The 57671-nt window shown below is 58.9% G+C and carries 49 protein-coding genes; 37 read left to right on the forward strand and 12 right to left on the reverse strand.

The window, feature by feature from the left end:
• The first annotated feature begins 4 nt into the window (after nt 1-4).
• Together GH665_RS07560 and GH665_RS07570 are read left to right on the forward strand one after the other, a co-directional pair.
• Complete coding sequence (locus GH665_RS07560) at nt 5-934, forward strand: NUDIX hydrolase (protein WP_246216159.1); 930 nt, start codon at nt 5-7, stop codon at nt 932-934.
• Between the two features lie 170 nt (nt 935-1104).
• A complete protein-coding gene (locus GH665_RS07570; protein WP_153135335.1) occupies nt 1105-1971 on the forward strand; it encodes a uracil-DNA glycosylase in 867 nt (288 codons plus the stop codon).
• Between the two features lie 92 nt (nt 1972-2063).
• On the opposite strand, the gene GH665_RS07575 is transcribed toward GH665_RS07570, so the two are convergent.
• The 3 genes from GH665_RS07575 to GH665_RS07585 form a co-directional block, all read right to left on the reverse strand.
• Nucleotides 2064-2213, reverse strand: coding sequence for a hypothetical protein (locus tag GH665_RS07575; protein WP_246216160.1), 150 nt, complete (start codon nt 2211-2213; stop codon nt 2064-2066).
• A gap of 679 nt (nt 2214-2892) precedes the next feature.
• A complete protein-coding gene (locus tag GH665_RS07580) occupies nt 2893-3243 on the reverse strand; it encodes a cyclic-phosphate processing receiver domain-containing protein (protein WP_246216161.1) in 351 nt (116 codons plus the stop codon).
• A 180-nt stretch (nt 3244-3423) separates the two neighbouring features.
• Nucleotides 3424-3867 (reverse strand): hypothetical protein, encoded by a 444-nt coding sequence (locus GH665_RS07585; RefSeq protein WP_153135336.1) that lies wholly within the window; start codon nt 3865-3867, stop codon nt 3424-3426.
• A gap of 1580 nt (nt 3868-5447) precedes the next feature.
• Between GH665_RS07585 and GH665_RS07590 the strand changes: the two genes are divergently transcribed.
• The 3 genes from GH665_RS07590 (at nt 5448) to GH665_RS07600 (ending at nt 8014) form a co-directional block, all read left to right on the forward strand.
• The gene (locus GH665_RS07590) at nt 5448-6113 is read left to right on the forward strand and encodes a hypothetical protein (RefSeq protein WP_153135337.1); all 666 of its coding nucleotides are present in this window, start codon (nt 5448-5450) and stop codon (nt 6111-6113) included.
• Between the two features lie 225 nt (nt 6114-6338).
• On the forward strand, nt 6339-7025 hold the full coding sequence (locus tag GH665_RS07595; RefSeq protein ID WP_153135338.1) for a hypothetical protein: 687 nt from the start codon (nt 6339-6341) through the stop codon (nt 7023-7025).
• Nucleotides 7026-7090: 65 nt separating this feature from the next.
• Complete coding sequence (locus GH665_RS07600) at nt 7091-8014, forward strand: GTPase family protein (protein WP_167530927.1); 924 nt, start codon at nt 7091-7093, stop codon at nt 8012-8014.
• A 458-nt stretch (nt 8015-8472) separates the two neighbouring features.
• Here the strand turns inward: GH665_RS07600 and GH665_RS07605 are convergent, their stop codons facing one another.
• Nucleotides 8473-9516, reverse strand: coding sequence for a helix-turn-helix transcriptional regulator (locus GH665_RS07605; protein WP_167530928.1), 1044 nt, complete (start codon nt 9514-9516; stop codon nt 8473-8475).
• 320 nt (nt 9517-9836) lie between these two features.
• Between GH665_RS07605 and GH665_RS07610 the strand changes: the two genes are divergently transcribed.
• From GH665_RS07610 to GH665_RS07680, 15 genes are all read left to right on the forward strand, one after another.
• Nucleotides 9837-10487 (forward strand): EcsC family protein, encoded by a 651-nt coding sequence (locus tag GH665_RS07610; protein WP_153135341.1) that lies wholly within the window; start codon nt 9837-9839, stop codon nt 10485-10487.
• Between the two features lie 313 nt (nt 10488-10800).
• Nucleotides 10801-11334 carry an HD domain-containing protein gene (locus GH665_RS07615; RefSeq protein WP_153138291.1) on the forward strand — a complete coding sequence of 178 codons (534 nt, stop codon included), beginning with the start codon at nt 10801-10803 and terminating at the stop codon, nt 11332-11334.
• Nucleotides 11335-11713: 379 nt separating this feature from the next.
• Entirely contained in the window at nt 11714-12196 is a 483-nt protein-coding gene (locus GH665_RS07620; RefSeq protein ID WP_153135342.1) for a hypothetical protein, read from the forward strand.
• A gap of 37 nt (nt 12197-12233) precedes the next feature.
• Entirely contained in the window at nt 12234-12896 is a 663-nt protein-coding gene (locus tag GH665_RS07625; RefSeq protein WP_153135343.1) for a hypothetical protein, read from the forward strand.
• A gap of 84 nt (nt 12897-12980) precedes the next feature.
• A complete protein-coding gene (locus tag GH665_RS07630; RefSeq protein ID WP_153135344.1) occupies nt 12981-13931 on the forward strand; it encodes an ADP-ribosylglycohydrolase family protein in 951 nt (316 codons plus the stop codon).
• Between the two features lie 181 nt (nt 13932-14112).
• Entirely contained in the window at nt 14113-16365 is a 2253-nt protein-coding gene (locus GH665_RS07635) for an McrB family protein (protein ID WP_153135345.1), read from the forward strand.
• 92 nt (nt 16366-16457) lie between these two features.
• A complete protein-coding gene (locus tag GH665_RS07640) occupies nt 16458-17993 on the forward strand; it encodes a nuclease domain-containing protein (protein WP_217361871.1) in 1536 nt (511 codons plus the stop codon).
• A gap of 193 nt (nt 17994-18186) precedes the next feature.
• Entirely contained in the window at nt 18187-18396 is a 210-nt protein-coding gene (locus tag GH665_RS07645) for a hypothetical protein (protein WP_153135347.1), read from the forward strand.
• Nucleotides 18393-19193, forward strand: a complete 801-nt coding sequence (locus GH665_RS07650) for a hypothetical protein (RefSeq protein ID WP_246216162.1) — start codon at nt 18393-18395, stop codon at nt 19191-19193. The genes GH665_RS07645 and GH665_RS07650 overlap by 4 nt, the downstream gene beginning before the upstream one ends.
• Nucleotides 19183-19746: a BREX protein BrxB domain-containing protein gene (locus GH665_RS07655; protein WP_153135348.1), complete on the forward strand. Its 564-nt coding sequence runs from the start codon at nt 19183-19185 to the stop codon at nt 19744-19746. The genes GH665_RS07650 and GH665_RS07655 overlap by 11 nt, the downstream gene beginning before the upstream one ends.
• 32 nt (nt 19747-19778) lie before the next feature.
• Entirely contained in the window at nt 19779-23240 is a 3462-nt protein-coding gene (gene brxC, locus GH665_RS07660) for a BREX system P-loop protein BrxC (protein ID WP_153135349.1), read from the forward strand.
• Between the two features lie 70 nt (nt 23241-23310).
• Nucleotides 23311-26706: an Eco57I restriction-modification methylase domain-containing protein gene (locus GH665_RS07665; RefSeq protein WP_153135350.1), complete on the forward strand. Its 3396-nt coding sequence runs from the start codon at nt 23311-23313 to the stop codon at nt 26704-26706.
• 2 nt (nt 26707-26708) lie between these two features.
• Nucleotides 26709-29036, forward strand: a complete 2328-nt coding sequence (pglZ, locus tag GH665_RS07670) for a BREX-1 system phosphatase PglZ type B (protein WP_153135351.1) — start codon at nt 26709-26711, stop codon at nt 29034-29036.
• Nucleotides 29037-29138: 102 nt separating this feature from the next.
• Nucleotides 29139-31184, forward strand: coding sequence for a BREX system Lon protease-like protein BrxL (gene brxL / locus GH665_RS07675; protein ID WP_153135352.1), 2046 nt, complete (start codon nt 29139-29141; stop codon nt 31182-31184).
• 86 nt (nt 31185-31270) lie between these two features.
• The gene (locus GH665_RS07680; RefSeq protein WP_153135353.1) at nt 31271-32119 is read left to right on the forward strand and encodes a hypothetical protein; all 849 of its coding nucleotides are present in this window, start codon (nt 31271-31273) and stop codon (nt 32117-32119) included.
• 436 nt (nt 32120-32555) lie between these two features.
• Here GH665_RS07680 and istB read toward each other — a convergent pair whose 3' ends face one another.
• Both istB and istA read right to left on the reverse strand, forming a co-directional pair.
• Nucleotides 32556-33344 (reverse strand): IS21-like element helper ATPase IstB, encoded by a 789-nt coding sequence (istB, locus tag GH665_RS07685; protein ID WP_153135354.1) that lies wholly within the window; start codon nt 33342-33344, stop codon nt 32556-32558.
• Entirely contained in the window at nt 33341-34351 is a 1011-nt protein-coding gene (istA, locus tag GH665_RS07690) for an IS21 family transposase (protein ID WP_153135355.1), read from the reverse strand. Before istA ends, istB begins: the two co-directional genes overlap by 4 nt.
• Nucleotides 34352-34884: 533 nt before the next feature.
• Here istA and GH665_RS39630 point away from each other — a divergent pair.
• The 10 genes from GH665_RS39630 (at nt 34885) to GH665_RS07735 (ending at nt 42766) form a co-directional block, all read left to right on the forward strand.
• On the forward strand, nt 34885-35070 hold the full coding sequence (locus GH665_RS39630) for a DNA-binding protein (RefSeq protein WP_425496046.1): 186 nt from the start codon (nt 34885-34887) through the stop codon (nt 35068-35070).
• Between the two features lie 270 nt (nt 35071-35340).
• Entirely contained in the window at nt 35341-35481 is a 141-nt protein-coding gene (locus GH665_RS07700) for a hypothetical protein (protein ID WP_153135357.1), read from the forward strand.
• A gap of 260 nt (nt 35482-35741) precedes the next feature.
• On the forward strand, nt 35742-36092 hold the full coding sequence (locus tag GH665_RS07705; RefSeq protein ID WP_153135358.1) for a hypothetical protein: 351 nt from the start codon (nt 35742-35744) through the stop codon (nt 36090-36092).
• A 446-nt stretch (nt 36093-36538) separates the two neighbouring features.
• Nucleotides 36539-38074, forward strand: a complete 1536-nt coding sequence (locus tag GH665_RS07710; RefSeq protein ID WP_153135359.1) for a hypothetical protein — start codon at nt 36539-36541, stop codon at nt 38072-38074.
• A gap of 1197 nt (nt 38075-39271) precedes the next feature.
• Complete coding sequence (locus tag GH665_RS39635) at nt 39272-39463, forward strand: glycoside hydrolase family protein (protein ID WP_425496047.1); 192 nt, start codon at nt 39272-39274, stop codon at nt 39461-39463.
• A gap of 565 nt (nt 39464-40028) precedes the next feature.
• Entirely contained in the window at nt 40029-40292 is a 264-nt protein-coding gene (locus GH665_RS07715) for a hypothetical protein (RefSeq protein ID WP_153135360.1), read from the forward strand.
• Nucleotides 40293-40370: 78 nt separating this feature from the next.
• A complete protein-coding gene (locus GH665_RS07720) occupies nt 40371-40568 on the forward strand; it encodes a hypothetical protein (RefSeq protein WP_153135361.1) in 198 nt (65 codons plus the stop codon).
• Between the two features lie 939 nt (nt 40569-41507).
• Entirely contained in the window at nt 41508-41885 is a 378-nt protein-coding gene (locus GH665_RS07725; RefSeq protein ID WP_153135362.1) for a hypothetical protein, read from the forward strand.
• Nucleotides 41886-42097: 212 nt separating this feature from the next.
• On the forward strand, nt 42098-42400 hold the full coding sequence (locus GH665_RS07730; protein WP_153135363.1) for a DUF2274 domain-containing protein: 303 nt from the start codon (nt 42098-42100) through the stop codon (nt 42398-42400).
• A gap of 102 nt (nt 42401-42502) precedes the next feature.
• Complete coding sequence (locus GH665_RS07735; protein ID WP_153135364.1) at nt 42503-42766, forward strand: hypothetical protein; 264 nt, start codon at nt 42503-42505, stop codon at nt 42764-42766.
• 331 nt (nt 42767-43097) lie between these two features.
• Here GH665_RS07735 and lplT read toward each other — a convergent pair whose 3' ends face one another.
• Together lplT and GH665_RS07745 are read right to left on the reverse strand one after the other, a co-directional pair.
• The gene (gene lplT, locus GH665_RS07740; protein ID WP_153135365.1) at nt 43098-44396 is read right to left on the reverse strand and encodes a lysophospholipid transporter LplT; all 1299 of its coding nucleotides are present in this window, start codon (nt 44394-44396) and stop codon (nt 43098-43100) included.
• 243 nt (nt 44397-44639) lie between these two features.
• The gene (locus GH665_RS07745) at nt 44640-45443 is read right to left on the reverse strand and encodes an inositol monophosphatase family protein (protein ID WP_028199552.1); all 804 of its coding nucleotides are present in this window, start codon (nt 45441-45443) and stop codon (nt 44640-44642) included.
• Between the two features lie 385 nt (nt 45444-45828).
• On the opposite strand from GH665_RS07745, the gene GH665_RS07750 reads away from it, so the two are divergent.
• Together GH665_RS07750 and cysE are read left to right on the forward strand one after the other, a co-directional pair.
• Nucleotides 45829-46665, forward strand: a complete 837-nt coding sequence (locus GH665_RS07750; RefSeq protein ID WP_153135366.1) for an RNA methyltransferase — start codon at nt 45829-45831, stop codon at nt 46663-46665.
• Between the two features lie 210 nt (nt 46666-46875).
• Nucleotides 46876-47688 (forward strand): serine O-acetyltransferase, encoded by an 813-nt coding sequence (gene cysE, locus GH665_RS07755; protein WP_153135367.1) that lies wholly within the window; start codon nt 46876-46878, stop codon nt 47686-47688.
• A 100-nt stretch (nt 47689-47788) separates the two neighbouring features.
• Here cysE and GH665_RS07760 read toward each other — a convergent pair whose 3' ends face one another.
• The 4 genes from GH665_RS07760 to GH665_RS07775 form a co-directional block, all read right to left on the reverse strand.
• Complete coding sequence (locus GH665_RS07760) at nt 47789-48586, reverse strand: UDP-2,3-diacylglucosamine diphosphatase (RefSeq protein WP_153135368.1); 798 nt, start codon at nt 48584-48586, stop codon at nt 47789-47791.
• Nucleotides 48587-48633: 47 nt separating this feature from the next.
• Nucleotides 48634-49128, reverse strand: coding sequence for a peptidylprolyl isomerase (locus GH665_RS07765; RefSeq protein ID WP_042322861.1), 495 nt, complete (start codon nt 49126-49128; stop codon nt 48634-48636).
• 167 nt (nt 49129-49295) lie between these two features.
• Nucleotides 49296-49877, reverse strand: a complete 582-nt coding sequence (locus tag GH665_RS07770; protein ID WP_153135369.1) for a peptidylprolyl isomerase — start codon at nt 49875-49877, stop codon at nt 49296-49298.
• A 49-nt stretch (nt 49878-49926) separates the two neighbouring features.
• Entirely contained in the window at nt 49927-50655 is a 729-nt protein-coding gene (locus GH665_RS07775; protein ID WP_153135370.1) for a tetratricopeptide repeat protein, read from the reverse strand.
• Nucleotides 50656-50911: 256 nt separating this feature from the next.
• Between GH665_RS07775 and cysS the strand changes: the two genes are divergently transcribed.
• The 5 genes from cysS to GH665_RS07800 all read left to right on the forward strand — a co-directional run bounded on the left by cysS (nt 50912) and on the right by GH665_RS07800 (nt 57662).
• Complete coding sequence (gene cysS, locus GH665_RS07780; protein WP_153135371.1) at nt 50912-52309, forward strand: cysteine--tRNA ligase; 1398 nt, start codon at nt 50912-50914, stop codon at nt 52307-52309.
• Nucleotides 52310-52356: 47 nt separating this feature from the next.
• The gene (locus tag GH665_RS07785) at nt 52357-53430 is read left to right on the forward strand and encodes an endonuclease III domain-containing protein (RefSeq protein ID WP_153135372.1); all 1074 of its coding nucleotides are present in this window, start codon (nt 52357-52359) and stop codon (nt 53428-53430) included.
• Between the two features lie 125 nt (nt 53431-53555).
• Entirely contained in the window at nt 53556-54527 is a 972-nt protein-coding gene (locus GH665_RS07790; protein ID WP_028199560.1) for an acetyl-CoA carboxylase carboxyltransferase subunit alpha, read from the forward strand.
• Between the two features lie 48 nt (nt 54528-54575).
• A complete protein-coding gene (tilS, locus tag GH665_RS07795) occupies nt 54576-56015 on the forward strand; it encodes a tRNA lysidine(34) synthetase TilS (RefSeq protein WP_153135373.1) in 1440 nt (479 codons plus the stop codon).
• Nucleotides 56016-56411: 396 nt separating this feature from the next.
• The gene (locus tag GH665_RS07800) at nt 56412-57662 is read left to right on the forward strand and encodes an aspartate kinase (RefSeq protein WP_028199562.1); all 1251 of its coding nucleotides are present in this window, start codon (nt 56412-56414) and stop codon (nt 57660-57662) included.
• Nucleotides 57663-57671: the final 9 nt, after the last annotated feature.

Below are 57671 nucleotides of genomic sequence, written 5' to 3' on the forward strand. Positions count from 1 at the left end.
ATCTATGATGAAGACTTATCACCCGCACCCCGATGAACATGGCAAGCCTGTAGTGCTCAAGAGCCCGAGCAGGCCGACGACGCTGGACACCTGGTCGGACGCCCAAGCCGTCGCGACCGTCACGCCAGGCGGGCCGATGCCTTCTGTCCTGAATGGAGCACCTCTCGGTTCCTGGTCGGCGCCCCATACGTGGGAGGGATGGGCGTCGGTTGCGGGACAGCTGGAGTTCGATGAGCCTGCGTTCGCATGCCCTCCCGGCAAAAAAGAAGCGGCTGGTGTCGTGATTGTTGAACCGGACGGCCGTGTCTGGGTGGTGGCGCCGTCCAATGGCTATGCAGGCTATACGGTGACATTTCCTAAGGGACGAGTCGAGAAGGGGCTCCCGAGGCAGGCAAACGCCATCCGGGAGGCCTACGAAGAAGCTGGTCTGAAAGTGGAAATCACGGGATTTCTTGCGGACTCATCCCGCTCGATGACCTACACTCGCTACTACTTAGCCAAGCGCGTAGACGGAACGCCTGCAGACATGGGGTGGGAATCCCAGGCGGTGCATCTGGTGCCAGTCGAGAAACTCAATGGGATGCTGAATCATCCCAACGACATGCACCTGATTGAGGCCATCAGGGCCGCCGTAAAGCGCGAAACGTCGAAGAGCAGCGAGTATCACTGGACCAATGATTCGTACTGGACGGAAGCGCTCGACCGCTATATAAAACTTCGGGAAGTCGGCACGCGCGAACTTGCTATCGACCTCGATAGGGTTGAAACCGTCATCTTCAATGGAGACGGCCCGGCGTACAAGACAATGGATGCCATGGTATCGGTTCGTGAACGCGAAGGCTATGAGGGCTTCAAGGATGCACCGCGCATTGTGTGCGCATTGCTGGAACTGCTCGCACATCCACGTGGAAGTCAAACAGAGCGGCCCGAATGATGGCTGTACTCTTTAAGAATGACTGCTGCTGGGCAGCGAGGCTGTGATGGTCAAATCCTGGCGGCACATGGATTGTTGTTTCCGCACATGCATTCAGCTATTGAAAGGCGATGATGAGCGGGTACGCTGGGGTTGACGCGGATAATGTGGCTTCTAAATGAATCTGGCCGATGAACTACAGTGACTATGAGGGCGACCGCCCTAAATTGCTCGGCGACCCAGCCGCCAAGGCTGTTCGAATCACGCTGCTGCGCGAACCGCACATTGCGCCGCTCACGGATTTTGTGGAGGAGCTTAGGCATGAAGCGGGACCAGGAGCGGCAATTCCCGACTTTGACCCGTGGGATGCTGGGGTAACCGCTGAAGTTCTTTTTTTGCTCGAGGCGCCCGGTGCCAAAGCCGTCGCGTCCAGCTTCATTTCACGTAACAACCCAGACGAGACCGCGAAGAACATGTTCGAGCTGAATCGCGATGTCGGCATTGCTCGTAAGCGGTCCCTGCTCTGGAACGCTGTTCCCTGGTACATCGGCGAAGAAGACAGAACGCGTATTCGAGCTGCCACGGCAAAAGACCTGGAGAGCGGACTCAAACCGCTTCCTCGCCTGATTGAAATGCTTCCGAATTTGCGTGCTGTTGTGTTCATGGGCGAAAAAGCACAGAAGGCGCGACCGCAGGTCGAGCAACTTCGCCCAGACCTTGCCCTTTTTTCGTCACCACATCCAAGTCCATTGTTCGTTAACAACCACCCGGGCAATCGCGACATTATTCTTGGCGTGCTGCGGGAAGTTGCGAAGCATCTCGACGGTTCTCCAAAAGCGGCGGCGATGCTGACTGCGTCGGCCAAGACTTGCCCGGCTGTGTCGGATAAGTTGCCGCAGCCTCAAACAGTCGCAGGTTGCGTCAGCGCTGTGCTTAAATCGCTCTCGGCCCTCGCCCAGCCGTCTCAGGGGGAGGGCGAAACCTTGTCGCCTTGTTTTGCTCAGGAAATTGCAGCTCTACGGAAGCCGCTGGAGCTTCTCGGCGTGGCTCCCGAATAAGGCATTGCAAGCAAAGGGGGAGCTGCCGTACACGGGAGGTAGCGGATGGGGGCGGCCTAGCAGGCGCCCTGTCTCCAAAACCACGGACGCGTCTACTCCTCGCCGAAGTAGTCGAGGTCAAATTTCTTGACCACACACCGCGTCGTAGTGGTGACGCCGACGTTGAAGTCAATCATCAGGCCGGTCATTTCTTCTTCATCGATGAGCAAGACCTTTTGTTGGAGATGCTTGACCCGGTCCATTGCGCCTGTGCGTAGTTCCTTATCGCACCAAGCTGACGAACTAGTTCGGCTGGCGCGTGTGGAATCGCGGATACCTTCGTTACGGCGCAAGATAACGTCATACAGCCGTTGATATCAAGGCCTACATTTCAGCGGGCCGCGTGCAAGCCCGCACTATCGGTTCCACAATTACGACGCACGGGGTTGTCAGTGCCGTCGCAAATCAAAAGCGCGCTCGCTCTGCCGTAATGTTCTGTGAGGCATTACGTGGAACCGCCGGACCGTCTATTTCTTTCGACAGAACGTCTATCAGTCGGTGCAGTCGCCCTCTCTGGGTGTGTGTCAGGCCCGGTGTCGAGTGTACTTGCATCAATCGAGCGCGCCAGTACGTCTGGCCGAAAAGCGAGCGAGCTCCCTCCGCCGAAAGAACTCGCTCGAGATGAGCGATTGCTGCGTCAACGTTTTGGGCCGTGTATGGGCTATCGGTGGGAAGTTTCATCTTGTTTTGCATTGGGTTCTCTCTCAGGTTCTTGTGTTGTCGAGCTTTGGATTTATAGTGCTCGGGATACGCCCGGGGCACGTCTGTGGAAGTCGGTTCGAGACGTCGATAGGCTGTCCGCACAGTCCTGCGGTGGCGGTTCATTGAAGTTTGCTCGCCGTTGATGACCTATTGTCGGTGCAGGAAGCGACAACTTATGTCTCAAAGTTCGCCCGGAGGTCGTGCGCGATGCTGCAGGTAGGAACGTAAAAGCCCGACGATGTTGTTTCTGCCGACGGGATTGGCGCTATGCACAGAAAATATGAATTTCTCGGGGATAAACCGGCCTTCGGCATCGAGGTCCATTTCTATGAGCCGCTTGACGACAGTCATCGCCGTATCGTCGCCTCCGAGGTCATGGTCGAAAGATATCTCGCTCGGACATCCACGGGCTTCCAGCATCGCCACGGCCTCCGCGGACGTGCGAGCAATTACCCATGAAGATGACACGGGGTCGCGGAGGTCGTCGATGAATAGTCGATAGCAATCGTTTGTCATTTTGTCCAGCGCCACCGTGCCCCGGCTCGATGGCCGGGTAGAGTTGCATTCGGAAGTGTGTCCACCATGAAAGCGACTTCCACTTGATGCCTCGACAAGCCGAAACCGAGGGGCGACGATTACGGCTGTCACGTATTGGAGCGATTCAATCAAATTGGAGTCAGACGTCATTTAGCCCACCCAATACATTTCGCGTTACTGTATCAGGGTCACCTCAATTTGAAGCCCGCCAATCTGTAGCATCCTGTCCCAGTCTCCTCTGAGATGGTGGTCGAAAAGGTCGTGGAACAGCCAGCAGAAGTGCATATCGGAAAGTGGGTGTGGTTTGCTTTCCCAAACTTCATTCCAGTTTTGCCGGTCGAGCTTGTTCTCTTCAACCAGTAACAGGCCGGCATTGAGCGTTGCAATGATGTTGTCTCCATTCGGCTTAAATTCGGGATGCGCTTCGTTGAGGATGCAGCAAACCGTTGCGTCCAGTTCGACATCCTCATAAGTGTGCTCGTCAAGTCTAGCGCGCTTCAATCCGCCGGCGTTGTGATAGTCGAAGAGGCACCGTGCGGCGCGCCGATGAATCCAAATTTCGGTTTGAAGCAGTTTGTCGTTGAGCAGTCGAAGGCGTGCGAGCTCATGAACGGTCATGTCCGCGAGTCGACGCCTATTGTCTAGCGAGCCGGCCATTTGTTTCCCCGATGTTCATTGCTTTTTGGTACCACCATGCGCTCGCCGGTCGTTTCGGCGACGGCGTCTTCGTCATCGTCGGTATCATGCCGTGATATCGGGACATTGCATGTCCTGAAGAAAACCCGTACTAGAGAAAAGGAATGTTCGATTTAGCAGAATGCGGTTCAACGTGTCCCTGGACTATGTAACTGACAGACATCTGAACCAGGTACGGGGCCTCATGTCGTCGTCATACATCAACTCTTTCAGTGACTGGTGGCATGCAGTCGGCGCGTTGCCTTTCCAGTCGCACGTCAGGTCGCTCCGGATTGTGCAATTGGCTGCGTTTTCCGGCGAGCAGAACGTGTCGTCAGGCTGCGACAACATACGGCCGTACGTTCACTTTCGGTTTTTACCTAGGCGCTCTGGTCGCCGCATGCTCAAACGAGGTCTGCCGCCAGTGGATTGCGACGCAAAATGTCTCGATAAGAGGGTAAATTTGCGTCCGCGATGGCGCCGAATGCGATGTCTGCGGTTTCGGTAGCTTGGTATAGGTCGCCAAGCGAAGGGAATTGGTGCAACTTTGCTGAGAATTTCTCAAGTTTCGCGCCACAGTGCCGACAAAACGTTGGTGAAGGGTCACTGGGAACCTTTCATCGTGAGCATGACCACCGTTGCGTCGACGCTTTCCGCGTTGGCGCTTACTGTCGCATCGAAATGAGACAACAGGCACCCCTCCATAAGGTCTTGCGCGAGCCGTTAGAGTTTGACCTCTCGCCGGCCTTTCCGCAGTGTCGCGCTGGTCCGTCATCCAATCTTAAGCGCGCGTCATTTGCGATTTATGTTGAACCGCCGGCCGCGCCCGGGTTGAGCGAGATATTGCCTGTTTTGCGAAAGAAGGTTCGGGCGGATGTCAAGCCAAGCCGTGCCTCCCTTTGCTATTCGGCGCTTGCCGGACATGGTCTGGCGCGTACAGAAGGAACCGCCGCGTGGGTTGGGGGCGAGAGTACTGACGGTGATGGTGAGCAAGACGCCACAGCTTTCCTTCGGTACAGACTAATCGTCACCGACAGGCTGGAGCCCATCGGCTACTGTACGTTTTCATTGTGCATCAACCGCGACGCCAGAATCGAGATAGAGGTCAGGGAGGTTTGGCTCGAGGCGCGGTATCGGGGCATCGCACTCGGGAGGGCTCTTGCGGCCAAGATTGCTTCAATTGTAATGACGACCCTTGAGCAGGTAGACGGTCGAGCGGGCGAGGTGGGTTTGAAGAGCCTTTACCTTTGGCCATTGGTGTGCGGCGATGTCTATTCGGACTCCGGTGCGCGGTTCGTGAAGGACGTCGCATCAGCGCTTGCCTTTGAAACTCGTTACGCAACCTGGTTTAGCATTGAGATTGGGAACATAGCCTGCGACCTGCGGTGGTGAAGACGAGCAACGGACACCACCGTTCGGCGGACTTGATGCTCGCGCGAGTGCCCTGAAGTCTAGACTCTATGCGACGCGTTCGATGAGCCATTGACCGAACAAGGTTGATTCAGTCGAGGAAAATATTCGAAATGAGCGAACACTTTGACGGGATTGCAATTCCCATTGCTTTCAAGACAAACAAACTGGCTCGAGCCAGATACACGCGCAACGAGTGGAGCGGCGAGCACGAGCTGTCGAGTCCGAGAAAGCCGGTCAGCGGGTATATGGAAATATATTTTGCCGCAAAGCCCGTTACCATCAACGACGTCGACCTCATCGAGCCGGGCAAAGACTGGAGCAAAGAGCAGCAGCTCTATATCAATCACAACGTGTACGGCGAACATCAGTTTCTTGTTCCCGGCGTTGTGAGTGAGATTCCAGGTGACCGGTATCTCAAGCCTGACGAAGACGTCATGGGGTGGAATAGGCTCAGAACCGCGTTTGCGCTTGTGAATGGAAGCCCAACGACAGCGACTGCGCGGGAGGAACTCCAGTTGCTCCCGTGCTCCAAGGAAAACCTTGGGTTGTTCGTCGAGCGCTTTCAAAGTCAGCCTTTCTACATTGAAGTAGGCGCCGATGGTTTCTGGCTGCACACAAAAACATCAGGTGGGGGGTATCGTCGAACGTTTGGGCAAAGCTTTTGCCCACCCTGTTGGCATGGAACGAGGCACGCTGTTATCACGACTCACGCGAGGGCGGGCTATCGACTCGGATATTCGCTTGGAGAGATTCGCTGGGACCAGTGGCGAGAGTAAAGACGTCCCAAGGACTGGCGTTTAGCGAGGGCTAGCGAGCACGCCGCTGCAATTCTGGTGCTAAGGAATGGGGCAGGTCAATTCGACGGCGGTGCTCCTGCCGCGGGCCTTGCACCTTCTAAGAATAAATCGCGCGGAGCAAGTCAATGCCACCCAAAGACGTTGTTTGCCAACAGGGCGTGCAGTTGAGTTCTCTGCGCAACTAAACTCAAAAGTGAGAAGAGCATGGTCAGGCTGAAGGACCTTATTGAAGGTAACTACGAGCAGTATGGGCTGTTTCATGCAACTCAAACGCCCGTGGGCGAACTTGAGAGAAGCGGACTGGTACCGAACCAGAACGGTGCTGCCGTCCTTGATTCATTTATCAGCAATCTGACCAGCGCACTTCGTGAGCATCTCGACGCCCCCTTTGATTCGGTCCATGGTGTCAGAAATGACTATTACCCGCTAGAGATGAGTCTCGGAGAGCAACTCGCACGTACAAGGCTCGGCTATGCGGGCGTGATTCTCGCCTTAGATGAGTGGGACGCAGTTACGTTAGCCGGTAGCTCCTCGGAGCCAGAGCGGCGCGCCAAGGCGCTGCGGTCTTTTGCCGAGGAGAAGGAGCCAGGCCTCCTTGAGCGCCTTAAGGAAGGGGCGGGCGGAGAAGACATTCGGGCCGCTCTTGAGCTTCTCGATTCAAAGTCGTTAGCGCCAATTGTATTTCTGCGACTTGTCAAATTTCCGACGGAAGGCTACTTTGCGCTCCTGGCGCGCCCTGACAGTCCTGTGACCGATTTACTCCGTTTGACTCGGCGAGATAGTCCAAGGCCGGAGGCGCGAGCTATTTTATTCAATGGCGTCATACCGTTTTCATGTTTCGAGGTCATTCCCGGGCCATTGAAATCTCGACGCTCGAACCGAATTGTTTGACCACGAAAGTATGCGAGCAGTGCTATAGGGTAATTGTGTTGGTGGCCTGGCATGGCGACACATGGGTGACCTTCTCTGTCATGTTTAATGGTGCCTATTTCATAAAGGAGATAATAATGCTGTCGTGGACCGAGGGGCTGGCTGAAGAAAATCAAGAGAAGCTAGTTAAAGAAATTGGTGAGCAAATCAAAAAAATTCGCTCCTACACGCCTAAGGTTGGTGTTTTTGGAAATTCGGGTGTAGGGAAGTCCAGCCTTTGTAATGCTCTTTTCGGAAAAGACGTCGCAAAAATTAGTGATGTCGAAGCCTGCACCAGAAAGCCGCAAGAAATTCTTGTTGGCAGTGAGGATGGGAAGAGTGGAATTAAGTTGATTGATGTTCCTGGTATTGGGGAGGACCCAACTCATCAAAAGGAATACACTGCCCTTTATAAAAGCCTGGTTCCAGAGTTGGACTTGGTCTTGTGGGCGATTAAGGCTGATGACAGAAACTATGCCTCTGGACTCGACGCTTATGCGGAAGTTTTCGAGCTCGAGAATTCCCCGCCAGTCATCTTTGTTATCACACAAACAGATAAGACCAACGATTTGGAGGATTGGGACCATCAGGAATACAGGCCGGGTGGAACTCAGTTGGGGAACATTGCAATCAAGGAAAATGACGTTTCCAAGCGTTTTGATGTGTCAACGAAATGCATTATTTCTATTGCTGTATCAAAGAAAGGTAAGTCTTACAACTTGGCATCGCTTGTTAATATGGTTGTGGAGGTGCTCCCAAACGAAAAAAAGTACTCGTTTACAAGAGAGGCAAAAGAGGAAAACGTAAGCGAGGAGGCAAGAAAAAACGCTGAAAAGGGTATTTGGGATTCAGTCAAAGAGATGGCTGGTGAGGCATGGGATGTTGTAAAAGATAAGGTGATTGATGCAGTAATTGCTTCTGCGCCAAAAATTATCTCCTCCGTAGGGAGGTGGCTGAAGAGCTGGTTCTAGTCCATGAAAGGCTGGTCATGTGACTGGCCTCCTTTGTTCTGTTGGAAGACTCGACGCGACGCCGTCTGCCACAGAGGGGGATGGGCCGTCGGGTTCGGTGCAGTTCGCGGACCTCCGTGTGGGCACATTGTGCCTCCTTGCATGGATGGTCTATCCTGGCTGCATATGAACGCTCGCGCTACTTACTGTTGGTCGAACGTCCGCCCGGCTATCGAAAATGCGGGTAACCTTCTTCGTCTCATGGGCGATAGGCATTGCTGTTGCCAAGGTTCGGCGCGTCACGCCTGCGATACTTTTAGGTACGGGAGCGCCCATTCTTAGCGGACGTCATGGGATTATATAAAGGTATTCCATGTCTCGAGCGAAATCGGCGACTCTCGCGGTTCCTATGACAGGCACAAGCCGTAGTCCTCTGTGAGGCCTTTCACAACAGTAGCCCGACTCTCTGTCTTCGTCTCTTACTGCGCTGCTCCGCGGGCTCCAAAGTACAGCGCATGGGCGCTCTTCGCTTCCTCGGCGAATTGTTGACGTAGTGTCGCCGGCTCAAGAACTTCGACGTACGGCCCGAACGCGCGAATCCACCAATGGAGGCGGTCGCTGAGCATTACCGTGGCACGTATCGTGACCCAGCCATCGTCGTCATTCTCGACTGTCTGGTCCGAAGATAGCGGTGTTTCGATGACGGCATGGCAGGCGTCACGTGCGAAGCGAAGAGCGACCTGAATCTCGCCTTGCGGGAAAAAATCAAAATGCCGCTCGTCCTCGATATATGTGGAAAGCGAGAAGTCCCGCGGATAGGTGAATGATTCGAGCCGGATTGCGGCGCTTTGCATGCGGTCAAGCCGATACATGGCGGCAGCGGGTTTGCCAGGCGGCTTTGCAACGAGATAGACCATCTCGCCAGCCTCTACGAGTCCGAGAGGCATGACAGCCTGGGGGACGGCCTCTCTCGTGGGATTCGACCTCGCCCGATAGCATATCTCCAGCAACTGTTCGGCGAAGAGGGCCTGGGACACGGCCTGGAACACGGTTTCCTCAATCGGCGGCCGGATGACCTGAAATCCTCCGTCGACCACAGCCACCTTTCGATGCCAGTTCGCATGACGTCGGCCTTCGTGCGTGGCACCTCGCGCCAGCCTTTCGCGGGCCGCGTCGAACAGGCCATCCAGGGATGAGCTGACCAGAGTAGGTATCTGACGCGCCGCAAATTGCTTTAGCACCTGTAGCGCAAGCGCTTCGTCGAACGTCATCATCGAGCCGGCCTTCGCTGCGATGCCACTCGCGCCTTCCTTTCTTTGCCATTCGATGGCTTTCCCAGGGCGTCGGTGCTCCACTACACCCTGTTCAAGCAGGACCTCAAGTCGCCTCTGCACCGTCTTGATGTGGGCGACTTCGATGCCCGCGCGCCTTAGCGCTGCCGCGACCTCCGGTGTTGTGAGCCATTGCTGCTGCGAACGCCGGGTTGGCAATACGGCAAGAATCTCGGAATCAAGCTTGGCCATCGGTGTGTGAGCATTGCCTCGGGACAGGAAATGTCCCATAACCATGCGATGCTTGCAACTGAAACTCTAGTGCGTTTTGCACGCGACCTCGCCGTGAAGCGGGACCAAACCCGCTGGACAACAGCTAGGGCGCACTTATTAGGTTCGCGTCGCCCATCGGATTTGTTGCCGTGCTGGCAGTTTGGAGGAATGTTCCGTTGAATAAGCTCAAGTTTTTCAATGCGTCGCCGATATATTCGTTCGAGAGCCCAACTGAGTTGTAAAGGCAACGGGTCGGGTTGCTTAGATTCACTTTACCAAAAGAACTGACGCGAGAGACCATGTCTAAGAGTTTGACAGAATCGAAAATTCAACAGGCGCTTGAGTGGGCTTACGATAAGGCCATGAACGGAATACCAGGAACGGGTACCGCAGAAGAGTTGGCCGAGCAATACATGCAGAACAACGGTTCGTCGCTTGACGCAGCGAACTCGCTTATTCGTTGGCAAAACACAAAAGCGGCAACCTCGGGCTTTCTGACCGGTCTCGGTGGCTTAATCACGTTACCGGTAACGATTCCGGCGAATGTGGCAAGCGTTCTCTATGTGCAATTGCGGATGATTACTGCCATTGCCTACATCGGAGGGCATGACCCTCGCGATGACCGCGTCAAAGCATTGGCGTATGCGTGTCTGGCTGGTAGTGCCGCAAAGGACATCTTGAAGGACGCTGGAATCGCCGTCGCTCAAAAAGTGGCCATCAACTCCATCAAAAGCATTAGCGGAGCAACGATAACCAAGATTAACCAGGCTGTCGGTTTCCGTTTGCTGACCAAGTTTGGCAGCTCGGGCGTCATTAACCTTGGAAAGGCCGTCCCCCTTCTTGGGGGCCTGGTGGGTGCGACGTTTGACTCGGTGACTACGAACATTGTCGGCAATGTTGCGCGCGATACGTTTATCGATTCGGCCAGTACGGTTATAGCAACGCCCTGACTCCGGTGGGCCGCAGCGCTAGTTGTGTTGCATGTGACGATGTTCGACATAAAGCGCTATAAGTCCGGCTACTAGGGGGATTCAGCATAAAGGGCCGAGCTCATGGTTTTCCTTTGAGGGCCTTGTCGCCTTTGAACACTATGCAGCGACATAGCATTGTCGAGAGGCTTCGGGGCGTAATGACATTAAACCTGCCGCCCTTAGTTGAACGGTAACACCCGAGACCTTCGTTCGTCGGGATGTGGGGCGGCGGGTGCAGGTCTGCGTGGCGCCGGTGGTCGTGTGTTTTATGAGCAAAACAACGAAGGAACGAATGAACAATGTAATCCGCGCCATCGCGTTCGCAGCAGACAGGCATCGCAACCAGCGGCGCAAGGACGCGGATGCGTCGCCGTATGTCAATCATCCTATCGCGCTGGCAAATGTGTTGGCGAACGAAGGCGAAATTGAGGACGAGGACGTGCTCGTCGCCGCCATTCTTCACGACACAATCGAAGACACGGAAACCACGGAGCACGAGCTTGTTCATCTGTTCGGACAACGTGTCGCCAATATCGTGTCGGAGGTCACGGACGACAAGTCCTTGCTGAAGGCTGAGCGCAAGCGCCTGCAGGTCGAACACGCCGCTCATATCAGCAGCCGTGCCAAGCTTGTCAAGCTGGCCGACAAGATTTGCAACCTGCGGGACGTCGCGCAGAATCCTCCGGCGGATTGGCCTCTTGAGCGGAAGCAGGAATATTTCGATTGGGCGAAGGCTGTCGTCGATGGGCTGCGCGGCGCTCATCCGGGGCTGGAAACACTGTTCGACGAGTCGTATCGTTCCGGCAAAGAGGCGCTGGCCAAGTAAGTTCGTGCCCACCGCAGCCAACAGCAGACAAAGATGGTTGAGAGAACTGACTGCAAGTGCATGACTTTGCCTCTTGATTACGGCATCAGAATGCTGCTGCCCGAAGGCGACAGATTGAATACTGACGTGACGGCTGGCGACGTTGAGCTGTCCCGCTGCTCATGGTGTGGCATGAAATGGCTGCGGCATTAGAACGATTGTCCTGCATTTAGCGAGCACGGCTGTTGGCGTCTGGCGCCGGTGACTGACGCTGAGCTTGCTGAGCTTCATTCAACCAAGGATATTTTGGAGTTCCTTCATTCACGGCCGTGGCACTTCTATGGCGGGAGCTATTTCAGGACCGCTGGAGCCCTTGCTAAGCAGGGAATAAGGTAAAGCCATGCAACTAGGCCATTGCCGCGTTTGCGAGGAGAAACTGGGCTCTCCAACTCGCGAGTTCTACAGCCGTACTCAGAAGGTGTCTTTCGACGGAGAGACGAAAACCATTACTGTGCTGTATGAACTACAGGAGATGACCTTCTGCGGAAAAGATTGCTGGGAAGCCATGGAGGAGTCGATTACAGCGGGGCTCCATCCGCTTTATCAGCCGCTGCACTTGGTCGCAACGTGCTGTGATTGCCGGAAGCCGGTGGACCGAACTCAGCCGCATTACACGCTCTATATTGGCGAGCTGGAGGATGTGTCGCAGCCGTGGCTGGCATCAATGCGCATCCTCGATGAGAAGGAAATCGCTGTCTTTTGTCCGGAGTGTCGGGTGCCGGAAGGGGATTTGGCAGCAGGGTTGGGACTGCTTGAGCACGACGGCGATAGCGTAGCGGTTGCTGAGCCGGAAAGGATGAGGGAGATTGAGCCCCAGTCGTAGTACCTGAAGTAACCATGATATAGACACAAGAGGCCACATGACGGTACCACTGTACTTGCTAGAAAAAATTGCCCGCCACGGGTCGGCCGCTCAACGGTTGATTGACGAACGTAAGCGTGGGGAAGGGGAACATTCCGGGAAGGACGATGGTGACGCTATCGCATTCGACGCCGCTGATTTCGTTTTGACCTTCCTTGGACTTTGCGGGGATGAGGCGGTATTGGAGACGCGTGAACTTCGTAACAACGTTGCGCAGCTTATCGGCAGTGCGATTCAGGAGCACAAGCTTCGCCAAGAGTCCCAAGGACGGTTCGCACTTTTCGAGAACGACGGGAGTCGTCTGACGGCAAGCGAGTACGACGGGACGCGAGATATCCTTGAGGACGGAGGCAAGTCTCTTTCGAAGAGCGACATCGAGGCCTATGTCCGAGACACCGGAAGCGAGAAATTCCTGTCAGTTTACGTGCCGGAAGGTCTTCGGCGTTCGTTCGTTGACTGCCTTCAAAAGGGAGAATTCAACCCGAGCAGGTTCAACTCGTCGTTCGCCTTGGAATTGTCGGTCCAGCCGGACTGGATTACTGACGGCAAGCAGCGTGCTGCTGCCAAACGTCGTATTGAGAACCTGCACATCCGTGTCCCGCTTGATGCAATCAAGGTGACCTACCTCAATGAGGGATTGAGCGGGGCGGAGCTCGGCTAGGAATGGGCGCGGCGTCCTCAAGGGAGGCGTCACGTCGATAGACACAGTCTGTTGACATGTAATCGTTGAATGGCGGGGGATAACATGACCAATCGTAATCTCGAGCGTGCCGAACGTATTCGCGGCGGACTGTACGGCCTCCTGGTCGGCGACGCGCTCGGCGTACCATACGAGTTTCACGACGCGTCAGAGATACCTGCTGAGCACGAAATCGAGATGGAGCCACCGAAAGGGTTTCGACGTGCGCATTCAGGTGTTCCCATTGGTACCTGGAGTGATGACGGCGCGCAAGCATTGTGTTTGTTGGACAGCCTGCGCCGGGATGCATCCTTGAACCTCGCCGATTTCGCCAGTCAACTGCTCGCATGGTACGAGACTGGCCACATGACCCCTGATGGCAAGGTGTTCGACGTGGGCATTCAGACACGGCGAGCCCTCAGCGCGTTGCAAAGGGGCGTCGATGCTAGCCGGGCCGGTCCGGACGGGGAGCGGGACAACGGAAACGGTGCGCTCATGCGATGCTTGCCCGTCATATTCGCTGCTAGCTCGCTTGATGAGGTCGTCGAGTTGGCGATGCGTCAGGGCGTGGTGACACACGGACATATACGTTCGCAGCTGTGTTGTGCGCTCTATGCTGTCGTTGGCGCCGGCATCCTCGGGGGCCTGTCTGCAATGGAAGCAGTAGGTCGCGCGGAGCGTGAGGTGTATCGACGGTTCGCTAAGGCTGAACACGACGACGAAGTGCGGCTAGTCTTGGGCGCTCGCTCCGAACCGTCTCGCGGGTCGGGCTACGTTGTGGACAGCCTGTGGTCAGCGATAGATTGCTTGCTGACAACGACCGATTACGAAGCATGCGTGCGCCGGGCAGTGATGCTCGGCAACGATACGGACACCACGGCATGCATAGCCGGAGGCCTGGCAGGGATGCTTTACGGGGATGAATCCATCCCCGAGCGATGGCGAGAGCGATTGAAGGGCAAAGAACTTGTGGAACGAGCACTTGCGGCTATCAGCAGCGGACGATTACCGAAATGAACCGCGGCGTTTCTGGGGTACAGAGACTGCCGCCTCGTTGCAGGTTCAACAGTAGAATCCTTGTAACGCACGACGCGTGGTGCATACGAACTATCTGCCTGTAGGGCGCACCGCGAATAGGCCGTATTAGAGCAATCATTGAAGATACCACTGGCGCGTCCGCGCCGAAACCGGGGAAGAAATGCCGAATCTACTTGCAGACACTGGCGCGTTGCGCGCAAGCTTGGAGACCGTGCTAGCGGGACCTGCGAAAACACCTGGGACCAACAAATGGTACGCCGAGCTGAAGTCTTTCCTGACCGAAACCAGAGGTGCAGATGAGCAGAAGCTGAGGGACAGAAGTTTTCTTCGACGCTTGTGGGACGAAAATCCGGTGTCGGCGGTCGGAAACGGCAGGGTCAAGATTGCGCCGGCGTTAGAAAGTGACGAATTCGTTGACTGGTTCGCTCAAAATGCTTCGATTGCCCTACCCGCGGACCCGCTGCAGGCGGAAGCGGCGCTTACAACACTCTATAGTGAATTGGTCCTTCGTCTGGGAAAGCTGTGTGACCGAATTCCCCGCCTTAAGCTAAACCGCGTGCTATGCGCGCTTTATCCTCAGTATTTCACCACGGTCGCCGATGTCGGAAAGCTGCTCTATCTCAATCGGGAAATGGGCGGCTCGCAAAAAGACCACCCGGTACATGCACATGTGACTGTGCGACGTCGTATTGACGAAATTCTGGGTTCCGTCTCGACAAGCGACCCCTTAGAAGAAGTCCGAAGAATGTGTTTGCCGTGGATGCTGTATGAGCGTCTCACCACAGAGCAGATTACCGATGTGCAGGGTCCAGTCGAGGCGACGCCAAACCAGTTGTCGCCGTTGCCGGCTGCGTTGCGCCGCAAGGGACTCACGGCGATGAAAGGCGGCTACCAGACTTTACTGGGATTTTTGCCAGCACTGGACGATGGCGTCACGCGCGAGGAGTTTGGTGACCTTGTTCGCCAGGCCAATCCGGAGTTGGCGCCACAAAGCATCGGGCCGTCCATCAATGTGGTTATGCGAGAGTTCGACCTCTGCAAACGTGAGGGCGACGTGTATCGATTGAGCGCTCGCGGCATTAACTTGCTCGAATCTCAGGACCCTCACGAGCTTGCGGACCATCTGTTGACCCGGGTTTTGGGTGTTGACCATGTTATTCGGGCCCTTTCCGAAGGACCAAAAAGCAAGACCGAGCTGGTTCCACTACTTCAGAAGGTAAACCCAGGATGGACGACCGAATTTGCACCCACAGCGCTTCTAGGGTGGTTGACGAGCATCGGCGCCACTACTGCCAAAGCTGCACGTTACGAGTTGACGGAACTCGGTCAGAGGTGGAGCGAGATGGTTACTTGGGAGCCGGAGTTCTTGCCCAAGCCGGCCGCGACCGCCGAGGAGCTGAAAGCTACAGTCGATGAACAGGTCAAGCTGTTGCCTTGGCAGACGCTGCACTCGTATCTTTCTGACGCTGTGAAGGGACGATTGAGTCTGGATGAAAGTCTCGTAAAGCAGCTACATGCAGGTCTATGGTTCCATCCTGTACGGCACTTTGCTGTACTGACGGGGCTCTCCGGCTCCGGGAAGACACAGCTTGCACTGAGCTATGCGTTGGCGTTGTGTGGGAAGCAACAGATAGGTCAAGAGACAGTAAAGGTGATTCCCGTGCAGCCGGGGTGGTTTGACCCGAGTCCCCTGTTGGGCTATGTAAATCCGATTCAGCAGTCGTCGTACCGGAGTTCGCCGTTTCTCGAACTTATCATACGTGCGTCGGAGAACCCTGGTCAGCCTTATGTTGCTATCCTTGATGAAATGAATCTTTCGCATCCTGAGCAATACCTAGCGCCAATTTTGTCGGCAATGGAGACGCATGGTGCGATAGACCTGCATCAGCTTGCGGAGGGAACGTCGGAGATTCCGCGAAGCGTCCGCTATCCGGCAAACCTTGCCATCGTTGGTACCGTCAATATGGACGAGACAACCCACGGTTTGTCGGACAAGGTGCTCGACAGAGCGTTTACCTTGGAATTTTGGAAAATCAATGTTTCTGATTTCCCTCGCTGGGAAAGTTCCGGACTATCCACGTCGTTGCGAGACAAGGCGAAGCATGCCTTGGAATTCCTTGGGGAGACTCTTGCTCCTGTTCGACTGCACTTTGGATGGCGAACGATTGACGACGTGCTGAACTATCTGGTGTTCGTTACAAGCTTGGGCACGTCGGATATTAGGGCGTTGGATGACGCTCTGTATGCGAAGGTATTGCCGAAGCTTCGGGGGGAAAGCTCTGGTCGATTCGACAAGGCTCTGGTTGCTGTGCGCGATTTTTTGAAGGAGCATGAGCTTTGGCGCTGTTATGAGAAGGTTGCGTCGATGCGAACAGAACTTGTTGAAAGTGGAACGGCTCGCTTCTGGCGATGAACGCACCCTCAACTCAATGTCGCCTTACCGTTCGGGGGCAAGGTGATGTCGCGGCGGTCACGTCAGTCAACCCGGGGGGAGTCGTCGCCGGCTTGACTGAAAATGCGACGTATGTCGTGGTTCTGGAATCGGTTGGTCCATGCCGGCTTTATATTGACGATGTGGAACTGCAAAAAGCACCTGATGGTTCGTTTTCGTGGACTGCTGGCTTTTTTGCTGGACGGGTGTCGGCGGTCGTAGTCGAAAATACCGGCGATGAGCATGCCTTTTATCTCGTCGTCGAACCTGCGGAGCAAAAGCTTGCGACTGAGCAGTTTGCTGCCATGCTGGGCGAGATACGGGGCTTCGATGCAAAGCTGCTTTTAGGCATATCTGCAGGAGCGCTCGAATTTGGGTCCGAGGGATGCGCGGGGCGATTTGACATGCTCGTTCAGTGGACCCGACTTAAGCAACATGGCCGTAACTTCTTGGCCGCGATGGCCGCGCTGTCCAGAACAGAGCATCGGTTTTTGCGGCCTGCGTTCCAGGCTATTTCGCTAGCTCAAGTGCGTCACTTGCCACCATTGGCACTGTTAGACCGTCGGCTAGCGGCGCTCGCAATTGGCGAGACGCTCGATGGCGACGCGCTCGACTCCATCCGGTTACGTGCACATGTGCCGGCGGCGACCGCTGACACTCCCGCTAATCGCGCCTTGTTATCGCTGCTCATGCGATTTCGGTCGACGGTCCTGCAACTGACCGATTGGGCCCAATCACCGTCCGACCGATTAAGCAAGGAAGACCACGCAGCCCGTCGACCGCGCCGATTGCATGTGCTTGGCGAATTTTCTGCAACTGTCGAGAGGTTGAGGTTGATGCGCCCTTTCAGTGAGGTTGCCAAGGCTGAAATAACGGCTGCCGGACTGACGCAAGTGGCTGCGCATCCGTTATACAGTTGTGCCTACCGTAAGGGAGTCGAAGCGCTTCGCCGTGGCGCTGAGGGCGAAAATCTACACGAGCACTTACAGGCTAGTCCGTCTTGGGGTGTGTACGAAACGTGGTGTTTCGTGCGGCTGTGTGCGGTTCTTGAGCGCGCAATCGGTATCGTATTGAGGCCGAGCAAGCCGTCGGTCGCGTCTGCCGATTTAGCGATGTCTTTTGCTTTTCCCGACGGACAAAAAGTGGAACTGCTATTTCAGCCAGTATTTGCTTCGGAGTCGCCGTTTGTCGACCGCCACGCATGGAGCTTATCAAAGGAGCGTAGGCCGGACATTGTGCTTATGCTGACGCAAGGGAGCGAGCGCCGGTTCATCGTATTCGACGCCAAGTACCGCAGTGGCCGAGAGAATGTATTGGACGCAATGTCTTCTGCGCACATATATCACGATTCGCTGCGTATTGACGCTAGCCGTCCCGGATTGTGTCTGCTGCTCCTTCCGGGTAGGACCGATGTTTCTTCGTTAGAGGTCGATTCATTTTTCGAGGAACATAAAGTGGGTGCGGTCAGCAATTTCAATGTAAGCGGAGTGGGCCTCGAGCGTTGCGTGAATATAGTCAGGCGGTGGTTGGGGGTGTCGCACCTAGCTCCGTCCACCGGGTCGACCGACGTTACGAACCCCTTGATGCACGACTCGATAACAGTTTCGTAGGTTGTATTTGACTCGCTGAGGCGGGCATTCAACGTCTTTCGTCGTACGGCAACCCGCCGTGCTCGGCAACGATGTCGATACACCCGCATCCTAGGCCCGATGGTATGGGTCCTACTGGACGCAGAAGAACTGGACGCGGGACGGTTGCGTTGTGCTAGCATTCCGCCTGCGTTTTGCATACAAGGAGCGTTGTGTGTCTACCGGTAAATCGGAAGCAGTAAGCGTCAGGGTGGAGCCGCATATCAAGTTGGCGCTGCAGACGGCGGCCGAGCGCGAAATGCGCAGCTTGGCCAACATGATTGAGGTCATGGTGGTTGCCTACTGCCGTTCCCACAATTATCCGCTGGACGGGGTTCCTGACAATACGTTGCCGGACAAGATACCGGGGGCAGCAGCATCGTGACCGAGCAGCGCGAATTACTGTTGTCGAAGTTGGGATTTCGGTTTGGTATCAATGGTCCCCACGCCGCACGGACCATGATGCTGGACGACCTGCGCCTCTTGTTGTCGCGCACCCCGCAGCAGGCCACCCGTGCGGAGTACAAGTCTTCTGTGGTAGATGCTAACGTGCTGGGAAAACCAACTCGCAAGGCGCGCGAGCTTGCGTTTCGGCATCTTGCAGCGCTCTATGCGTTGGACATCGGTAACCCTATTTTTCGTGCCCTTCGTCGGCTGTGGGCGCTCGACGAGGCTGCTCAACCGCTCCTTGCGCTTGCAGTCGCGCTGGCGCGCGACCCGTTGCTTGCTGTCACACAAGCATTCGTTTTGGCGCAAGTCCCTGGTGCGGTTGTCCCACGCGAGTCTATCGAGAACTTCATCGACGCTAGAGACCCCAGCCGCTTCAGTGCTGAATCGTTGAAAGCCTTCGCCCAGCGCATCGGCGGTACCTGGACCGCTGCTGGTTACCTGCAGGGTAAGGTCAGGAAGATGCGCATCGTTCCGAAAGCTCATCCCGAATCCGTGACGCTGCTGTTGTTCCTCGGCTATCTCGAGGGCCGAACAGGCCAACGCCTTTTCTCGTCGGAGTGGCTGAATTTGATTGGTAAGACACCCGGCGAACTGGAGGCGCTTGCAAGCTCGGCGTCTCATCGGGGACTGCTCGTTTTTATGAACGCCGGCGGCGTTAAGGAAGTGCGGTTCCCTGATTACCTCACACCCGAGGAAGAACATGTCCGTCAGGAGGTTTCGCATGTCGTCTAAGGTCGCCAAACTGGTCTCCACCTACCGGGAGCACCTTACCGTGCCTTGGCAGGCGGGCCTCGCGGCAATCCAGCGGGTCATCTTCGCGGTCTACGACAAGGCCGATGAATCACGCCTACGGGCCAACGTAGGCGAATTCGAACTTGCCACGCAGCAAGCCGGCAAGCAGTGGATGCTCCTTGACCTAACCGATGCTTTTCCAGAGTGGATGGCGGCGCAGGAATACCGCGATGCCTATTTTGAGTCACCCGAGGATTTGGCTGGTTACCAGACGGGAGAGCTCACCGAATTTGTGGCCGACCTCAACGCCAGGCTGACGGCCCGCATACAGGCCGAGGCCGGACCCGACACGGTGGTGGCGTTGCTGGGAGTCGGCACGCTTTTCGGTTTGGCTCGTGTCTCATCAGTGATTGAAGGCGTCAAAGAGGCCGTTACGGGTCGGCTGTTCGTGTTCTTCCCTGGCGAATATCACCCAGAAAACCATACCTACCGCCTGCTGGATGCCCGAGATGGATGGAACTATCTCGCCGTACCGCTTCTAGCACAAGACTGACCACGCGACCAATAAAAAGACCGAGGACCAACATGTTGAACAGGGACATCTACAATAAGCCTCCGAAGGACAACCGCCTAGTTAATAACGGTGTTGCGGAGGTCTCGGAAGACCATTCCGATGCAGCCCAGGCCATATTGCGCTACGAGCTGGAGACCTTCGTTTGCGACGGCCAATACGAGAAAGGTTTGGAGACCATTCTTGACAAGTTTCTGCTGAATCTGGACGCAGGTATCGAACAGCCAGGCGTCTGGATTTCCGGCTTTTACGGTAGCGGCAAATCGCACCTGGCCAAGATGCTTCGAACGCTTTGGACCGACTACCAGTTCGCCGATGGTGCCACGGCGCGCAGTCTGGCGAGTTTGCCCACGGGCGTGTTCGAGCATCTAAAGGAACTCAGCACGCAGGGCAAACGTCATGGCTCGCTGCACGCTGCTGCAGGTAAGCTCGGCGCGGGCGCTGGTGACAAAGTGCGGCTCGCCTTGTTGGGTGTCGTGTTCAGGTCAAAGGGTCTGCCGGAGCAATTCAATCAGGCCCAGTTTGTCATGTGGATGACGCGTGAGGGCATCCTTTCGATGGTGGAAGCCGAACTTCGGACCGCTGGTCGCTCGCTGCTTCAGGAGCTGCCACACATGTACGTGTCAAGCCACTTGGCCAAGGCGCTGCTCAAGGCTCTGCCAGACCTCGCGCACACCGAAGCCGATGCCCGCAAGCTGCTTAAAGAGCAATTTCCGCAGGTCACCGATGTAACTAGTGAACAGATGACCAACGCGATTGCTGACGCGCTGTCGGTCGATGGTAAGTTTCCGCTGACCCTGGTCGTGCTTGACGAGGTTCAACAATATATTGGCTCCGACGCAGAAAAGACCTTCCAGGTGCAGGAGGTTACAGAGACACTATCCAAACACTTCAACGGCAAACTGCTTTTCGTAGGCACAGGCCAGTCGGCACTCTCCGGCGTTCCCAGTCTGCAGCGACTGATGGGCCGTTTCCCGGTACAGGTTATGCTCGGCGACTGGGACGTCGAGAATGTCACTCGCCAAATCATTCTGGCCAAGAAGCCGACCGCCCAGCCTGAGGTAGAGCAGGTCTGGCGCGCAAACTTGGGCGAGATTTCACGTCATCTGCGTGGCACGAAGCTCGAGTATGTCACCGACGACGAGGATGTAATGACCTCGGACTACCCGCTGCTGCCCGTCCGCCGCCGTTTCTGGGAACGAGTGCTTCGCACCATCGACACTACCGGTACGGTGTCACAGCTGCGTAGTCAGTTGCGCGTGGTGCATGAGGCGGTGCTGGCCACTGCCGATGCGCCGCTGGGCCATGTGGTCTCAGGCGACTTCCTCTACGACCAGATTGCAGCTAACCTGGTCTCGACCGCCCAACTGCCCAAAGAAGTGTTCGAGAACGTACAGCGCTTCGCCGCTGGCGATGCCGACAGTCAGCTCAAGGCAAAGCTGCTTAAGCTCGTCTATCTCATTAACAAGCTTCCCGCTGATGCCGCTATGGACATCGGCCTCAAAGCAACTGAAGACGCGCTGGCTGACCTTCTAGTAACCGACCTCGCGGCCGGCTCAGCTGAGCTGCGGAAGAAGCTGCCCGCGCTGCTGAACGAGTTGCAGAACAAAGACCGCCTCGTCATGGCATTGGTTGGTGGAAGCGGTACCGAATACCGACTGCAGACCCGAGAATCTAGCGCCTGGTACGACGAGTTCCGCGCGCAGGACGCCGAGTTGAAAGCGGCTCCGCAGCGCGTGGAGCAGAAGCGAGCCGACCTGCTGAAGGCTCGCTTCGGCGAGGTGCTGAAGAAAGTTCGGGTGGTGCAGGGCAAGGATAATGTTGAGCGGCGACTTACGCTCACCTACGACGATACCCTGCCCAAGGACCACGCACAGACCCTTTACCTGTGGATACAGGACGGCTGGCAAGCGGATGAGAAGTCGGTTATCGCCGAAGCGCGAGCCAAGTCGGCCGACAACCCGACGTTGTTCGTTTTTTTGCCTGCGCAGCATAAGACCGAGCTCACTAACGCCATCGTGGCGCTGGAAGCGGCCCGTACCACGCTGCAGAAAAAGGGCAGCCCCTCGACTGAAGAGGGCCGCGATGCCCAGCGTTCGATGGAGAGCCGCGAACGCACAGCGGAAAAGGAACTCGCTGAGCTGTTGGACCAGCTGTTTGGCGGCGTGCGAGTGTTCCAAGCAGGCGGGCAGGAGGCGCAGGACGGCAATGAACTGGCTGACCGCATCAACCGCGCTGCAAAGGCGTCTGCCATACGCTTGTACAGCCAATTTGACGCCGCCGATAACGACCAATGGAGTAAGGTCCTAGACGAAGCTCGCAAAGGCAACCTCGAGGCCCTTAAGGCGGTGGGTCACAGCCAGGAAGCCGACAAGCACCCCGTCTCCCAAAAAATGCTGGCCTATATCGGTCCCAGCAAACGAGGCAGCGAGATTCGAGACAACTTTGAGGCTCCCCCTTATGGTTGGCCGCGTGACGCCATCGACGGTGCGCTTTATGCGTTGCTGGCCGCCGGCCACCTTAAGGCCAGCGATGTGGCGTCCAAGTCGGTCGATGCCAAGAGCCTAGACCGCGCCAAACTTACGCAGACATCCTTCCAGCGCGAGAGTATCAACATCACGCCGCCGCAGCTCATCAAGATTCGCTCCCTGTTCAGCACGGTAGGTGTGCCGTGTCAGCCCAAGGAGGAGTTGGTCAAGGTACCCGCGCTGCTAGCCAAGCTACGCGAACAGGCAGCCAGGGCGGGCGGCTCAGCGCCCGCGCCAGGGATGCCCAAACTCGCGCTCGTAGAAAGCATCGAAGGTCAAACTGGCAATGGGCAACTGTTAGCTCTCTTTGACGGTTTTGATGAAATCGTTGGCTTGTCCAAATCCTGGACCCATACAGCCGATGTTATTGCGAAGCGTCTGCCCGTCTGGCGCAAACTTACCGAGCTATTGCGCCACGCTAAAAGTCTGGGGCCCTATGCTGCGATGAAAGCTGAGCTGGACGCCATCGAGGCACAGCGCAGTCTTCTGGCCGAGCCCGACCCCGTCCGCCCGCTGCTGGACAAGGTCGCAGACCTGCTTCGCCAAGCGCTCAAGGCCAAGCTCAATGCTTTTCAACAGACCTTCTTGGAGCAAGAGGCTCAACTGAGGGCCGACGCCGATTGGGGCAAGCTCACTGAGGCCCAACGCACCGAACTCACCCAAGCCCATCACTTGACAGACCCGGTTGCGGTCTCGCTGGGTACGCCCGAGCAACTGCAAGACTCGCTCGACGAGTGCGACCTCGACCACTGGGTGGCCAAGACACAAGCCCTGTCAAACCGCTTTGAGGCCGTTCGCCATGCTGCTGTGCAGTTGCTCAAACCGAATGTGGTGCACGTGGCTATCCCGCGCCGTACGTTGAATGATGAGGCGGAACTGAGGGCGTGGCTGGTGGACGTGGAGGCGCTGCTGGTGGCGAAGCTCAAGCAGGGTCCGGTGGCGCTCTGACCCATAAACAGGTGGGCGGGTAACTGTTGCTCAGATACACGTGTCACATCGTAGATAAGACATAAACACCATGCTGACAAAAAGCATCAACAACCAACCACTGGCTAAGGTGTTGCGCACCCAGCTCGAAAGTACCGTCAAAATGGCCCGCGACGTGGCCGAGAAAGGCGCCCGCGCCGCGCTGGCCCAGATTGCAGTGGCCGAGGCGAAGGCACCTGACTACCTGACCGACGAGTTCAAAGCGCTGCGTCGCCGCCTGCGAGCCCACGGCCGTGCTCTGGGTGACGTGAAGGCCAGTGACGACGCCCAGGGTATTCAACACCTGGTGTGGGAAGTGGCCTACGAGCACTGGCATCGCATGCTCTTTGCCCGCTTCTTGGCCGAGAACGGCCTGCTGTTGTGGGAGCCGGGGGCCGCCGTGTCACTGGACGACTGCGAAGCGCTGGTGCAGGAAACCGACCTGGCGATGAATCTGGGGGCCAAGACTAAGTGGGAGCTTGCCGGTAAGCTCGCCGCCCGTATGCTCCCGCAAGTTTTCAAGCCGCAAAGCCCGGTGTTCGAACTCGCGTTCGCACCCGAACACCAGCGCGAGCTGGAGCGCCTGCTGGGAGCACTGCCCGCTGAGGTCTTCAAGGCGAGCGACAGCTTGGGCTGGGTCTACCAGTTCTGGCAAGCCAAAAGAAAAGATGAGGTCAACGCCTCTGAAGTTAAGATAGGTGCCGACGAGCTGCCCGCTGTCACCCAGCTCTTCACGGAGCCCTATATGGTGGACTTCCTGCTCCATAACTCCTTGGGCGCCTGGTGGATGACGCGACACCCAGCCAAGACCTGCCCGGTGCCGTTGACCTACCTTCGCACGCTGGAGGATGGCACGCCCGCCGCCGGCAAGTTCGACTGCTGGCCCGACTGCCTAGCGGACTTCAAGCTGCTCGACCCTTGCTGCGGCTCTGGCCACTTCTTGGTAGCAGCATTCCTGATGCTGGCGCCCATGCGCATGGAGGCCGAGGGGCTGAGCGCCAAGGATGCGGTGGACGCCGTACTGGCAGACAATCTCCACGGCCTAGAGCTGGATGCACGCTGTGTGGAAATCGCTGTGTTCGCTCTCGCGCTGGCTGCTTGGCGCTTCCCGGACGAAAACGGTGACCCGCTGGGTGCGCGAGCCGACATGCCCACACCCAACATTGCCTGCTGTGGGCTGAGGGTAGCGGCCAGTTCCAAGGACTGGGAAGCGTTGGTGCCCGATGGAACGCCTAACTTCGAGTTGCTGCGCCAGGAGTTGCAGCTGTTACACGCCAGCTTTGCCCAAGCGCCGCTGCTGGGCAGCCTGCTGGACCCGACGCGTAACCTGAAGAATGACCTAGCGACGCCCGGCGTCGACACACTCCAGGGTTTGCTACGACGCGCGCTGGCCACCGAGACCGCCGCCACGCTCTGGAACGCAGGGAGCGAGCTGAACGACGATACCTGGGACCTAGCTCTGACGGCGCAGGGGCTACTGGAGGCTGCGCGGCTCTTGGACGCTCGGTACCACCTAGTTATCACAAATGTGCCCTACTTGGCGCGGGGCAAGCAAGACGACAACCTGAAACACTACTGCGAAACCTATTACGCCGAGGCCAAGAACGACTTGGCCAATGTGTTCTTGGAGCGTTGCCTGGAGCTCAGCCAAGAACAGGGGCACGGTGTGGTGCAAATAGTCATGCCGCAGAACTGGCTGTTTTTGACCAGTTATAAGAAGCAGCGGGAACAAAAGCTACGGGCCACGACGTGGCGTCTCGCAGTCTTGCTGGGAGCAAAGGGCTTTCAGACACCGATGTGGGACTTCAATGTACAGCTGCTGACGCTTAGCTCAGATTCTCCACCCGGAGGACATAACTTATATGGCCTTGACGTTTCTGGATTGGGAGGTGCCGACCAAAAGGCAACCGGGCTAACCACCTCCCCGATACTGCAGGTGACCCAGCGGACCATTCTTCAGAATCCCGATTACAGAATCGTATTCGGAGATGTGTCGGGTGATTTGCTCAATGGCTATGCAGTGGCATCGCAGGGATTGCCGACAAGCGATTCAGCTATGTTCGTCAGGAACTGGTGGGAGATTCGGGAGAGAGGAACGGCGTGGGAATTTCATCAGAGCACTGTTTCAGACACTACACCGATTGGTGGATGCGAATATGTGGTGCTCTATGAGCAAGGCAATGGTCAAATGCGAGCCCTTGCTGCCGCGCAAGAACGAGACCGAGGACGCGACAGGCAAGGCGCAAATGCCTGGGGGCGACATGGGGTTGCGGTCAGTTTGATGAGTCGATTGCCAGCCTCGCTCTATTTCGGCTCGAAGTTCGACAACAACGTGAGCGCGGTCGTCCCTAAGGACCCGAGAAATGTCGCAGCGATTTGGGCATTTTGTTCATCCAAAGAGTTCCACGACGCCGTTCGAATGATTGATAAGAAGCTGAATGTCACCAATGCCACGCTTGGGCGAGTTCCATTCGAACTTGGTTATTGGGCCCAAGTTGCCGCCGAAAGGTTTCCGAAGGGGTTGCCAAAACCTCAAACAAATGACCCAACTCAGTGGTTTTTCCATGGCCACCCGCAGCCCTCGACAGACCCTTTGCAGGTGGCCGTTGCCCGACTACTGGGTTACCGGTGGCCGGCAGAGACCGACAGTAAGATGGAGCTTTCGGACGAAGCTCGCGCTTGGATTGCCGGTTGCGAGACATTCGCCGACTTGGTGGACGACGACGGCATTGTTTGCCTGCCGCCGGTGCGCGGCGAAAAGCCAGCCCACGAACGGTTGCTTAACCTGCTGATTGCCGCTTGGGATACCGTCACCCCCGGCAGTTGGAAGCCAAGCATCTTGGACAAGCTGCTTGGCGACGCTGACTGTGCTGGCAAGGGGCTGGATGTTTGGCTGCGCGACAAGTTCTTCGAACAGCACGCCAAGCGCTTCTACCACCGCCCCTTCATCTGGCATGTATGGGACGGTATGAAGGACGGCTTTGCCGCGCTGGTGAACTATCATCAGCTCGACGCAAAGAACCTAGAGCGCCTCATCCACACCTACTTGGGCGATTGGATTCGTCAGCAGGAGATTGGCGTGCGCGACGGCGTTGATGGCGCCCCCGCGCGCTTGGCGGCCGCCCAGAACCTGAAGCGGCGGCTGGAGTTCATCTTGGAAGGCGAGGCTCCCTATGACGTCTTCGTACGCTGGAAGCCGCTAGCCGACCAACCAATCGGCTGGTACCCAGACCTCAATGACGGCGTGCGCCTGAACATCCGGCCGTTCATTGCCGCCGAGGTCCTGCGCCACAACAAGAAGCCCAGGCTCAATATCGCTTGGGACAAGGACCGCGGCAAGGACGTGGACAGCGCACCGTGGTTCAAGACGTTTCAGGGAGAGCGCATCAATGACCACCATTTGACGGTCGCAGAGAAGCGCGAAGCGCAAGCTAAGACCAGGGGCTGACCATGAGCGACACCGTTCTGAGCTGCTTGACCGACGCGCTAGGCAAAGCGGCGGCCGGCAACAGTCATGCTGCAGTCCCTCCAGTGGTCGTCCTGTGGACGGACAAGGAAAGGCAATGGGAATCGGTCCTGGAGCGTGCAAAAGTGGTGATGCCACAATTGCTAACACTGGGCGTTTACCAACCCGAGCGGCGCTGCGGACCCGCCATATGGCTGAAATGCGCTGTTGCCCGTACGCTGGGTGATTTGCCGACTGACGCGGTGCCGGTACTCTATCTGCCGGGCGTCAGCCGTGCCGACCTGCGTGCCATCGAAAGCTGCTCGCGCGATTTGCAACCCTTGGCCGAACTGCAATACCGTGGAGTGTTCTGGACCCAGGCCAACGCAAAGGACTGGACTCTGAGCGCCTTTCTGGTATCGAGAACCGGTGGTCTTGGTTTGGACGTGGCGCAGGACAAGGCCACGCAAGAAGCCTTGGGTCAGGCGCTGGAGGCTGGCGTGCTGCTTGAGCGCAGCGTAGAAGAGTTCAGAGGCCGGCAAATCAACGCCGAGTGGCTGCATAGCTTACTCGCGCCCAATCCCACGCGCGACTTGCTGGTTTGGCTGAACGACCCCGAAAGCGCCCAGAGTCAGTGGCAAGGTGTTCGATGGGATGTGTTTGCCAAGCGGTGCAAGACGGACTTTGGCGTCGACCCCATCTCCGATGGAACGCTTGTGGCGGCAGAGTTGCTTGCAAAAGCCCGAGGTAAATGGGCAGCGGTCGCCGAACTCTACAAGGACTCCTACACCAGTTTTCCGAAGGTGTACGAGTTGCTTGCTGCGGTTCAGCCGCCACATATGGGGTTGTTCCCCGACCTCGACCAACTGGCCGGTTATCCGCAGGCTAATGAGCAAAGTGAATCTGCGCTGCGAAATGCCTTGTTAGCCTGCGCCGCCATGGACGCACAACAGGCACGCACGGCCATTTTGGCTGCGGAGACGGAGCACGGCATACGGCGTAGCTGGTTGTGGAACCGCATGGGCCGCTCTCCACTGGCGGCGGCGCTAGCGCATCTGTGCAAAGCCGCCGAGCAGGGCGCGACTATTCCTATCGGCCAGACGCCGGCCGAGTTGGCAACCAGCTATCAGCAGTCGGGTTGGCAGGTGGACGGGGCCGCGTTGCACGCTCTGGGCTCTGTGCATTTGAAGGCCGACGTGGACGCCGTCTCGGCGGCCCTTCGCGCGGTCTACCTGCCTTGGGTCGAGGAAGCAGCCAGGCGGCTGCAAGAAACCATCAAGGTCGCTGGCGGGTTTGCGCCATTGTCTGCGAACTCGGTCGGGGAGCATAGCGCCGGCACTTGCACGGTGTTCGTCGATGGCTTGCGCTACGATGTAGCGGTTCACCTACGTCAGCGCCTGTCGGGGTTGGGCGAGACGACCCTTTCAGCCCAGTGGACCAGCCTCCCGTCGGTGACGGCGTCCGGCAAGGCGTGGTGTTCGCCCATTGCAGACAAAGTGTCTGGCACTGTTGACGATGTGGAGTTCGAGCCCCGCGTGGCCGCAGACGGTAAACCACTGTCGGGCCACAATTTCCGAAAGCTGCTGGCCGAGCACGGGGTGCAGCCATTGGGTAAGCATGAGACAGGAAACCCGCAGGGCCGCGCCTGGACCGAGGCGGGTGACCTGGACCACTACGGACACGAGCACGGCGTGCGTTTGGCGCGTGACTTGGAGACTCAGCTGGACCAAGTGGTGGAGCGTGTCGGCGAGCTGTGCCAGGCCGGCTGGAAGCGCGTGCGCATCGTGACCGACCACGGTTGGCTGCTGTTGCCCGGCGGCTTGCCCAAGACTGAACTGCCGAAGCACGAGGCGGAGACCCGGTGGGGCCGCTGTGCGGTACTGAAGGACACCTCGCATGGCACCCCGCTGACGTTCGGCTGGGATTGGTGCAAGGACGTGCAAGTGGCCTATGCTCCCGGGGTAACGTCTTTCAAAGCGGGTGAGGAATACGCCCATGGTGGCATCAGCTTGCAGGAGTGCCTTGTACCCGTACTAGAGCTAGAGGCAACGGGCTCAGCGGCAACGGAATTGGCGGTCACCATCAAGGCGGTCACCTGGAAACGCCTGCGATGCGTTGTCGAAGTGGATAGCGCTTCTCTGGGTTTGAATGTCGATATTCGCACCAAGCCTGCGCTGGCATCCACCTCGTTGATAGCAAGCACAAAGCCCATCGACGGCGGTAAGGCGAGCCTAGCCGTCGACGATGAACACATGGGTTCTGCTGCCGTGGTGGTGGTCCTGAGTCCAGCTGGCGATGTGTTGCAGAAACAGGCGACCACGGTAGGGGGGTGACGGAATGCGTTGTGACTTGCGTTGGCGCATTCCCACGACTCGAAAGCAAAACACAAGGCAGGATTCTGGTTAAGGCCAGCGCACAAAAGATAGGTAGACAAGATGCAACTCGATGAATTGGACAGAAAAGCTACGACAGCCTTCGAGGGCTATGTCGTTCGAAAGGACCTGGTGCGCACGTTCAGTCGCCAGTTCCCGGTGCCGACTTATGTCGTGGAGTTTTTGCTTGGCCGCTATTGTGCGACAACGGATGAGGCCGAAATCCAAGAGGGCCTCGATATCGTCCAGCGTCAGCTTGCTTCTCGCACTGTCAAGGCGGGCGAGGAGGAACTGTTCAAGGCCCGTGCTCGTGAGTCGGGCTCCGTCAAAATCATCGACATCATAACGGCTCGTCTGGACGCCAAGACTGACTCCTACGTTGCAAGTCTGCCGAGCCTGAGGCTGAACGATGTTCGGTTGACACCAGAGATGGTCAAGGACAACGAGCGGATGCTGACAGGCGGCTTCTACGCAGAGGTGACACTCGGGTACGACGCGTCCATCGCCCAGGAAAAGGGCGGTAGACCGTTCGGTGTCGATTCATTGCGGGCAATACAGTTGTCCAAGCGCGAGGTGCTGGACGTGCTGGCCAAAGGGCGTGAGAGTTTCTCGACTGCCGAGTGGCGGGACCTGCTGCTTCGCAGTGTTGGATTTGAGCCGGAGACCCTACCAGCGCGCGCGAAAGATTCGCTGCTCTTGCGCATGGTGCCGTTCGTAGAGCGTAATTACAATCTAGTGGAACTGGGTCCGCGCGGCACGGGTAAGTCGCACCTATTCCAGCAAGTCTCGCCCTATGCACACCTGATTTCTGGTGGCAAGGCGACAGTTGCGCGCATGTTCGTCAACAACGCGAACGGACAGCGCGGCTTGGTCTGCCAGTACGACGTAGTTTGCTTCGACGAGGTGTCTGGCGTGTCCTTTGACCAGAAGGATGGCGTAAACATCATGAAGGGCTACATGGAGAGCGGCGAGTTCTCGCGAGGCAAGGAGAGCATCCGCGCTGATGGCTCCATCGTCCTCGTGGGCAACTTCGATGTGGACGTCGAGCATCAGCAGCGTGTTGGTCATCTGTTCGGGCCACTGCCGCCAGAGATGCGCAACGACACCGCCTTCATGGACAGAATTCACGCGTTCTTGCCGGGCTGGGACGTTCCCAAGCTGAATCCGACGTTGTTCACCGAGCACTTCGGGCTGGTGAGCGACTTCTTGTCAGAGTGCTTTACGCGGCTGCGAGCCGAAAGCCGTATTTCCGCTTTGCAGGGGCGCGTGTTCTGGGGCGGCGCACTGTCGGGCCGCGACCTGAACGGTGTCAACAAGACCGTGAGCGGTCTGCTGAAGCTGCTCTATCCAGACACCGCTACGCCTGTCAGCGACGAAGACCTGGAATGGGCAGTGCGTCTTGCGCTCGAAGTGCGGCGCAGGGTGAAGGAGCAGCAAAAACGCATCGGCGCCGCAGAATTTCGCAACACGCATTTCAGCTATACCCTCGGAACTGAAGGCGTAGAAAAGTTCGTTTCAACGCCCGAGTTGCGGAGTCAGGGCGGTATCGGAGATGAGCCGTTAGAAAGCGGCCAGGTCTGGACCCTAAGTCCAGGTGGCGAAGACGAGCATCCGGGGTTGTTTCGCCTGGAGGTTTCGGAGGGGCCTGGCAGCGGAGTGCGCGTGCTGAACAACCCTGTGCCACCCGCGTTTCGCGAATCGATTCGCTGCGCCGAACAGAATCTGTATTCACGCTCCGGCCAACTAGTCGGCGACCGCGACCCGCGGTCTCACGAATTTTCCGTGCAGCTTCGAGCGTTTGATGCCGCGAAATCTGGTGCGAAGACGGGTGTCGCATCAGTTATTGCACTGGCGGGCGCGCTGCTGAGAAAGTCGGTCCGTGGAGGGCTGATTGTTGTCGGCGAAGTGACGCTGGGGGGCACAATCGAACCTGTCCACAACGCCGTCACGCTCGCAGAAATAGCGGTGGAGAAGGGGGCGCAATCTTTGTTGTTACCAGTGGCGTGCCGTCGTCAGCTGTTCGAGCTGTCGGACGACATGGCGACGAAGCTGGATATTGAGTTTTACCAAGATGTTCGGGATGCCCTATTGAAGGCGCTTACCGAGTAGCGAACGCGAAGTAGTAAAAAACGGCACTCTACATGGTAACCGTCAGTAAAGCACTGGCGACCTGAGTTTTCGCGAGGGGGGCGGAAATGCATAACAGATTCCATCCGGGTGTCGTCGTATCTCTAGCGCAGTTCGAGGTGTGTGAGTCTGTCAGTGCAGTAGATATCTTCTTCCTGCATGACGGTCGAAATGCATGGCATTCGACGTGGGTTCAGCGATATACGTCCGATGCCTTTTGGGCTTCGTTTCGGGACGCGGCTCAGAGAGCGTCTGCGAAGAGAGTCCAAGGTTCGAAATTTTTCATTCATCATGTTCCTGCTGTTTTGTTTCGCGCCCGCACAGCTGAGCTACTTGCAGTGGACATTAACACTGACGCCCCCTTTTCTTATCTTGAGGGGCAAGGCACGCGGCCGAAGCGCAATTACAGTATCGCCGTGGGTGGGGATGCAGTATCTCTGGCACTGGGCATGACGTTACATGCAATCGCAAATCACCTCAATCACTTGGACAAGACCGACGCTCGAAATGGTCCGGCTCGTGGACAAGTTATCTTGGAGTTTGGAAAGCGAAGCGAGGGAGAATTTAAACCACTCGAGCAGTCGAAGTTCCTGAGTTACGTCTCGGTGCCGGTGGCCGGGTTCTCATCGCTAGGATGGTCTCATCAGACTAGTACGATTGACGGGGCCGGAGTATTGAGGCTGATTGCCGAAATTTCATCGACACCTCCTCGAAGTATCTATCCCCGCGAATATGCTCTTTTGTTTGATTGCTATCGGAAAATGGCTGAGGGCAAGGATGCAGAAGGGCAATGCCGAAAACTTCTTGTCTCACGGGCGTACAGCAAAATTGGCTCGTCCGAAAGGACCGTCGCAAAATTGCTGGTAAAAAAATTTCTTGCCACGGACAACCCGAGCGCGTTGCCGACCTTGCGGTAGCTGTCCGCGGCGAACTGCGAAACCATCCAAACGCTAGCCCGGCGCGCCGCTGGCTGGCCGCTTTTGCTGCGACGACGGCTTGCCTTTGTGCGCCCACGCGTCTCGGGTATTGTTGGCATCGACTCGATTTCGCCTCGGTATTGCCTCGCGGTGCCGGGGAAGGCGCATTTCGAACTGTCGCTCGCGGCGACTGCCGCGGGACTGCCCAAGCGCCAAAGCCGAAATGTCTCACCGATATCGCTACAGGCAAAACACCCCGGCTACCAACCGCGGCCACGCCTTCCGCAACCTTGTCGGAACTATGTATGGAGCCCCCGGCAGCTCGCCGTCGTTCATCTCTTGCGCCGTTTGCTCCGACTGATTGTCAACGCCGACTGAAACCTGACCCACATTTGGAGGTTTCGCCGAAGTAAATCTGACCCACCCGGGTCCTGTATCACGCGGCTGCTTTCGCGCTTGCCCGCGTACCTGTTTGTCCCGCCTTTCTCTTGTCCTTCAATCGATAGCTCTCACCGCTGATTTGCACGATATGGGCGTGATGTAAAAGCCTGTCGAGCATCGCCGCTGTCAGCGTCTGGTCGTCAGCGAAGGCCGTCGCCCACTGCGTGAACGGCAGGTTGCTGGTCAAGACGACTGAACCGCGCTCATAGCGTTTCGCGACGACATTGAAGAACAGGTTTGCCTCTTCGCGTCCGAATGGGAGGTAGCCGATTTCGTCGATAACGAGCAGCCTGGGTCCGATGACCGCTCGATTGAAGAATTCCCGCAAGCGGTTCTGCTGTCGCGCGGCGGCCAGTTGCATCATCAGGTCGGCGGCCGTGATGAACCGCGTCTTGATGCCCGCTTGCGCCGCACGATACGCAAGCGAGGTCGCAATATGTGTCTTGCCGACCCCCGATGGTCCGAGCAGCACGACATTCTCTGCACGCTCGATGAACGCCAGGCTCGCCAGTTCCTGAATCTGCGCACGCGGCGCGCCGCTGGCGAAGGCGAAGTCGTATTGCTCAAGCGTCTTGACGCCCGGCAACGCCGCCAGCTTTGTCAGAACCTGACGCTTGCGCTGCTCGCGCGCGCCGAGCTCCGCTTGCAGAAGCTGTTCAAGGAAGTCGGCCATACTCGAATCAGTCGTTGCGGTGCGTTGTGCGAGCGGCGCCCAGTCGGTAGCGATGCAATCGAGTTTGAGTTGCACGCACAGCGCGGCAATCCGTTCATGTTGCAGATTCATGCGGCGACCTCCAGCAACGCGTCGTAGACCGCCAGCGGGTGTTGCAGGCTCTCGCGTGGCAGCACCCGGCGGTTGTCCGGCACAGCGAGCGCAGGTGCCTGCGTCGGCAACGGAAGAAGCGCCGCCTGCTCGGTTGCAAGCAGCACCGCTGGACGCTCACCCGTCGTCGCGTGACGGCGCACGTTGGCAATTTCTGACAGCCATCGGCCGATGTGCGCGTTGGCGGCCTCAACGTCCAGCTTCAACCCTGACGACCTGAGCGTCGCGGCAAGGGGCACAACGAAGCTCTCCTTGAGATAGCGGTTGAACCGTTCGACCTTGCCCTTGGTCTTCGCGCGATACGGACGACACACCTTCGGCGTGAACCCATAGGTTTCCGCCAGCGCCAGCAACTGCGTATTCCACCGATGCTGGCCCTCGCCGAATGCATCGCGCTCGATGACCACGGACTTCGCGTTGTCGAACAACACATGCTCCGGCGTGCCCCCGAAGTACACGAGCGCTTCGCGCAGGCATTCGCAAAGCGTCGCGGCGTCCTCGCGCGCGGTGAACCGCACGAAGCTCGCGCGGCTGTAACCCATCGTCGCGACCAGCGCGAGCAATGGCTCGCGTCCACGCCGGATAACGGTGAAATCGGCCTGCATCTGCTTGCCGGGCGCAGTCTCGAAGCGCACCACCGGTTCGACTTCGGGACGCTTGTGGGGCACCAGAAACGCCTTGAGCTGACTGATGCCGCCTTCGTATCCAGCTTCCTGCAATTCGCGTAGCAGAACCGTTGCCGGAATCCAGTGCGGCCGCGCGGCGGCGACGCGCTCCAGCAGATAGTCCTTGAACGGGTCGAGCTTCGTTGCTCGCGGCTCACGCTGGCTGTAGCGGCTAGCCTGCTCGTTCCTCAGATAGCGTCGCACAGTAATGCGCGATAAACCTGTTTGCCTCGCTATCTCGCGCACCGCCGTCCCACGCCGGGCCAATACCTTGATTTCCACTGCTTGCTCCTGAGTCAGCATCGGCGGCAAAATCCGCCATCGTCTCCCAGGTGGGTCAGGTTTACTTCGGCGCCAGGGTCATTTTTACATCGGCGCTAACAACTGATGCCAAAGGTCACGCTCTAGTTGCACCCGTTCGTAAAGTATCGACCATCTCCCGTGCAACAGCTCTGGGGAGCAATTCGCGACGTCTGCGAACAAATCCGCGGCCTGGACGGACCATGGCGCCGCACCTTCTGGATGGTCGTCGGCAATAAGGTTCGCGACTGCACGGTCCAGCCAATCGCGCAGGCTTGGCCCGCATTTCTGTGCCGACACGATTGCTGCCGCCATGACTGCTGGTGACATATGCAAAACCGTTCGAATGCCGGGAGAGTTGGTGTCAAGGCAGGCTGTTTCCATATTCCGAATGACCTCCGTCGTTGTGTGACGGTCGCAGGATGGCGCAGCGGCGGAGGATTCGCACGCAGTTTCTGTTACCAAATTCCGACGGGTGACTACTCGAGATGAGCTCGGTCGTGGCGACGGGGCAATTCGTTAGTGAGGTCATTCATATGGGACGCGAAGGCATTACGCCGGCGGATGTTGTGCGAGCATGCGTTTCGTTGCGAAAGCAGCGCCGTCGGATGGGATTGAGGAACGTGAGGCTCGAACTCGGAAGAGGCAGCTACCGCACGATAGGTAAGCATCTAAGATTGCTGGCCCTTCGGGAGTTGGACCGGTCGCGCCAACGAACGTGAGTGTCGTTTGGCAAGTAATGAGGTAACCCCAGTTGGCGTGGCGCTGGCTGCGGCGCTATATAAGATAATTCCCGGCTGCATCCGGCGAATCCATTCCATTCGATATGTAGTCTTGGGTGCTTGATTTGGCGGCCGATGCAGCGGCCGCTTTTCTTCGGTCGCGGTCGACAGGCGCGCCTCAGCCGCTCGCGAAGTCTATAGAGCAGAGAATTGTCAAGCAAATAAAACAGTAGTACTATATAAATTATCACTACTGTGCTGCCACATACCATGCTACAAATCGTAATCGAAAACCGTGACCTGCTCATCGTTCTGGGCTTCTGCACACTAATGTTTGGGCTGCTGTTTCCGGAGACCTTCGGCAATGGCAATGCGGAATTCTATAAGCAGCTCGAGCGCGAAGGCCGCTAATCGCACTCTGTTGTCAACAGTCTCCGCCACGCGCGGGGCTTTCGTTCCTCCGTGATTCGCGGATTCCTGCTGGTGCCGGGGGCGCAACCATAAAAATGTCTTCTGACGCGGAAGCATCGCGTCGGCAAAAGTCTGCTCGCTAGACGTAGTACGTAGCTGCCAACAAGGCTACGTCGGTGCGACGGCATCGATAACCAACCGCCCTTCGGTCGCTTCGCCGAAGGGCGTGGCACACAAGGGCATCTCCGGAGAGGCAAGACATGCAAGCAACAAATCTGGCAGCACTGCCGTTGGCAGCGAAAGTCGTGATGTTGGTTCTCGTCATCGTGGCCATGCAGTACACAACGCGAGAAGTCATCACGCTCCATCGTCAGGGCTTCCTAAAAGCAGCACCGACGGCGATAGTGGCCCTGTGTGCGATGCTCGTTACGTACCAAATCGGAGGTATCATCGGCGCGTCCTTCGGTGGTTTCGCAGCACTGCTGGGTTTGATTGCTGCAGGTGGCATCCGACGCACGGCAGCCATGCTGGCTGCTCGTCGCGAAGCGATGTCGGTACAGTGGCAGGCCATGTTTGCAGCAGCGGAGCGCGCGAAAGCCGAAAAGCACTGACCCCCTGATTCTGATTCCAAAGCCCGGTTCGCCGGGCTTCCTATTCCGCTGTGTAAAGCAGACTTTAGGCTGACGCTGCGCGGAAGGTGTCCAGCAGCGGCTTAGCGCCGCGTTCGCGCGCTAGGCGACACGCTACCATTTTTGCGTGCGCCACCTCGCGCGTTTCGAAAATATCGCTGTCCACGAAACCGTCCGGACCCTTGAAGCTGCATTCGAACCGCAGCAGGCGTTTCTTTGAAATGCGATGCCGCTGGCCAATTTCGCGTTCGTTGCCGACGATTGCAACGGTTTCCCAATGCACGACAGAGCTTTTTTCCTGTGCAGCAAAGGCAATAGCCCGCTGGGCGTCGCACGCATCATGTGACAGCGTGTGCGTATTTTGCCGGGTGCTGTTTTTTTTGAGGTCGCTATAGAAGCTATAACCCGCTCTCGACGGACGCTCTCAAATGAACACCCAGTACACCTACACCGCCGCGCAGTTCGCAACGTTCCCGGCCGGCGACATCGCCGACATGTTCGAGCTGGACGCAGACTTTTTCTCCGCCTTCACGCCGGCGAACGTGCGGGCTTGGGTGAAAGCAAACAAGAGCCTCTTTGCCCGCATTCAACTTCGCGACACGCTGCGCGACTGGGCCAGCCGTTGCGACGGACACGACGAGAAGCAGGAGTGGACCGGCTTTGCCGACAAATTGACCGCGTACAGCTGGCTATACGCGCTGTCGGACCTGGTGGATGCAGGCATTCAGGGATTCGACCTCGACCGCCCTCTTATCGGCGAAATCGCGCCTCCTGCTGGCAAGGAAGCTGAGCGCAAGGCCGAGGAAGCAACAGCTACTGAAGCATCCCGCGAGCGTGCTCGCAAATACGCCGAGTTCCAGCGTGCGGAAGCGCGCAAAGCACTGGGCACGCTAAACTGTGAAGCTGTCGATGTCGCCGACGACTTTGACCCGAGGCCGGCAGCACTGGCTCCGGCCCCTGTGCGCGAAGAGCGCCAACCGGTGCGGGCCGCAGCGTTCGACATGGAAGACATGCCGGCAGAAGACTTGCTCAAGGGTATGGAGCAGCTTGCACTGCGCAAAAGCGTTTCGGACCTGTTCTTGCCGGCAGCGCGTGCGTCGCAGTTGACCTTGCCGCACATTATTATGCGCAGCCGGTTGATTTTCACGGGTGCCCGCAATGCGAAGCGGACGAAATACACGAAAGAGGCGCCCATGCGCGTTGACCGCGTGTCCGGCTTTAAAGCTGGCACCGTCGAGATGTTGTACATCGGCGAAGAACTGCGCACCTCGGACATGGAAACCTACGCGCACATGCTGCGCCTTGCAGCCACCGTGCCGCTGGGCCAGCGTCTGCCGACAGTCAAGGTTCTCGACCTGCTGCGCAAAATCGGCCGCGACAAAAGCACTCCGGCGCTGCGGTCCCTCGTTGAGCAGCTGCACCGTCTGCGGAATGCGGAGATTCAACTGTGGACATCGGACAAGGCCGTAATCGAAAGCTGGTGCGCCCTGTTTCCGCACGAACAGCTTTTCAAGCGCGCCGGCGTGGCAGGCGTGAAGGTGTCTTTTAAGCTGCTCGGCGACCTCGTGGAGACGAAGTCGGAAAAAGGTAACACCGTTGAGTTTTCTACTGAAATCAGCCGCTACGCTCGCGTGTTCTTTGGTCAGAAGTTGAGCAGCTGGTACAGCGAGAGCATCTATCGCGAGCTGTCAGGTATGGGTAAGCGTCTGTTTCTGTTTTACCAGTCTCACGACGGTTCGTACGATTTCACTTTCGATGACCTCGTCGAGTATCTCGGCGCGCAAGGCAGCCGCAAAACTTTCCGCGAGACGCTACAGGACGCACATGACGACCTGAAAAAAGCCTGCTTCATTAAGGGCTGGGCGCTGAAGGCAAGCCCAAACCGCAACGGACTGAAAGCTTACGTGCTGGAAGGTCTGACGACGAAGCGCGCTGCCCGCGAACTCGAGACCGCTGACCTCTAATAAATATGCCCCTCACCGGGGCCTTCAGACTGCTGACGAAACTCACGTTTTTCGGAGCTTGGGGTTTGTTTTTCAGGCCAGGCGGGTGGCGGCGTGAAGCGCGAGTTTGGGGTCCATCAAGGCCACGAGGGCACTGATGAGCCGCTGCAGACAGCCGTAAGCCCGCTTCTGCCCAAGTGAGGGCGGTGTATTTTTGCCCGGGTACAGGCAAGCCAAGGCCGGTGTATTTTGCCCGCTCACGGTGTAATGACCAGTGTAAAGACCGGTGTAATCACCGGTGTATTGACGGCGAAGTACACTCAATAAAATCAACGACGTAACTCGTCCTTAACATATAACAGATAACAGTTAAGGAGGGCCGGGCCTTCAGCCCGTCCAAGAAAGCCTCCTTTTTTCCCTTGTAAAAGCTTTGGTACGCAAGGGGTGCGCACCGCGCGCAACCCATTAGATATAAGAATTGAGAAGAGGGCTTCGTACTCTAGTGAGGCTTTCTTCCTGGGCTGCATGGGAGAGGGTTTGAAGGGCCCGCGCACACACGGGCGGTTGTGGTGCGCATAGCGCGCCGACAGCCAACGGCAGGGAAGGGCTGGGACGACACATCGCCCTCCGCTACGCAGGCCCGTTCCTGCGCTCACCGCGCGCCCTGCCGCAATCCCTCGCGCCTCAATTCCGCGGCGGCAGCTTCGCACGACACGCCGCACCTTCCCCTCTTAACCGGAAACCGTAGCAAACACAAACATTACCATTGTCAACGTGTCGTCCATCCTCATCGGCGCGCGTGACCCTGACACCGGCGTCGTTGGCGAACTGCGCGATATCGGCCTGTCGACGGTCTTTAAGGCCGCCTTGACCGCCGACACGAAGCAATTGAAATCAGCAAAGGGCGACCTGATTCAGTCAATTCAGCTGACGCCGACGGCGACTGTGCAGTGCGCACCGGTGGCGATTACACCCCCGGCAGTGGGTCGCTCAAGAGCCTGCCCACCACGTACACGGCGACGTCCGGCAGCTTCGCAATTACGGACACTATCCCCGACGGCGTACTCGTCATGCAGTGCACCCTCAAGGTCGTGAGCCCTTCCGGAGGGACCGCCTTTTACACCTTTGCGTGGCAGCGTCCGGCCTTGTAATTGCATCGCGGCGGTAGCCATGCGCTAGACCCAGGGTTAAATACACCGGGTTTTTCTTTGCCATTCACTGCCGCACACACCGTATCCGACGCAGGCGTCAAGCACGCTTTTGCGCAAGCTTAACGCAGGCGATTACGCCGGCGCGGCCGCTCAATGCGCGGCGTACAACAAGGCAGGCGCGGTGGTTTCGCCGGGCCTCGTGCGCCGCCGCGCAGTCGAATGCTCGCTCTTCCAGTGCGGGCAGTACACGCAAAACTAAAAGCCACGCGCGGTGTATTTTGCCCGGCAGGGCAGAGCGCACCTGAAGCCACCCTCCGGAGGGATTACGAGCCCTCCGCTTGTCTGCCGCTTACCCGCGACCAGCGGGACCAGCACCGCTGGACCAGACCCCCTGTTTATTTGGCTGTTAAAACGACCTAAACAGGGGCTTCCTACAGCCTCTGCTTGCTCCCACTGCTCGCCGCGCCTTTAACTACGGCGCCTGCGGGCATTTCCTCGTTCGCAATCCGAGCCACGCCTTCGGCTCAGCGCCCGGGGAGGGAACTACGCTTATCTGCACCGGGTGACGTCAGGCCTCATCGGCGCTCCCTCCTTTGCAATCACACCCCGCACCCAACACCCACCCTTTGTTTTCAATTAACCCCCAACTGCGTCTCTGTCCCACGCCCGGTGTATTTAGCCCGTCGTTATAAAACTGATAGCTAGACACATCCTTCGCGCGAGCAATCCCAAAGGCAACTCAAACGGGGTTGCTATATAGGAAATATGAAGCACTTTTCGAACTCGCCTTGCAATTTAATTTTTGAACCGAGGGAGCACCACGAATGAACCAGGCTATTTCCACCGTTGCGCACAAACACATGCCCGTCGTGCTCAGCGACGGTAAGCGAACCAGTGTCTCGATTCCGGCGGGGCTGTACGCCGACTATGTGCGCCGTATGGGTGGCGACCCGCTCGCTTTTCGTACTCAGCTCAACGGAGCTGCGCTGTCGGCAAAGCCGCGCCTTGGTGTGACGCGTTCGCTTGCTGTGCGCCTCGCGCTGGACGAACGTATCGAGAAGCTGGAATCAGCGGTGGCCGCTGCGTAATGCGCAGCTGATTACACAAACGCGGCACGCATGGCGTGCCGCCCTGCAAAGACAAGATATATTAAGGCTCTCTCTCAAATGTCCTCAAATATTTTCATCGATACCCTCCTGGTTAAAGCAGGCTCGACGTCGGGGGTGTACCTTCAAGGCGAAGTCAAAGGCGAGATGGTGTACATGCCGCTGACGCTGGACGGAGCACGGCAGATTGCCGCCGATTTACACCGCGCCGCGGCTGCCGTAGAAGCGCTGTCACTGCGGGACAGGCTCACTCACTAAACCCTCATGGGTTTTGAGAATACGCAAAGTCCGTGAGAAGTCGTGATACAACCAGTGCAATAGCAACACCGCCCGCGTTCTGCGGGCTTTTTGTTGGCAGCTCGCGGCGCTCGCTGCGTCCTGCGCCCGAGTCGGTGTCTCGAGGCACGGAGGTATGCGTAGCGGCGCACACCGCAGCTCGCCCGGAAAAGCCGGTATGTCCGCGCGAATCCCGGCATTCCTACCCGTGCCACGCCCCTTCAGATACGGACCACTTTGTGAGCAGAGCATGGGGCCTCGTAGCGCAGTGACTTCGCACCGTCCATGAGCCTCGTAGCGCAGTGAGTAGTAGGCTCCAATAGCGCAGTGCCAGGCACAACCAAGGCAGCTCCGTAGCGCAGTGCGTCGGTTTTCTTTTTAGCGCAGTAAGGGACCTCGCTTTCCCGGCATCTTGCAAACAAATAGCGGCGCAGCCGCTGTCTTCAGCTACCCCCATAAGAAGCCTGCTCACGCACTGAAGGGTTGAACCGTTGCGCGCAATACGATGGTCTCATATCGCAGTAAAAGCGAGGGGCCAGCGAGCGTGTCTGTAGCGCAGTACGAGGCCTCGTTGTTCCGGTGCTTGATATCAAATGGGGGTTGAGTGTAGTGCGGGGCAAATGACAACAGCGGAGCGGGTGTAACCCGCCGGTGAGTGTTCTTACATCAGTCCGGCATGCGCGCGGGTCGCGCGCTATTGAAAACAGGGCGGCGCTGTCCGCCCGTGGGGTTGACGTGCCCAAGCTGTTCCTGAAGCATCGAGTCGATGCAGCGCTCAGGCGCTGCGGGTTGGAACGTGCCCGGTGTATTTAGCCGGGGCCGTATAAAACTTATAGCTATAGGTTTCATACCCCGAACTGAGCACGTCATCAGAACGGCCGGCGGGGTGCTAAATACACCACACTCTCTCAAGGCCCGACAATGACTTCATCTTCCCTCGACGCACTCGAGCGCGCTTTCTACGACATCCACGGCGAAGGCCACTCGCTCGACACCGGCGACATCCGCCACGCACTCTTTGACACCCTCGGCATTACGACTGATACCCCGATTGGCACCGCAATGGAGCGCCTCGATTCGGCACGCGCCGGCTGCATTGAGGCCGCGGACCTCAGCCTGGCTGGTTTATCCAAGCTGTGCAGCACGTACACCGTTTCCCTCGGCTATGCCCGCGCGGCTACGGGTGTCTCAGTTGCACGGCACGACCGCGCACTCGTGGTCGCACTACGCGACGAGCTGACGTTGCTCGAGTTGTTCGCGGCCGAGTCTGAATTGAGCGCGGCGGTCGACGTTAGCTGAAAGCAGGCGCAGCAGAGCTGCGCAAGCAGCTCTCCCTGCAGCTGGGAATCGAGGCGCGCACATTGCGCGCCTTTCTGCTTCAGGGAGAACACGGGGCTCGTGTGTGGTCGGGTAGGGCAGTTTTTTCGTGGTGGCTATAGGTTATGTGCACAAGGTGAACGCGACGCGCGCTACCCAGCACACAGCACCTACTCACTCTCTCGAGGTACAAAATGCCCACTCTGAAGCAATTTACTGTCATCGACCCTACCGACCGTATCAATTTATCGCTCAAACTGTCGACTCGTACTGCCATTGAACAGTACCGCCTGTTTTATGCACAGGCCTATGGCCACCCTGTTGAAAAGGGTGAACTTATCGAGGAAATCCTCCGCTCATTTTTTGACGCAGACGCGGACTTTGCGAAGTTCACTAAGCGCATCACGCCGGCGGACAAAGCTGCAGTCGACAAAGCCCTCGGTTTGGCACGCCAGCCTGGTAGTGCGGGCGACACGCTTCACCCAGACGAAGCCTGAGTGCTTCACCAGCAACAGCAAGCCCCGCGCACAGCAGCGGGGCTTTTTTATTGCGCGACGGGACTCAACCGGGTACTGTATAAAAACACAGGGGTTGGGGAGATGACGATGCAGGACGAGCGCCACGATTTCTCAGGCTACGAGTTTTTTCTGGAGCGCTGTGCCATCCGCGAGGTGGACGGCGGATTGAAGCCTTTCTTGGCCGAAGGGCTGGCCGCTATTGAAACGCAGCGGTACTGCAGAAAGCACGGCATCAGTGAGCCGATGGACACTCGATACCGGCTACTGGCGAAAGCATACGAGGACGACGGTCGTGCGGGACTGTGGTTCGACACCGTGCTTATTCCGCCTAGCACGAAACGATAAAAATTGGAAGAAGCCGTCGCTTGGAAAATACCTGGAAAATCAACCTTTTTTCAGTTTATACGGCTTTTGTAAGTTGTTGATTTTAAAGGCGCTATGCAGTTATTGAGTGCATGTGCTCAGATACTGCTGCATCATCGGCGTGTGTTGTGCGACGTCATTGGCCGCTGCGGTTTGAATACCCATCCTTGGTGTCTTTTTGCGTTAGCTGTTCAGGGCGTGAGTTTAACCCGCCGGCGCGGCGAGCGGACCCTGGCCGGACGGCCAATCCGCCACACCGTTCGCATACCGCCACGTCCATACTCGCGCCAGTCGTGTGACGCTCGCCATGCCGTCACTCTTCCACCAACGCCCGCATATCCACCGTGCGCTCATTCACCGCACTGCGCCGTTTTGCGAGCCACATCATGAACGTGATGAAGCTGCCGAACACGACGATGATCCATTGCGCCGGCATCTTTGCGGTGAGCAGGATCGCGTAGGCGCCGAGCATCAGCAGCACGGCCAGATTCTGGTTGAAATTCTGCACCGCGATCGAATGACCGGCGGAGAGCAGGGTCGCGCCGCGGTGCTGGAGGATCGCGTTCATCGGCACGATGAAAAATCCGGACAGCGCGCCGAGCAGAATCATCAAGGGATAAGCGAGCAGGATATAGAACGGCAGGACATACGAGCCGAGGCGAATGCCGGCGCCCGCCGGAAACAAGTCCTTGTTGTAGAACGCCACGGCGATCGCTACGGCGCCGGTAAGGATGCCGATCGGCAGCACGCGCAGCGACTTGCGCAACGGAATCAGCGCGGCTGCGGCGGCCGCGCCGACGGCGATGCCCAAGCCCGTCACGCCTTGCATCACGGCGGCTTTCGACAGCGACAAACCGAGGTTCACATTCGCCCATTTCAGCACCAGCAATTGCAGCGTGACCGCGCCGCCCCACATCAGCGTCGTGACCCACAGCGCAATCTGCGCGAGCTTGTCAGCCCATAGCACGTTGAAGCAATGATAGAAATCGCCGACCAGTTTCTTCGGTTCGGTCAAACGGTTCGGATAACGCGCGCCGGTGTCTGGAATGAAGATGTTGATCCCCGCCGCGATCGCATAGGTGACCATCACCGCGAACATGGCCAGATCGGCGGAGGAGCGGATCAGCGGCAAATGCGCATGCGCGACGAATTTATCGGCGAGGGTGCTGATCAGCGCGCCGCCAACCATCGTGCCGACAATGGTCGACAGGACAGTGGCCGATTCGAGCCAGGCGTTCGCCTTGACGAGTTTTTCCGCAGGCAGGAGTTCGGTGAGAATGCCGTACTTAGCTGGCGAGTATGCGGCCGCGCCAAAGCCAACCACGCCGTACGCGATCATCGGATGAACGCCGGCGATCATCATGAGGCAGCCGCTTGCCTTGAGCGCGTTGGAGACGAACATCACGTGCCGCTTTTGCAGCGCGTCGGCGAATGCGCCGACGAAGGGAGCAAGCAGCACGTAGGAGACGGTGAAGAAAATCTGCAGCAGCGGCGTGACCCAGGCGGCCGAGCGGATCACCGATAGCAAGGCGATGGCGGCGATCAGCAGGGCATTGTCCGCGAGCGACGAAATAAACTGCGCCGCGATAATTGTGTAGAAGCCTTTTTTCATGAAGCGGGTTCGAAGCTGCGCGCAAATGTGACGCGAAGCAGGGCGCTGTGAAAGACGCGCGAAACGCAACCGGCGAATCGAGCATGCCGGCGCGGCCTTCCGCTTTGTAGCACGAACGCTCGCGGGATGCAGGCGCGCCAATGAAAAAGCGGCCGAAGCCGCTTTCTTGTGTCGCTCAAGCCGATGCAGAGTCGCCCGGACCGCAGGCTTGAGCGCCTGATCGGAGGCTCCAGGCCAGAAACCTTAAGCCGATTGCTGACGCGTGCGGCTGTAGCGCGACAGGATCGGGATCATCTGCGCGTAGACCTTTGGATTGCCCGCAACGATTTCACCGACGTGCAGGAAATCCGAGTCGCCCGTGTAATTGCCGACCAGACCGCCGGCTTCTGTGATCAGCAGGCTGCCCGCGGCGACGTCCCACGGATTCAGGCCTTGTTCGAAGAAGCCGTCCATCCGGCCCGCGGCGACGTTGGCCAGATCGAGTGCGGCGGCGCCCGGGCGGCGCAGGCCGGCGCAGGCTTCGGTCATTTCAGCAAACTGGCGGCCGTACGCTTCGAGGCCGTCCGTTTCGCGGAACGGGAAACCGGTGCCGATCAGTCCGTCGGCGAGGCGGTCGCGTTTGGCGACGCGGATGCGGCGGTCGTTCAGGAACGCGCCGCGGCCGCGCGAGGCGGTGAACAGGTCATTGCGGGTCGGATCGTAGACCACCGATTGCGTCACGATGCCCTTATGGGCGAGCGCGATCGACACGCAGTAGTACGGGAAACCGTGGATGAAATTGGTGGTGCCGTCGAGCGGATCGATGATCCACTGATATTCGGACTCGTTCTGCGACTTGCCGGATTCTTCGGCGAGAATGGCGTGATCGGGGTAGGCGGTCTTGAGCGTATCGATGATCGCCGCTTCAGACGCTTTGTCGACCTCCGTGACGAAATCGTTGTGCTGTTTCTTGCTGACCTGGATGAGATCGAGGTCGAGCGACGCGCGGTTGATGATCTGGGCTGCGCGGCGCGCGGCCTTCACAGCAATATTGAGCATGGGATGCATGAGACTGGATCCTTGTGCCGGGGCAGCACGGCTGCTTACCGGTAAATGAGCGCGGGATGAGCGCTGACTGAGCGCCATCAAGGGGCGCGGAAACAGCACGGAACGCACGTCCGGTAAAGGATCGGTGCAGATTCCGCCGACGGAGACGAATTGAATAAGAACGAGGCACCGGACTTTTCACAGACGAAAGCCGGACGCGAATCCTGGTATTTTACCTGAGTCCGGCCGCCGCGGCAGCGGTTGCTGTCCGGCAGCCGGTATGACGGGCGATTGGCAAAGATTGGCATGCGTTTTGTGCGGCCGGCATGCATCAATTCATGCGCAATTCGGAGCCGGCGCGGGGTTGGCGCTACCATACGCGTTCTTTAGCCTGCCGAGTTTCATCGTGGACCACACCCACCATTCCTCCGATCCCGCCGTGGCGGACCTGCGCGGCGGTTTTACGTCGACGCGCTTCGTGCTCGTCGAGCCCAGCCATCCCGGCAACGTCGGCGCTGCGGCTCGTGCGCTGAAAACCATGGGTTTTTCGCGCCTCGTGCTGGTGTCGCCCCGCGTGCCGCACGTGCAAAGCGATCCGGAAGCCATCGCCATGGCGAGCGGCGCCGACGACGTGCTGGCATCCGCGCACGTCGTGCCGACGCTTGCCGACGCGCTGAGCGGCGTGCATTGGTCGATCGCGCTGACCGCGCGGTTGCGCGAATACGGGCCACCGCAATGGACCCCGCGTGCCGCGGCCGGCGCCGCGCGCGAGCAGGCGGCGCATGGCGAGATCGCACTGGTGTTCGGCAACGAGCGCACGGGTTTGTCGAATGAGGACGTCGAGCGTTGCAGCGCGCTCGCGCATATTCCGGCCAATCCGGCCTACAGTTCGCTCAATCTTGCGCAGGCGGTGCAGGTGCTGGCGTATGAGTTGCGCACGGCGTATCTGTCTGCCGGCGACGCAACATCCGCGCCGCCCGCCGCGGCTCAGGCGTCCGCGGGGCAGGGCGAAGCGCTCGGCGCACGGGCGGCGAGCGACGAAATCGAAAGCATGTACGCGCATCTGGAAAGCGCGCTGATTGCGCTCGAGTTTCTCGACCCGGCCAATCCGAAAAAGCTGATGTCGCGTTTGCGGCGCCTGTTCGCGCGTTCCGGTCTGGAGCGGGAGGAGGTGAACATCGTGCGCGGCATCGCCAAGCATATTCTGCTGAAAACCAGAACGCCGGGCGGCGACGCTTCTTGAAGGACGCGGGGCGGCGCGCGCTGGCGGTGCGCCGGTCTCCCTGCAATCGACGACCTTGCCGGCGGCGTGGGCTTCCGGCAGGTTTCGCGCAATCGCCCTACAATTGCTCAAAACGTTCTAAGCAAAGCTGCCGATCTGCTATGCGGCAAGCATCCGCGATGCGTGGTGTTTCACGCCTGCGGTCCCTTCCCCCACGACACAGTCCCTGCCATGTTCACGAGACTTCGCGAAGACATTGCCACGATCCGCGAGCGCGATCCCGCCGCCCGCAGCGCCTGGGAAGTCCTCACGTGTTACCCGGGTCTGCACGCCCTCGTGCTGCACCGGCTCGCGCATGGATGCTGGCAGGCGAGGCGCCGCTGGCTCGCGCGTTTCATCTCGCAGATGGCGCGTTTCATGACCGGCATCGAAATCCATCCAGGCGCGACGCTTGGCCGCCGCGTGTTCATCGACCACGGCATGGGCGTCGTGATTGGCGAGACCGCGCAAATAGGCGACGACTGCACGATCTACCAGGGCGTGACGCTCGGTGGTACGTCGCTCACACGGGGTGCGAAGCGCCATCCGACGCTCGAGCGCGGCGTGATCGTCGGCGCCGGCGCGAAGGTGCTCGGCGGTTTCACGATTGGCGCGGATGCGAAGATCGGTTCGAATGCGGTGGTCACGAAGCCAGTGCCGGCACGCGGCACGGCGGTGGGCAATCCTGCACGGATCATCGTTCCGGCGGCGGGGTCCGGTGCGCAGCCCGGCGGCGCAGCGCAGGAAGCCAAACGCGCGTCTGAAAGCAGCGGATTCTGCGCCTACGGCATCACACCGAATGCGGACGACCCGGTTTCGTTGGCGATTCACGGCCTGATCGATCACGCCGCCACGCAATCGAAGCGTATCGACGAAATCGTCGACGCGCTGGAGCGGCTGGGAACAAGTCTGGAGGGGCTGCAAGGCGCCGATGCGGCGTTGCTCGACTTGCGACGCCTGTCGGCCGCGATTGCGGGAAAAGCCGAAGGGGTGGCGGCACGCTAGTTCTCCGCCGGTGCACGAGAACACCTCGCGCAAGGCACCGGCGAATCATGGACGTGCACATGCCCATGCGCACGGTCACCGCTCCATCCGCGCGCCCAGCTCAATCCAGCGGCAACGCCCGAATTCCTTCCGCGTCGATCCGCAGATAACCGCCACGGCGCTCGCCGTGGTCGAGTTCCCAATCCGGCAAAACCCAGCGTGTGCCGTCCGGTTCGCGATGCCGCGCCGGCCGGTGCGTGTGCCCATGAATCATCGTGGCCGTTTTCGACGACTTGAATAACGCAGCGACGGCCTTCGCCGTCACGTCATATTTCGCTGAAATCGGGCGCAAACGGCCTTGCTCACTTTTCGAGCGCATGTTTTCCGCCAGCGCTTGACGCCAGCGAAACGGCCACGCGAGAAACAGCATCTGCGCCAGACGGCAGCGCGCAAGGCGCCGGAAATACTGATAACCGCGATCCGCGGTGCAGAGGCCGTCGCCATGCGCGAGGATGATGCGTGTGCCGAATGCGGTGATCACGAACGGGTCGGGCAGCCAGATTGCGCCGGCTGCTTTCATGAAGCGCTTGCCGAGCAGAAAATCGCGGTTGCCGTGCATGATGTAAAGCGCGATGCCGCGCTCCGACAAGGTGTGCAGCAACGCTGCCATTCGCGCGGCGAACGGCTCGACAAGCATGTCGTCGCCGATCCAGTACTCGAACAGATCGCCGAGAATGAAAACCGAATCCGCCTGCTCGGCCGTGACGCGAATGAAATGTTCAAACGCGGCGACGGTGTGCGGAATCGCCTCGCTCAGATGAATATCGGAGAGGAAAAAAAACGGGCGTGCGGCGTGCGGGCGTTTGCCCTCGCCAGGCACGCCCGCGGCGACGCTTCGCAGCGGCGTTTCTTGCAGCATTGAAGGTGCCTGATTTCAGTTCAAACGGGGTGGCCCTGATCGGACGCTTAGTCGACGATCACTGCTTTTTCGATCACGACGTCGTCGGCCGGCACGTCCTGATGGAAGCCCTTCGAACCCGTCTTGACCTTCTTGATCTTCTCGACGATGTCCATGCCTTCGACGACCTTGCCGAACACGGCGTAGCCCCAGCCCTGCGGCGTCGGCGACGAGTGGTTCAGGAAGTCGTTGTCGTTCACGTTGATGAAGAATTGCGCCGTTGCCGAGTGCGGATCGTTCGTACGAGCCATCGCGATCGAGCCGTTGACGTTCTTCAGACCGTTGTTCGCTTCGTTGTTGATCGGCTCTGCCGTCGGCTTCTGCTTCATGCCGGGTTCGAAACCGCCGCCCTGGATCATGAAGCCGTCGATCACGCGGTGGAATACCGTGTTGTCGTAGTGGCCGGCCTTCACGTAGTTGAGGAAGTTCTCAACCGACTTCGGCGCCTTTTCAGCGTCCAGTTCGAGTTTGATGACGCCGTGGTTCGTGTGCAGTTCAACCATGATGGAATCCTTTGATGATCGGGGTGAGTAAAAGGCGTGGCCGCCCGTCATGTGAGATGCAATGACGACGGGCCGCGCCGGGTGCGTAGAGTTATCAGTTATCGTTGACTTCGTGTGCAGCGTGCCGGGTGCTGCTCTTTTGTTCTGCTTTATCCGGATGTGTTCGGTTACTTGCTGACAACCGTGGCCGATTCGATCACGACCTGCTTCTGCGGCACGTCGCTCATCGGGCCGCGCGTGGTGGTGGGCGTGCCTTCGATCTTCTTCACGACGTCCATGCCGCTCGTGACTTTGCCGAATACCGCGTAGCCGTTGCCGTCCGGATTCGGATAGTCGAGGCCGGCGTTGTCGACGGTGTTGATGAAGAACTGCGCGGTAGCCGAATTCGGATCGCTGGTGCGCGCCATCGCGAGCGTGCCGACGGTGTTCTTCAGACCGTTACGGCTTTCGAGCGGAATCGGCGCGCGCGTGGGCTTTTCAGCGAAGCTCTGCGTATAACCGCCGCCCTGAATCATGAAGCCGCGAATCACGCGATGGAAAATCGTGCCGCTGTACTGGCCGGATTTCACGTAGTCGAGGAAGTTGGCGACGGTTTTCGGCGCCTTCTCAGGATACAGCTCGACACGGATGTCGCCTTCGGTGGTCTTGAAGAGGACGGACGGGTGCGCGGCCTGCGAACCGGACTGGGCAAAGGCGGGGGCATTTGCGATCAGGGCGGCGCTGCCGAGCGCCAACATCAACCATTTCATGAAGATCCTCAGGGTTGGAAAAAACGTGTTGCCGAAAACGATGACCGTGTTACTGCGACGGCGCCACGTAGGGCGGCATGGCAAACGAACCATTGGTGCCACCGTACTGGAAGCTCGGCGTTTGCGTCATGTCCGCGCTCGAGTGCGGCGCGCTCGCCTCGACAGGCGCGGCGGCCTGTTTGGCCGGCGTTTTGCCCTTGGGCGGCGAAATGACGTTCTGGATGTCAGCGAGGCGTTGGCTGGTCGTGGCGCTGGCTTTGCCGAGGCTCTGCGCGCGACGGTAGGCTTCGTTGGCCATGCGCAGATACAGGTCGCCCAGATTCTCATAGGCGAGGCCGTAGCCCGGATTCACCTTGGTCGCCGTTTCGAGCGCGGCGCGCGCTTCGGCGTAACGGCCGTGCTTTGCATAGAGCGCCGCCAGGTTGTTATACGGCTCGGGCAGCTCGGGATACAGTTGCGTGAGTTCGGTGAAGGCGGCGATTGCGTCCTCGTCGCGATTCAGGTGGGCCAGCACCGTGGCGCGCTTGAACTTTGCCTGCGCGTCGTGCGGATTCGAGGCAATGCGCGCGTCGAGCTGGGTGAGCGCGGTTTGCCAGTTCTTCTGCGTAATCGACGCGTCGATCTCCGGCGTGTTGTCACGCACGGCGGGCCCTTGCGGCAGCGTGGAGGCTTTTTGCGCGTACGCCGCAGCAGCCGGCAAGACCGTGAGGGCGACGGCGCAGAATGCCGTCGCGGCGAGGGTCGCAGCGCTGCGCGCGCGGCCGCTGGAAGGTTTCATAGGCTCAGGTCTGGATGTTATACTCCGACCCATTCTAACAAAAGGTCTGCGCGTTCCGTCGAACCGCAAACTGTCTTTTCGCCACTCGTGGTCGTCTCCGCCTTGACCGCAGCCTGACCGCCGCACCAGATGCACCGGTTTGCTGCTGTTGCCTGTTGCGTTACGGAACGCACCCGCTGTCTTCTCGCGGGGCGCCTCATGCGCGAAACAGCACGAAACACATTGCGGATTTCTTTCGGCCAACGCACCGTTCTCTATGGAATCACTGCGCATCTACAACACGCTCGCGCGTGACAAGCAAACTTTCGTGCCGCTGCAGGATGGCGTCGTGCGGATGTACGTCTGCGGCATGACCGTATACGACTATTGTCATGTCGGTCACGCGCGCGTGATGGTCGTGTTCGACATCGTGCAACGGTGGTTGCGCACGCTCGGTTACGACGTGACCTACGTGCGCAACATCACGGATATTGACGACAAGATCATCCGCCGCGCGCTCGAGAACGGCGAGACGATCAAAGCGCTGACCGATCGCTTCATCAAGGCCTTGCACGAAGACGCGGACGCACTCGGCATCGAGCGGCCCGATCTGGAGCCGCGCGCCACCGATTTCATTCCGCAGATGCTCGGCATGATCGAGAAGCTCGAGGCGAACGGCTACGCGTATCAGGCGGCCGACGGCGACGTGAACTATGCGGTGCGCAAGTTCGCGGGCTACGGCAAGCTGTCGGGCAAGTCGCTCGAGGATCTGCGCGCCGGTGAGCGCGTCGCGGCGAACGACGCGAAGCAGGACCCGCTCGACTTCGTGCTGTGGAAGCAGGCGAAGCCGGAGGAGCCGGCGGACACCGGCTGGGAATCGAAATACGGGCGCGGCCGGCCAGGCTGGCATATCGAATGCTCGGCCATGGGCTGCACCTTGCTCGGCGAGCATTTCGACATTCATGGCGGCGGGCAGGATCTGCAGTTTCCGCACCATGAGAACGAGATTGCACAAAGCGAAGCCGCCACCGGACAAACCTTCGTCAATTACTGGATGCACAACGGCTACGTGCAGATCGACAATGAGAAGATGTCGAAGTCGTTGAACAACTTCTTTACGATCCGCGAAGTATTGGCGCAGTACGATGCCGAGGTTGTGCGGTTTTTCATCGCGCGTGCGCATTACCGCTCGCCGTTGAATTACAGCGACGTGCATATCGACGACGCTCGCAACGCGCTCGCACGTTTGTACACCGCGCTGAAAGACGTCACGCCGGACAGCGCGGAGCTCGACTGGAACGAAGCGCATGCGCAGCGTTTTCAGGCGGCAATGAACGACGACTTCAACACGCCGGTTGCAGTGTCGGTGTTGTTCGAGTTGGCAACTGAAGTGAACCGCGCGCGCGACCCCGCGCTGGCCCGTCAATTGCGCCAGCTCGCGCAAGTGCTCGGCTTGCTCGGCCGGGAGCCGCGTGCCTACCTGCAACAGGCTGCGGGCGCCGCTGCGCAAGGCGCGCTCGAGCCCGCCGCGATCGAAGCGAAGATCGCCGCGCGCGTGGCAGCCAAGCAGGCGAAAGACTATGCGGCAGCAGACCGGATCCGGGCCGAATTGCTCGAAGCCGGCGTTGCACTTGAAGACAAACCCGGCGGGTTGACCGAGTGGCGGCGCGTGTGAGCGCACCTCGTACTTCCCTCTGATCGACTCGCCAGGCAGGAGGCAGGATGGCAACGGCCACGAAGACGCCGGCTAAACGAGCCACGTCTCAAACAAACGCGGCAGCCGCAGCAAAGTCGACACGAACGTCGGCTCGTGCGGGCAGCGGCGCGGTAAAGAAAGCATCGTCGAAAGCCGCCGGTGTCGCGGCGAAGACGGGCACGCGTGTCACGGCGGGCGCAGCGGCAGGCGCGGCGAAGAAGCCCGCGGTCAAACGCGCGTTGAACGGCGCGTCGGCGCCGGCGGCTGCTTCAAAACGGGCCAAAGCACCGCGCGCAAAAAGCAATGGCGCATTGCCCGCCGAACTCGCTGACGAGGTACAGGCGCTCGAACGCATTACGCATGAAGGGCACGAAGGCGAAGTCGTGCGCAAGACGCGCGCGTCATCGAGTGCGGGCGGCGAAGCAGCAGGCGCTGCCGAAGTCGCGATGCCGGTGCAGATCGGCGGCCTCACGCCCGAAGTCAGCCGCCCGGCGTATTGGGACAAGGCGTGTGCGGACCTCGTCAAGCGCGACCGTATTCTGAAGAAGCTGATTCCGAAGTTCGGCCCGGTGCATCTGCTGAGCCGGGGCGACCCGTTCGTCACGCTCGCGCGTTCGGTGGTCGGGCAGCAGATTTCGGTGGCGTCCGCGCAAGCGGTCTGGGCGAAAGTCGAGGCAGCGTGCCCGAAGCTCGTGCCGCAACAGTTCATCAAACTCGGTCAGGACAAGCTGACCGGGTGCGGGCTTTCCAGGCGCAAGGCGGAATACGTGCTCGATCTCGCGCAGCACTTCGTGTCGGGCGCGCTGCACGTCGGCAAGTGGACCTCGATGGACGACGAGGCGGTGATTGCCGAACTCACGCAGATCCGCGGCATTGGCCGCTGGACCGCGGAAATGTTCCTGATTTTCAATCTGTCGCGCCCGGATGTGCTGCCGCTCGACGACCTCGGTCTGATTCGTGCAATCAGCGTCAATTACTTTAGCGGCGAGCCGGTTACGCGCAGCGAAGCGCGGGAGGTTGCGGCAAACTGGGAGCCGTGGCGTACCGTCGCCACCTGGTATATGTGGCGTAGTCTCGATCCGTTGCCGATCGACTACTAAAGAACAAGAAGCAATGCTGTTTCAAAAAACTATCAATTGTTAAAAATTGATAGTTGCGAAATGGTTTTGACATCGGCGAGCGCGGTTAGAATACGCGCTGCCGGTAAGTCCAAGGATTACAACCAATGAAGACCACCTTTCTGGATTTCGAACAGCCGATCGCTGAACTCGAAGCGAAGATCGAAGAATTGCGCTTCGTGCAGGACGATTCGGCCGTCGATATTTCGGAAGAGATCGAGCGGCTGTCCAAGAAGAGCCAACAGCTCACTAAAGATCTGTACGCGAACCTCACCCCGTGGCAGGTTTCGCAAATCGCCCGACACCCCCAGCGCCCGTACACGTTCGATTACGTGAACGAGTTGTTCACCGATTTCCACGAGCTGCACGGCGACCGCAACTATGCGGACGACCTGTCGATCGTCGGCGGCCTCGCGCGTTTCAACGGCCAGGCCTGCATGGTGATCGGCCATCAGAAGGGCCGCGACACCAAGGAGCGCGCACTGCGCAACTTCGGCATGCCGCGTCCGGAAGGCTATCGCAAGGCCGAACGCCTGATGCGCCTCGCCGAGAAGTTCGGCTTGCCGATTTTCACGTTCATCGACACGCCGGGCGCGTACCCGGGTATCGGCGCGGAAGAGCGTGGCCAGTCCGAAGCGATCGGCCGCAATCTGTACGTGATGGCTGAACTGAAGACGCCGCTGATCGCCACGATCATCGGTGAAGGCGGTTCGGGCGGCGCGCTCGCGATTGCCGTCGGCGATAGCGTGCTGATGCTGCAGTTCTCGACCTACTCGGTGATTTCGCCGGAAGGCTGCGCGTCGATCTTGTGGAAGAGCGCCGCGAAAGCGCCGGAAGCCGCGGAAGCGCTTGGCTTGACCGCGCATCGTCTGAAGGCGCTCGGTCTGATCGACAAGATCGTCAACGAGCCGCTCGGCGGCGCGCATCGCGATCCGAAGGGCATGGCCGCCATGTTGCGCCGTGCGCTCGCCGATTCGCTGCGCCAGTTCCAGGGCATGAGCATCAACGACCTGCGTCAACGCCGTTTCGAACGGTTGATGGCGTACGGCAAATTCAAGGAAACCACGCCGGGTGCTTAAACCCGCGCGCGTTTTCTTTCGTCCTTCGGCGCTTCGCGCGCTAACGACGTGACTCCCACCGCCGATTCTCCCGCCGACCGCCTCGTTCTCGGGGCGGTCGGCGTGGCGCTGTCCGCGCTGCCTGCCGATGGGCGCATTGCGGTGGCGTTCAGTGGCGGCGTCGACTCGACTGTGCTGCTCGATGCGGCGGTGCGGGTCGCGGGTGCGTCGCGCTGTGTCGCGCTGCATGTGCATCATGGCCTGAGCGCTCACGCCGACGAATGGCTCGCGCACTGTGAAGCATTCGCGCGTGAACGTGGTGTCGAGTTCGCTGCGCAGCGCGTCGAGGTGCCGCGTGATGCGGGGGTGAGTGTCGAGGCGGCTGCGCGCAATGCGCGTTATCGCGCGCTGGACGCCATGTGCGCAACACGCGCCGTTCACATGCTCTGGCTCGCGCAACACGCAGACGATCAGGCGGAGACGGTGCTATTGCAGTTGCTGCGCGGCGCGGGCCTCGCGGGTCTTGCCGCGATGGCGCCCGAATACTTGCCGACTGGTGCCGCCGCGGTGCGCGTGAGACCTTTGCTGCATTTGCTGCGTGCCCAACTCGAACAGTATGCGAGCGCCCGCGCTCTGCGCTGGATCGACGACGAGTCGAACGCCGACACCCGTTACGCGCGCAACGCATTGCGCCACGAGGTCACGCCGGCGCTGGCCGTCCATTTTCCTGGTTTTCGCGACGCCCTCGCGCGCACCGCGGCGCATGCGGCATCGGCGCAACGTCTGCTCGACGAGCTCGCGCGCATCGATCTGAACGAAGCCGTGCGCGATGACGGCCGTGCGTTATCGCATGACGCGCTGCTCGCTCTCGACGACGATCGTGCGCTCAATTTGCTGCGTTACTGGATGCGTACCAGGGGTCTCATTGCCGCATCGACCGCGCGTCTTACTGACGCGTTGCGCCAGTTGCGCGAAGTCGGCGCAGCAGGCGAGGGCCATAGTCTGCGTATCGATCATGCGGGGCAGGCGTTGCGCAGTTATCGCGGCCTCATCTATTGGGAAGCGGGCGATAGCAGCGAACCCGCCGACGAAACCGCGCTCGCCGGGCGTGCAATCAGCGAACTTGCATGGCACGGCGAAGCGGTCTGGCGTTTGCCCCAATGGCGGGGCACATTTGTGTTCGTCGCTGTCGAGGTGAATCTGGGAGCGGATCCCGATACGCTTCCCGTGAGCGTTCTACGCCGGGCATTGTTGAGTGCGCGCTCGCGCGTCGGCGGCGAACGGATGCGGACCAACGCTGCGCCAGGCGGCCCGAGCCGAACGCTGAAAAATCTGTTCCAGGAGCGCGGCATTCCCGCATGGAAGCGCGACGTGCCGCTGCTTTACGTAGGCGGCGACCTGCTGTTCGTGCCCCTGCTCGGCCTGAATCGCGCTGCGTTGCCCGCACAGGTCGATGCGACGGAACAACGCATCAGGATCATCTGGCGCGACGACTTGCTGATCGCCTGACCGGCCAGTCGGACGGGCGGCTTATCCATCCGGTGAATCTTCGGGAGCGGGAGCAAAAGGGCGCAAAAGCGCGCCGGATACGCCTTTCCAGCCGAAAATACGGAGCATTCGACGGCCATTTTGGCTTGTCTTTTTGCGCACGATCGGGTAATTTAACTCGTTTGCCCGACCCGATTTCGCCTTCGCTGTCGTCGCCATAGCCGGTTTGCGAGCGTGATCCGTCGTATCCGGTCAGCCACTAGCGATCATTCCCGGGCAAATCCGCGCGTGCTGCACGCGTGCTGCATTTACGCCGCCACACACTTTGCCGTCGTTCACAAGACGTTGCGCTCCCTGTGCTTTTGTGCGGTCGTCTCCAGCGCGCCAGCGCGGTTTATCCTCCAGTTCAGAACGACAATGGCACTCATCGTACATAAATACGGCGGCACCTCGATGGGCTCGGTCGAGCGCATCAAGAACGTCGCCAAGCGCGTCGCGAAATGGCACAAGGCTGGCCACAAGATGGTCGTCGTGCCGTCGGCGATGTCCGGCGAAACCAACCGCTTGCTCGGTCTCGCGAAAGAAATCACGGGCCAGCCGAGCCCGCGCGAACTCGACATGATTGCCGCTACCGGCGAGCAGGTCAGCTCAGGACTGCTCGCTATCGCGTTGCAGGAAGCCGGCGTCGACGCGGTCAGCTATGCCGGCTGGCAAGTGCCGGTCAAAACGGATAGCGCGTTCACGAAAGCGCGCATCAGCGAAATCGACGGCGAGCGCGTGCTGCGCGATCTCGAAGCGGGCAAAGTCGTGGTGATCACGGGCTTTCAGGGCATTGACCCTGAGGGCAATATCACTACGCTCGGCCGCGGCGGTTCGGATACCTCCGCTGTTGCGGTCGCTGCCGCATTGAAAGCCGACGAGTGCCTGATTTACACGGACGTCGACGGCGTCTACACGACCGACCCGCGTGTGGTGGACGGTGCACGCCGCCTCGATCGCGTGACGTTCGAAGAGATGCTGGAAATGGCAAGCCTGGGTTCCAAGGTGCTGCAGATCCGCTCGGTGGAATTCGCCGGCAAATATCAGGTGAAGACGCGTGTGCTGTCGAGCCTGACCGATCCGCTCATCCCGCTCGACGCTGAAATGAAGTCGGGCACCCTGATTACTTTTGAAGAAGACGAGACCATGGAAAAAGCAGTCATCTCAGGCATCGCGTTCCAGCGCGACGAAGCTCGTATCGCCGTGATGGGTGTGCCCGATAAGCCGGGCATCGCGTATCAGATTCTCGGCCCGGTGGCGGACGCGAATATCGACGTCGACATGATCATCCAGAACCAGAGCGTCGAGGGCAAAACCGCCTTCACGTTCACGGTTGGCCGCGGCGACTATCAGCGCGCCATGGACATCCTCACGAGCCAGGTGAAGGGCCACGTGCAGGCTGAGCAGGTGCTGGGCGATCCGAAGGTGTCGAAGGTGTCGGTGGTCGGCGTCGGCATGCGTTCGCATGTGGGTATTGCGAGCACGATGTTCCGCACGCTGTCGGAGGAGGGCATCAACATCCAGATGATCTCGACTTCCGAAATCAAGATATCGGTACTGATCGACGAGAAGTACATGGAGCTCGCCGTGCGCGCGCTGCATAAAGCGTTCGAACTGGATCAAGCGTAATTTGTTGCA

It is taken from the genome of Paraburkholderia agricolaris, from assembly GCF_009455635.1.
In the GTDB taxonomy this organism is placed as follows: domain Bacteria; phylum Pseudomonadota; class Gammaproteobacteria; order Burkholderiales; family Burkholderiaceae; genus Paraburkholderia; species Paraburkholderia agricolaris.

What these genes read in the sequence shown, in the direction of transcription:
- GH665_RS07585 (WP_153135336.1), bottom strand. Translation starts at nt 3,867, where the DNA reads ATGACCGTTCATGAGCTCGCACGCCTTCGACTGCTCAACGACAAACTG.
- GH665_RS07790 (WP_028199560.1), top strand. Translation starts at nt 53,556, where the DNA reads ATGAAGACCACCTTTCTGGATTTCGAACAGCCGATCGCTGAACTCGAA.
- GH665_RS07730 (WP_153135363.1), top strand. Translation starts at nt 42,098, where the DNA reads ATGCCCACTCTGAAGCAATTTACTGTCATCGACCCTACCGACCGTATC.
- GH665_RS07635 (WP_153135345.1), top strand. Translation starts at nt 14,113, where the DNA reads ATGCCGAATCTACTTGCAGACACTGGCGCGTTGCGCGCAAGCTTGGAG.
- GH665_RS07800 (WP_028199562.1), top strand. Translation starts at nt 56,412, where the DNA reads ATGGCACTCATCGTACATAAATACGGCGGCACCTCGATGGGCTCGGTC.
- GH665_RS07630 (WP_153135344.1), top strand. Translation starts at nt 12,981, where the DNA reads ATGACCAATCGTAATCTCGAGCGTGCCGAACGTATTCGCGGCGGACTG.
- GH665_RS39630 (WP_425496046.1), top strand. Translation starts at nt 34,885, where the DNA reads ATGGGACGCGAAGGCATTACGCCGGCGGATGTTGTGCGAGCATGCGTT.
- GH665_RS07575 (WP_246216160.1), bottom strand. Translation starts at nt 2,213, where the DNA reads ATGGACCGGGTCAAGCATCTCCAACAAAAGGTCTTGCTCATCGATGAA.
- GH665_RS07620 (WP_153135342.1), top strand. Translation starts at nt 11,714, where the DNA reads ATGCAACTAGGCCATTGCCGCGTTTGCGAGGAGAAACTGGGCTCTCCA.
- GH665_RS07765 (WP_042322861.1), bottom strand. Translation starts at nt 49,128, where the DNA reads ATGGTTGAACTGCACACGAACCACGGCGTCATCAAACTCGAACTGGAC.
- GH665_RS07615 (WP_153138291.1), top strand. Translation starts at nt 10,801, where the DNA reads ATGAACAATGTAATCCGCGCCATCGCGTTCGCAGCAGACAGGCATCGC.
- cysE (WP_153135367.1), top strand. Translation starts at nt 46,876, where the DNA reads ATGTTCACGAGACTTCGCGAAGACATTGCCACGATCCGCGAGCGCGAT.
- brxL (WP_153135352.1), top strand. Translation starts at nt 29,139, where the DNA reads ATGCAACTCGATGAATTGGACAGAAAAGCTACGACAGCCTTCGAGGGC.
- brxC (WP_153135349.1), top strand. Translation starts at nt 19,779, where the DNA reads ATGTTGAACAGGGACATCTACAATAAGCCTCCGAAGGACAACCGCCTA.
- istA (WP_153135355.1), bottom strand. Translation starts at nt 34,351, where the DNA reads ATGCTGACTCAGGAGCAAGCAGTGGAAATCAAGGTATTGGCCCGGCGT.
- GH665_RS07570 (WP_153135335.1), top strand. Translation starts at nt 1,105, where the DNA reads ATGAACTACAGTGACTATGAGGGCGACCGCCCTAAATTGCTCGGCGAC.
- GH665_RS07735 (WP_153135364.1), top strand. Translation starts at nt 42,503, where the DNA reads ATGACGATGCAGGACGAGCGCCACGATTTCTCAGGCTACGAGTTTTTT.
- GH665_RS07605 (WP_167530928.1), bottom strand. Translation starts at nt 9,516, where the DNA reads ATGGCCAAGCTTGATTCCGAGATTCTTGCCGTATTGCCAACCCGGCGT.
- GH665_RS07710 (WP_153135359.1), top strand. Translation starts at nt 36,539, where the DNA reads ATGAACACCCAGTACACCTACACCGCCGCGCAGTTCGCAACGTTCCCG.
- GH665_RS07705 (WP_153135358.1), top strand. Translation starts at nt 35,742, where the DNA reads ATGCAAGCAACAAATCTGGCAGCACTGCCGTTGGCAGCGAAAGTCGTG.
- GH665_RS07715 (WP_153135360.1), top strand. Translation starts at nt 40,029, where the DNA reads ATGAACCAGGCTATTTCCACCGTTGCGCACAAACACATGCCCGTCGTG.
- GH665_RS07680 (WP_153135353.1), top strand. Translation starts at nt 31,271, where the DNA reads ATGCATAACAGATTCCATCCGGGTGTCGTCGTATCTCTAGCGCAGTTC.
- istB (WP_153135354.1), bottom strand. Translation starts at nt 33,344, where the DNA reads ATGAATCTGCAACATGAACGGATTGCCGCGCTGTGCGTGCAACTCAAA.
- GH665_RS07745 (WP_028199552.1), bottom strand. Translation starts at nt 45,443, where the DNA reads ATGCATCCCATGCTCAATATTGCTGTGAAGGCCGCGCGCCGCGCAGCC.
- GH665_RS07590 (WP_153135337.1), top strand. Translation starts at nt 5,448, where the DNA reads ATGAGCGAACACTTTGACGGGATTGCAATTCCCATTGCTTTCAAGACA.
- GH665_RS07595 (WP_153135338.1), top strand. Translation starts at nt 6,339, where the DNA reads ATGGTCAGGCTGAAGGACCTTATTGAAGGTAACTACGAGCAGTATGGG.
- pglZ (WP_153135351.1), top strand. Translation starts at nt 26,709, where the DNA reads ATGAGCGACACCGTTCTGAGCTGCTTGACCGACGCGCTAGGCAAAGCG.
- GH665_RS07725 (WP_153135362.1), top strand. Translation starts at nt 41,508, where the DNA reads ATGACTTCATCTTCCCTCGACGCACTCGAGCGCGCTTTCTACGACATC.
- GH665_RS07625 (WP_153135343.1), top strand. Translation starts at nt 12,234, where the DNA reads ATGACGGTACCACTGTACTTGCTAGAAAAAATTGCCCGCCACGGGTCG.
- GH665_RS07560 (WP_246216159.1), top strand. Translation starts at nt 5, where the DNA reads ATGATGAAGACTTATCACCCGCACCCCGATGAACATGGCAAGCCTGTA.
- GH665_RS07655 (WP_153135348.1), top strand. Translation starts at nt 19,183, where the DNA reads ATGTCGTCTAAGGTCGCCAAACTGGTCTCCACCTACCGGGAGCACCTT.
- GH665_RS07720 (WP_153135361.1), top strand. Translation starts at nt 40,371, where the DNA reads ATGTCCTCAAATATTTTCATCGATACCCTCCTGGTTAAAGCAGGCTCG.
- GH665_RS07785 (WP_153135372.1), top strand. Translation starts at nt 52,357, where the DNA reads ATGGCAACGGCCACGAAGACGCCGGCTAAACGAGCCACGTCTCAAACA.
- GH665_RS07665 (WP_153135350.1), top strand. Translation starts at nt 23,311, where the DNA reads ATGCTGACAAAAAGCATCAACAACCAACCACTGGCTAAGGTGTTGCGC.
- GH665_RS07775 (WP_153135370.1), bottom strand. Translation starts at nt 50,655, where the DNA reads ATGAAACCTTCCAGCGGCCGCGCGCGCAGCGCTGCGACCCTCGCCGCG.
- lplT (WP_153135365.1), bottom strand. Translation starts at nt 44,396, where the DNA reads ATGAAAAAAGGCTTCTACACAATTATCGCGGCGCAGTTTATTTCGTCG.
- cysS (WP_153135371.1), top strand. Translation starts at nt 50,912, where the DNA reads ATGGAATCACTGCGCATCTACAACACGCTCGCGCGTGACAAGCAAACT.
- GH665_RS07700 (WP_153135357.1), top strand. Translation starts at nt 35,341, where the DNA reads ATGCTACAAATCGTAATCGAAAACCGTGACCTGCTCATCGTTCTGGGC.
- GH665_RS07760 (WP_153135368.1), bottom strand. Translation starts at nt 48,586, where the DNA reads ATGCTGCAAGAAACGCCGCTGCGAAGCGTCGCCGCGGGCGTGCCTGGC.
- GH665_RS07770 (WP_153135369.1), bottom strand. Translation starts at nt 49,877, where the DNA reads ATGAAATGGTTGATGTTGGCGCTCGGCAGCGCCGCCCTGATCGCAAAT.
- GH665_RS07610 (WP_153135341.1), top strand. Translation starts at nt 9,837, where the DNA reads ATGTCTAAGAGTTTGACAGAATCGAAAATTCAACAGGCGCTTGAGTGG.